The sequence below is a fragment of the Austwickia sp. genome (assembly GCA_016699675.1).
Lineage (GTDB): Bacteria > Actinomycetota > Actinomycetes > Actinomycetales > Dermatophilaceae > Austwickia.
This window is the reverse complement of sequence record CP064985.1, coordinates 4084841-4142388: the sequence shown is the minus strand read 5'-3', so window position 1 is coordinate 4142388 and position 57548 is coordinate 4084841. Positions and strand designations below refer to the sequence as shown.

50 protein-coding genes and 3 pseudogenes (2 of these 53 running past the window's edge) are annotated in these 57548 nt (G+C 72.0%); 29 read left to right on the top strand and 24 right to left on the bottom strand.

All coding sequences use genetic code 11. The features are described from left to right. From IPK37_18900 to glpK, 3 genes are all read left to right on the top strand, one after another. Positions 1-1148, top strand: partial view of a glycerol-3-phosphate dehydrogenase/oxidase gene (locus IPK37_18900; GenBank protein ID QQS00811.1) — the 3' portion only. The gene continues 616 nt to the left of window position 1, outside the view; 1148 of the gene's 1764 nt are visible here — the last part of the coding sequence; its start codon lies off the left edge, out of view; the stop codon is at positions 1146-1148. Between the two features lie 353 nt (positions 1149-1501). Next, complete coding sequence (locus IPK37_18895) at positions 1502-2263, top strand: aquaporin family protein (GenBank protein ID QQS00810.1); 762 nt, start codon at positions 1502-1504, stop codon at positions 2261-2263. Positions 2264-2352: 89 nt separating this feature from the next. Next, a complete protein-coding gene (glpK, locus tag IPK37_18890) occupies positions 2353-3882 on the top strand; it encodes a glycerol kinase GlpK (GenBank protein ID QQS00809.1) in 1530 nt (509 codons plus the stop codon). A gap of 14 nt (positions 3883-3896) precedes the next feature. Here the strand turns inward: glpK and IPK37_18885 are convergent, their stop codons facing one another. The 4 genes and pseudogenes from IPK37_18885 to IPK37_18870 form a co-directional block, all read right to left on the bottom strand. Next, positions 3897-4325, bottom strand: coding sequence for an FHA domain-containing protein (locus IPK37_18885; protein QQS00808.1), 429 nt, complete (start codon positions 4323-4325; stop codon positions 3897-3899). 84 nt (positions 4326-4409) lie between these two features. Beyond that, positions 4410-4814 carry an NUDIX domain-containing protein gene (locus tag IPK37_18880; protein QQS03015.1) on the bottom strand — a complete coding sequence of 135 codons (405 nt, stop codon included), beginning with the start codon at positions 4812-4814 and terminating at the stop codon, positions 4410-4412. 717 nt (positions 4815-5531) lie between these two features. Next, positions 5532-7958, bottom strand: a pseudogene (locus IPK37_18875) (DNA topoisomerase IV subunit A). Between the two features lie 290 nt (positions 7959-8248). Beyond that, positions 8249-8791, bottom strand: a complete 543-nt coding sequence (locus IPK37_18870; GenBank protein QQS00807.1) for a PadR family transcriptional regulator — start codon at positions 8789-8791, stop codon at positions 8249-8251. A gap of 123 nt (positions 8792-8914) precedes the next feature. On the opposite strand from IPK37_18870, the gene IPK37_18865 reads away from it, so the two are divergent. Then, positions 8915-9757: an alpha/beta fold hydrolase gene (locus tag IPK37_18865; GenBank protein ID QQS00806.1), complete on the top strand. Its 843-nt coding sequence runs from the start codon at positions 8915-8917 to the stop codon at positions 9755-9757. A 142-nt stretch (positions 9758-9899) separates the two neighbouring features. Here IPK37_18865 and IPK37_18860 read toward each other — a convergent pair whose 3' ends face one another. Together IPK37_18860 and IPK37_18855 are read right to left on the bottom strand one after the other, a co-directional pair. After that, positions 9900-10664 carry a 3-hydroxyacyl-CoA dehydrogenase gene (locus tag IPK37_18860; GenBank protein ID QQS00805.1) on the bottom strand — a complete coding sequence of 255 codons (765 nt, stop codon included), beginning with the start codon at positions 10662-10664 and terminating at the stop codon, positions 9900-9902. A gap of 244 nt (positions 10665-10908) precedes the next feature. Then, positions 10909-13035, bottom strand: a complete 2127-nt coding sequence (locus IPK37_18855; protein QQS00804.1) for a PTS mannitol transporter subunit IICBA — start codon at positions 13033-13035, stop codon at positions 10909-10911. 192 nt (positions 13036-13227) lie between these two features. Between IPK37_18855 and IPK37_18850 the strand changes: the two genes are divergently transcribed. Further along, the gene (locus IPK37_18850; GenBank protein ID QQS00803.1) at positions 13228-14274 is read left to right on the top strand and encodes an alcohol dehydrogenase catalytic domain-containing protein; all 1047 of its coding nucleotides are present in this window, start codon (positions 13228-13230) and stop codon (positions 14272-14274) included. Between the two features lie 222 nt (positions 14275-14496). Here the strand turns inward: IPK37_18850 and ptsP are convergent, their stop codons facing one another. From ptsP to IPK37_18820, 6 genes are all read right to left on the bottom strand, one after another. After that, entirely contained in the window at positions 14497-16197 is a 1701-nt protein-coding gene (ptsP, locus tag IPK37_18845) for a phosphoenolpyruvate--protein phosphotransferase (GenBank protein ID QQS00802.1), read from the bottom strand. Between the two features lie 82 nt (positions 16198-16279). Further along, positions 16280-16549, bottom strand: a complete 270-nt coding sequence (locus IPK37_18840) for an HPr family phosphocarrier protein (GenBank protein ID QQS00801.1) — start codon at positions 16547-16549, stop codon at positions 16280-16282. 255 nt (positions 16550-16804) lie between these two features. Further along, a complete protein-coding gene (locus IPK37_18835; GenBank protein QQS03014.1) occupies positions 16805-18697 on the bottom strand; it encodes a PTS fructose-like transporter subunit IIB in 1893 nt (630 codons plus the stop codon). 47 nt (positions 18698-18744) lie between these two features. Continuing rightward, on the bottom strand, positions 18745-19194 hold the full coding sequence (locus IPK37_18830; protein ID QQS00800.1) for a PTS sugar transporter subunit IIA: 450 nt from the start codon (positions 19192-19194) through the stop codon (positions 18745-18747). 91 nt (positions 19195-19285) lie between these two features. Continuing rightward, the gene (gene pfkB / locus IPK37_18825) at positions 19286-20236 is read right to left on the bottom strand and encodes a 1-phosphofructokinase (GenBank protein QQS00799.1); all 951 of its coding nucleotides are present in this window, start codon (positions 20234-20236) and stop codon (positions 19286-19288) included. Next, positions 20233-20994 carry a DeoR/GlpR transcriptional regulator gene (locus tag IPK37_18820; GenBank protein ID QQS00798.1) on the bottom strand — a complete coding sequence of 254 codons (762 nt, stop codon included), beginning with the start codon at positions 20992-20994 and terminating at the stop codon, positions 20233-20235. Before IPK37_18820 ends, pfkB begins: the two co-directional genes overlap by 4 nt. 269 nt (positions 20995-21263) lie before the next feature. Here IPK37_18820 and IPK37_18815 point away from each other — a divergent pair, with 269 nt between their 5' ends. The 3 genes from IPK37_18815 (at position 21264) to IPK37_18805 (ending at position 25899) form a co-directional block, all read left to right on the top strand. Continuing rightward, entirely contained in the window at positions 21264-24038 is a 2775-nt protein-coding gene (locus IPK37_18815; protein QQS00797.1) for a GNAT family N-acetyltransferase, read from the top strand. Between the two features lie 17 nt (positions 24039-24055). Further along, complete coding sequence (locus IPK37_18810) at positions 24056-24649, top strand: phosphodiesterase (GenBank protein ID QQS00796.1); 594 nt, start codon at positions 24056-24058, stop codon at positions 24647-24649. A gap of 167 nt (positions 24650-24816) precedes the next feature. Next, positions 24817-25899, top strand: coding sequence for an alkaline phosphatase family protein (locus IPK37_18805; protein QQS03013.1), 1083 nt, complete (start codon positions 24817-24819; stop codon positions 25897-25899). A 119-nt stretch (positions 25900-26018) separates the two neighbouring features. Here IPK37_18805 and IPK37_18800 read toward each other — a convergent pair whose 3' ends face one another. Continuing rightward, the gene (locus IPK37_18800; GenBank protein QQS00795.1) at positions 26019-28193 is read right to left on the bottom strand and encodes a DUF3071 domain-containing protein; all 2175 of its coding nucleotides are present in this window, start codon (positions 28191-28193) and stop codon (positions 26019-26021) included. 238 nt (positions 28194-28431) lie between these two features. Between IPK37_18800 and IPK37_18795 the strand changes: the two genes are divergently transcribed. From IPK37_18795 to IPK37_18765, 7 genes are all read left to right on the top strand, one after another. Next, positions 28432-29595: a ferrochelatase gene (locus IPK37_18795; GenBank protein ID QQS00794.1), complete on the top strand. Its 1164-nt coding sequence runs from the start codon at positions 28432-28434 to the stop codon at positions 29593-29595. Beyond that, on the top strand, positions 29592-30518 hold the full coding sequence (locus tag IPK37_18790) for an inositol monophosphatase (GenBank protein ID QQS00793.1): 927 nt from the start codon (positions 29592-29594) through the stop codon (positions 30516-30518). Before IPK37_18795 ends, IPK37_18790 begins: the two co-directional genes overlap by 4 nt. A gap of 234 nt (positions 30519-30752) precedes the next feature. Continuing rightward, positions 30753-31055 (top strand): DUF4193 domain-containing protein, encoded by a 303-nt coding sequence (locus tag IPK37_18785; GenBank protein ID QQS00792.1) that lies wholly within the window; start codon positions 30753-30755, stop codon positions 31053-31055. A gap of 11 nt (positions 31056-31066) precedes the next feature. Next, positions 31067-31555: a dUTP diphosphatase gene (gene dut / locus IPK37_18780; GenBank protein ID QQS03012.1), complete on the top strand. Its 489-nt coding sequence runs from the start codon at positions 31067-31069 to the stop codon at positions 31553-31555. Positions 31556-31681: 126 nt separating this feature from the next. Continuing rightward, entirely contained in the window at positions 31682-32500 is an 819-nt protein-coding gene (locus IPK37_18775) for a DUF3710 domain-containing protein (protein QQS00791.1), read from the top strand. Between the two features lie 13 nt (positions 32501-32513). Further along, a complete protein-coding gene (locus IPK37_18770; GenBank protein QQS00790.1) occupies positions 32514-32888 on the top strand; it encodes an OB-fold nucleic acid binding domain-containing protein in 375 nt (124 codons plus the stop codon). Next, on the top strand, positions 32878-33579 hold the full coding sequence (locus IPK37_18765) for a DUF3159 domain-containing protein (protein ID QQS00789.1): 702 nt from the start codon (positions 32878-32880) through the stop codon (positions 33577-33579). Before IPK37_18770 ends, IPK37_18765 begins: the two co-directional genes overlap by 11 nt. An 18-nt stretch (positions 33580-33597) precedes the next feature. Here the strand turns inward: IPK37_18765 and IPK37_18760 are convergent, their stop codons facing one another. Both IPK37_18760 and IPK37_18755 read right to left on the bottom strand, forming a co-directional pair. After that, the gene (locus tag IPK37_18760; GenBank protein ID QQS00788.1) at positions 33598-34278 is read right to left on the bottom strand and encodes a TrkA family potassium uptake protein; all 681 of its coding nucleotides are present in this window, start codon (positions 34276-34278) and stop codon (positions 33598-33600) included. Between the two features lie 33 nt (positions 34279-34311). Further along, positions 34312-34974 (bottom strand): TrkA family potassium uptake protein, encoded by a 663-nt coding sequence (locus IPK37_18755; protein ID QQS00787.1) that lies wholly within the window; start codon positions 34972-34974, stop codon positions 34312-34314. Positions 34975-35085: 111 nt separating this feature from the next. Between IPK37_18755 and IPK37_18750 the strand changes: the two genes are divergently transcribed. Both IPK37_18750 and IPK37_18745 read left to right on the top strand, forming a co-directional pair. After that, positions 35086-37101 carry an APC family permease gene (locus IPK37_18750; protein ID QQS00786.1) on the top strand — a complete coding sequence of 672 codons (2016 nt, stop codon included), beginning with the start codon at positions 35086-35088 and terminating at the stop codon, positions 37099-37101. 17 nt (positions 37102-37118) lie between these two features. Then, a complete protein-coding gene (locus IPK37_18745; protein ID QQS03011.1) occupies positions 37119-38333 on the top strand; it encodes a class I SAM-dependent RNA methyltransferase in 1215 nt (404 codons plus the stop codon). A gap of 53 nt (positions 38334-38386) precedes the next feature. Here IPK37_18745 and IPK37_18740 read toward each other — a convergent pair whose 3' ends face one another. Together IPK37_18740 and IPK37_18735 are read right to left on the bottom strand one after the other, a co-directional pair. Then, complete coding sequence (locus IPK37_18740; protein ID QQS00785.1) at positions 38387-38812, bottom strand: PIN domain nuclease; 426 nt, start codon at positions 38810-38812, stop codon at positions 38387-38389. Beyond that, positions 38809-39099, bottom strand: coding sequence for a type II toxin-antitoxin system VapB family antitoxin (locus tag IPK37_18735; protein QQS03010.1), 291 nt, complete (start codon positions 39097-39099; stop codon positions 38809-38811). The genes IPK37_18740 and IPK37_18735 overlap by 4 nt, the downstream gene beginning before the upstream one ends. Positions 39100-39306: 207 nt before the next feature. Between IPK37_18735 and IPK37_18730 the strand changes: the two genes are divergently transcribed. From IPK37_18730 to IPK37_18710, 5 genes are all read left to right on the top strand, one after another. Continuing rightward, positions 39307-42090, top strand: a complete 2784-nt coding sequence (locus IPK37_18730) for an aconitate hydratase (protein ID QQS00784.1) — start codon at positions 39307-39309, stop codon at positions 42088-42090. Positions 42091-42412: 322 nt separating this feature from the next. After that, positions 42413-43186 carry an alpha/beta hydrolase gene (locus IPK37_18725; GenBank protein QQS00783.1) on the top strand — a complete coding sequence of 258 codons (774 nt, stop codon included), beginning with the start codon at positions 42413-42415 and terminating at the stop codon, positions 43184-43186. 26 nt (positions 43187-43212) lie between these two features. Further along, positions 43213-44607, top strand: a complete 1395-nt coding sequence (locus IPK37_18720) for a cytochrome P450 (GenBank protein ID QQS03009.1) — start codon at positions 43213-43215, stop codon at positions 44605-44607. A gap of 184 nt (positions 44608-44791) precedes the next feature. Continuing rightward, positions 44792-45403, top strand: a complete 612-nt coding sequence (locus IPK37_18715) for a dienelactone hydrolase family protein (protein QQS00782.1) — start codon at positions 44792-44794, stop codon at positions 45401-45403. A gap of 219 nt (positions 45404-45622) precedes the next feature. Next, the gene (locus tag IPK37_18710) at positions 45623-45991 is read left to right on the top strand and encodes a hypothetical protein (protein QQS03008.1); all 369 of its coding nucleotides are present in this window, start codon (positions 45623-45625) and stop codon (positions 45989-45991) included. Positions 45992-46086: 95 nt separating this feature from the next. Here IPK37_18710 and IPK37_18705 read toward each other — a convergent pair. Both IPK37_18705 and IPK37_18700 read right to left on the bottom strand, forming a co-directional pair. Continuing rightward, positions 46087-46551 (bottom strand): annotated as a pseudogene (locus IPK37_18705) (pyridoxamine 5'-phosphate oxidase family protein). Between the two features lie 64 nt (positions 46552-46615). Further along, positions 46616-47047, bottom strand: a complete 432-nt coding sequence (locus IPK37_18700) for an HIT family protein (GenBank protein ID QQS00781.1) — start codon at positions 47045-47047, stop codon at positions 46616-46618. Positions 47048-47187: 140 nt separating this feature from the next. On the opposite strand from IPK37_18700, the gene IPK37_18695 reads away from it, so the two are divergent. From IPK37_18695 to IPK37_18680, 4 genes and pseudogenes are all read left to right on the top strand, one after another. Then, positions 47188-49080, top strand: a complete 1893-nt coding sequence (locus IPK37_18695; GenBank protein ID QQS00780.1) for a 1-deoxy-D-xylulose-5-phosphate synthase — start codon at positions 47188-47190, stop codon at positions 49078-49080. A gap of 89 nt (positions 49081-49169) precedes the next feature. Beyond that, positions 49170-50057, top strand: a complete 888-nt coding sequence (locus IPK37_18690; GenBank protein ID QQS00779.1) for an alpha/beta fold hydrolase — start codon at positions 49170-49172, stop codon at positions 50055-50057. Positions 50058-50195: 138 nt separating this feature from the next. Continuing rightward, positions 50196-50606: a hypothetical protein gene (locus tag IPK37_18685; protein QQS00778.1), complete on the top strand. Its 411-nt coding sequence runs from the start codon at positions 50196-50198 to the stop codon at positions 50604-50606. A gap of 18 nt (positions 50607-50624) precedes the next feature. Beyond that, positions 50625-51785: pseudogene (locus IPK37_18680) on the top strand (RNA polymerase subunit sigma-24). Positions 51786-51861: 76 nt separating this feature from the next. Here the strand turns inward: IPK37_18680 and IPK37_18675 are convergent. From IPK37_18675 to IPK37_18665, 3 genes are all read right to left on the bottom strand, one after another. Then, positions 51862-52167, bottom strand: a complete 306-nt coding sequence (locus IPK37_18675; GenBank protein QQS00777.1) for a helix-turn-helix transcriptional regulator — start codon at positions 52165-52167, stop codon at positions 51862-51864. 6 nt (positions 52168-52173) lie between these two features. Beyond that, positions 52174-52554 (bottom strand): type II toxin-antitoxin system RelE/ParE family toxin, encoded by a 381-nt coding sequence (locus IPK37_18670; protein QQS00776.1) that lies wholly within the window; start codon positions 52552-52554, stop codon positions 52174-52176. A gap of 62 nt (positions 52555-52616) precedes the next feature. Next, positions 52617-53036 (bottom strand): hypothetical protein, encoded by a 420-nt coding sequence (locus IPK37_18665; GenBank protein ID QQS00775.1) that lies wholly within the window; start codon positions 53034-53036, stop codon positions 52617-52619. A gap of 92 nt (positions 53037-53128) precedes the next feature. Between IPK37_18665 and IPK37_18660 the strand changes: the two genes are divergently transcribed. The 3 genes from IPK37_18660 to IPK37_18650 all read left to right on the top strand — a co-directional run bounded on the left by IPK37_18660 (position 53129) and on the right by IPK37_18650 (position 55584). After that, positions 53129-54118 carry a hypothetical protein gene (locus IPK37_18660; GenBank protein QQS00774.1) on the top strand — a complete coding sequence of 330 codons (990 nt, stop codon included), beginning with the start codon at positions 53129-53131 and terminating at the stop codon, positions 54116-54118. A gap of 74 nt (positions 54119-54192) precedes the next feature. Further along, entirely contained in the window at positions 54193-54813 is a 621-nt protein-coding gene (locus tag IPK37_18655) for a response regulator transcription factor (GenBank protein ID QQS00773.1), read from the top strand. Between the two features lie 114 nt (positions 54814-54927). Then, positions 54928-55584 carry a dihydrofolate reductase family protein gene (locus IPK37_18650; GenBank protein ID QQS00772.1) on the top strand — a complete coding sequence of 219 codons (657 nt, stop codon included), beginning with the start codon at positions 54928-54930 and terminating at the stop codon, positions 55582-55584. A gap of 24 nt (positions 55585-55608) precedes the next feature. Here IPK37_18650 and IPK37_18645 read toward each other — a convergent pair whose 3' ends face one another. Together IPK37_18645 and IPK37_18640 are read right to left on the bottom strand one after the other, a co-directional pair. After that, a complete protein-coding gene (locus IPK37_18645) occupies positions 55609-57138 on the bottom strand; it encodes a UDP-N-acetylglucosamine 1-carboxyvinyltransferase (GenBank protein QQS00771.1) in 1530 nt (509 codons plus the stop codon). 308 nt (positions 57139-57446) lie between these two features. Beyond that, positions 57447-57548 carry the end of an enoyl-CoA hydratase/isomerase family protein gene (locus tag IPK37_18640; protein QQS00770.1) on the bottom strand. 2028 nt of this gene lie beyond the right edge of the window, so 102 of the gene's 2130 nt are visible here — the last part of the coding sequence; its start codon lies off the right edge, out of view — the gene reads right to left on this strand; the stop codon is at positions 57447-57449.

Below are 57548 nucleotides of genomic sequence, written 5' to 3'. Positions count from 1 at the left end.
ACAAGGATGCCGACGGCCGCGTCGTCGGCGCCCGCATCCGCGACCTGGAGGGTCGCCAGGACCTCCACGTCAAGGCCAAGTACGTCATCAACGCCACCGGCGTCTGGACCGAGCAGACCCAGGACCTCGTGCGCGACGACGCCGGCCTGCGCGTGCTCGCCAGCAAGGGCATCCACATCGTCGTGCCGAAGGACCGCATCCAGGGCTCGACCGGGATCTTCCTGCGCACCGAGAAGTCCGTGCTGTTCATCATCCCCTGGGACCGCTACTGGGTGATCGGCACGACCGACACCGCCTGGCACGAGGACCTGGCGCACCCCGTGGCCACGGCCGCGGACATCGACTACGTCCTCGACCACGCCAACTCGGTGCTCGCCGACCCGCTGACCCGCGACGACATCATCGGCACGTACGCCGGGCTGCGCCCGCTGCTGCAGCCGAAGACGAAGGGCGACGCGAGCTCCGCGAAGGTCAGCCGGGAGCACACCGTGACCGAGGTGGCGCCGGGCATGTGCGCCATCGCCGGCGGCAAGCTCACCACCTACCGGGTGATGGCGCAGGACGCCGTGGACTACGCCGTGACCCACCTCTTCGGGGAGGGCGGCGCCGAGGCGTACCCCTGCGTCACCACGCAGATCCCCCTCGTCGGGGCTGCCGGATTCCGGGGCGTGCAGGCGCGCCGGCACCTCATCGCCGCCGAGCGCGGCTGGGACGATGCGCGCGTGCAGCACCTGCTGGACCGGTACGGCGACGAGATCGACATCATCCTGGCGATGATCGACGCCGACCCCACCCTCGCGGCGCCGCTGCGCACCGCGCCGGCGTACCTGCGGGCCGAGGCGGCGTTCGCCGTGACCCGGGAGGGTGCCCTGCACCTGGAGGACATCCTGCGCAAGCGGATCCGGCTCGACTACGAGACCCGCGACCGCGGCGCGTCGGCCCTGCCGGAGCTCGCCGAGATCGTCGCCCCGTTGCTGGGCTGGGACGCCGAGCGGACCGCGTGGGAGATCGACTGCTACCGCGCCCGCGTCGCCGGCGAGGACGCCGCGGAACGCGAGCGCTCCGATGAGGCGGCCAGCGCCGCCCGGTCGGCGGTCCCCGACCTCGTGCCGATGGTCGCTCCCGACCTGGCCGCCATGGTCGCCTGACCGATCTGCTGGGACGGTCGGCCCGACCGACCTGCTTGACCTGGTCAGGCTGACCGACCTGCTTGAGCGATCGGCCTGACCGAGGCCGCCTGACCTAGGGCGCCGGGCCTGGCGCGTGTCTCCCCTCGACACGCCCGAGGCCGAGCCACCGAAGCGCCCCCTCCCACCGGTCCCGCGTGCCGTGCGCCGTTCGGCGCGCGGGACCGGTATGCCGTGCTGCCCTTCCCGGCCACGGCGTACCCCCAGGGCGCGCCGCCCGCGGCGCCCCTCCCACCTCGCCCACACCGCGAGGCCCACGGTTCTCGCGGACCTCGCCGCCTGGGCGCCTTTCCGCACAGAATCGAGCCTTTGTCATGCCTTGTGTGCTTGCGGCTGCCGCGCCCCCGACCGTCTCCCTGGGGGATGTGTTCCTCTCCGAGCTGTTCGGGACCGCCGTCCTCGTCCTGCTCGGCGTCGGCGTCGTCGCCAACGTGTTGCTCACCCAGACCAAGGGGCACGGCGGCGGCACCCTGATGATCAACTTCGGGTGGGGCCTGGCGGTCTTCGCCGGCGTCTACGTCGCCTACCGCTCGGGCGCGCACCTGAATCCCGCGGTCACGATCGGCCTGTGGGTCAGCGGCGCGGCCGACTACGCCCCCGGCGTCGAGGTCACCGCCGGGAGCACGGCGGTCTACCTCCTCGCCCAGTTCGTGGGCGCCTTCGCGGGGGCGGTCGTGGCGTACCTGGCCTACCGGGACCACTTCGACGCCGAACCCGACCCCGAGAGCAAGCTCGGCTGCTTCGCCACCTCGCCGGCCATCAAGAACCACCCGTGGAACCTCGTCACCGAGGTCATCGCGACGTTCATCCTCGTGTACGTCGTGCTGCGGTTCGGCAACACGCCCTCGCAGCTCGGCCCGCTCGCGGTGGCGCTGCTGGTCGTCGGCATCGGCGCCAGCCTGGGCGGCCCCACCGGCTACGCCATCAACCCGGCTCGCGACCTCGGCCCCCGGTTCGCCCACGCCGTCCTGCCGATCGCGGGCAAGGGCACCTCGCGGTGGGCCTATTCGTGGGTGCCGGTGGTCGGACCGCTGCTCGGCGGGATCCTGGCCGGGCTGGTGGCCCGCGGATTCTGAGCCGCCCGGTCGGCGGTGTGCCGACATGACCCAAAACCTGTGCGGCCGCGATCCGCGGCCCCGTCCCGATGACGAGAAAGACTGAAGACATGACGGAGAAGAAGTACGTCCTCGCGATCGACCAGGGCACCACCAGCTCCCGCGCGATCCTGTTCGACCACGGCGGCCAGATCGTCAGCACGGGCCAGCTCGAGCACGAGCAGATCTTCCCCCGGGCGGGATGGGTCGAGCACGACCCGAACGAGATCTGGCGGAACGTGCGCGAGGCGGTCGGCCAGGCCCTGTCCCGCGCTGAGATCAACCGCCACCAGATCGCCGCCGTCGGCATCACCAACCAGCGCGAGACCGCCGTGGTCTGGAACCGCAAGACGGGCGAGCCGATCTACAACGCCATCGTGTGGCAGGACACCCGCACCCAGCAGCTGTGCGACAGGCTGGCCGGTCGGGAGGGCCCGGACAAGTACAAGGACATCTGCGGCCTGCCGCTCGCGACGTACTTCTCCGGCCCCAAGATCCGCTGGATCCTCGACAACGTCGAGGGCGCCTGGGAGCTGGCGGAGAAGGGCGACCTGCTGTTCGGCAACACCGACAGCTGGGTCATCTGGAACATGACCGGCGGCGTCGACGGGGGAGTGCACGTCACCGACGTCACGAACGCCTCGCGCACCATGCTCATGAACGTGCGCACGCTCACGTGGGACGAGGGCATCTGCAAGGACATGGACATCCCGATGTCGATGCTCCCGGAGATCCGGTCGTCCTCGGAGATCTACGGGTACGGCCGCAAGCAGGGCCTGCTCGTCGACACCCCCATCGCCGGGGACCTCGGCGACCAGCAGGCTGCCACGTTCGGGCAGGCCTGCTTCGCCAAGGGCATGGCCAAGAACACCTACGGCACCGGTTGCTTCATGCTCATCAACACCGGCGAGGAGGCCGTCACCAGCAAGAACGGCCTGCTGACCACGGTCGCGTACAAGATCGGCGACAACAAGCCGATCTACGCCCTGGAGGGCTCCATCGCGGTGGCCGGCTCGCTGGTCCAGTGGCTCCGCGACAACCTCGGCATGATCGCCACGGCCCCGGAGATCGAGAAGCTCGCGGCGACAGTCGAGGACAACGGCGGGGCCTACTTCGTGCCGGCGTTCTCGGGGCTGTTCGCGCCCTACTGGCGCAGCGACGCCCGTGGCGCCCTCGTCGGTCTGACGCGGTTCGTGAACAAGGGCCACATCGCGCGGGCCGCGTTGGAGGCGACGGCGTTCCAGACCCGCGAGGTCATGGAGGCGATGATCGCCGATGCGGCGGAGCAGGGCGTCGAGTTGACCGAGCTGAAGGTCGACGGCGGCATGACCGCCAACGAAACCCTCATGCAGTTCCAGGCCGACATCCTGGGCGTGCCGGTGGTGCGGCCCCAGGTCGCGGAGACCACGGCCCTGGGTGCGGCGTACGCCGCCGGCATCGCCGTCGGCTTCTGGGAGGGTGAGCAGGACGTGATCGACAACTGGGCCGAGGGCGCGCGCTGGGAGCCGGCGATGCCCGACGAGCAGCGCGAGAGGCTGGTCCGCAACTGGAAGAAGGCCGTCACCAAGACCTTCGACTGGGTGGACGACGACGTCGACTGACGCCCCCGACGGCGTCAGGCCGTCGGATCCTGGCCCGCGAAATAGAGGAAGCGACAGCTCCCGAAGCGGATCTCGTCGCCCTGATGTAGCGAGACCCTGGTGGCCAGCATGTTGTTGACGTAGGTGCCGTTGAGGGAGCCGGCGTCGCACACGTCGTAACCGTCGGCGGTGCGCACGAACGAGGCGTGGTGGCGCGACACCGTCCCCGAGGACAGCCAGATCGGGCAGTCCTCGCCCCGGCCGACGGCCACCTCGTCTCGCCAGATCAGCACCCGCGACCCCACGGTGGGACCGCCGATGCCGACGAGCATGGCGGTCCCACCGCGCAACTCGGTCACCGCGGCGATATCGTCCGGGGTCAGGTGATAGGCCTCGGCCAGTTTCCCGGCCAGCCAGGACTGCGTGGGGTATTCCTCGTTGGGTTGGGGCGCCGAGTAGACCATGGGGGCTCGCTCCCGCGCGGGCTCGGGGATCCGGATTCCGTCAGTGTGCGCTCCCGGCAGGCCCGTAGCCAAGGGCCTGCCGGGTCAGTCGACGCCCGGGACGAGGGCCTTGCCGAGGCGGTCCAGGAACTCGACCTGCCCGGAGACCAACGCGACGCGGGCCTGCGGCACGGTCTGCCACTGCGCCCGGTCGATCTCCGGAAAGCTCTGGCGCCGACCGGATCTCGGCGGCCACTCCATCTCGAACGTGCCCGGTTCCAGCAGCGCCAGCGTGACCGGGGCCTCGACCGCCCACGCGGTGATGACCTTCCCGCTCTTCGTGCGGACCGCGCCGAGCGGCAGCCATTCGCTCTCGGGGGCGGGCGCCCCGGTCTCTTCGAGGAACTCCCGCCGGGCCGCCGCCTGGGCGTCCTCGACGGCGGCGTCGTATTCGCCCTTGACGATGGACCAGGCGCCCGCGTCCTTGCGCGCCCACAGCGGGCCGCCCATGTGCGCGATGAAGACCAGCAGCGTGCCGTCCTCCCCGTGTCGGTAGGGCAACAGCCCCGCGCTCGTCTTCGCCACGACGCGCCACGTTACGCCCCGGGCGTGCGGCGCAACGATCAATACCCCGACGTTCGACACCTTCTGGGCGGAAACCGCGGGTAGTGATCGCCGCGCGTGACGGCCCGTCCCTGGATTCCGCGCCTACTCGCGGCCGACCTGCACCGCGTCACCGAAGTCGTCCGGATCGTAGTCGCTGCGGTCGACCTCCGGGTGCGGCCGCGGGCCCCGGGTCACCGGCTCGGCTTCCAGGTCGAACAGTGCGTCGCCCGCCGCCAGCCCGGGTTCGGGCTGCCGCCGTGGTGCGCGGCCGGTAGCGCGGCTGGTGGAGCCGGAGCTGCTCGGGAAACGGCCGGGGGAGCGGTTCGGAGCCTCGCGGGCGCCGGCGACCCCCAAGGTGGCCTCGTCCGGCTCGGTGCTCACCTCCGCGGCCTCGGTCACCGTCGAGGAGGTGGCGGCGGCCGAGCCCGCCGAGATCGCCCCGCCGTCCGAGCCGTCGGCCCTCGTCGCGGCGGACCGAACAGCACTGCCAGGGGTGTCCGGTCCGCCGGAACCGCCGAGACCGGCAGGCCCGGCAGCACCCGCCGGGCCAGCGCCGGGTTCGCGCGGGCCGCCGGGTCCGGGCGGGGCGTCGTTCCAGGGACCGTCCCCGTAGGCGCCCGCCACCGAGGCGATCGGCGCCGTCGCGGGCGTGCCCGAGCCGTCGCGCCGGCCGGGCTCCGCCGGCAACGCCACCGGCACGCCGTTGGCCCCGGCCGCCCGAGCCGGCGTGCCACCAGCCCAGCCGAGCAGCAGCCGGGCCTCGCCGCGCAGGAACCGCTGGCAGCGGACGCCGCCGGTGGCGCGCCCCTTCGCCGGGTACTCCGCAAACGGCGTCACCTTGATCGAGCCCGCCTCCGTGCCGGGCAGCGCGTCGCCCGACCCGGCGATGGTGACGACGACCGGGTCGTCCCGATCCGGGTTCACCGCACCGAACCAGATGGCCTCGTCGCGCGCCCCCAGCTTGATCCCGGCCATTCCGCCGGCCGCCCGACCCTGCGGGCGCACCGCGTCCGCGGGGAAGTGCAGCAGCTGGGCCTCTCGGGTCACGAACACCAGGTGCTCCTGGCCGGTCGTCAGCTCCACGGCCCCGACGACCCGGTCGCCATCCCGCAGGGTCACGCACTCGAAGTCGGGCCGACCCGGATAGTCGCACGCCACCCGCTTGACGACACCCTGCGCCGTGCCCAGCGCCAACCCCGGCGACGAGGGTGCTAGCGAGAGCAAGCACAGCGGTGTCTCGCCCTTGGGCAGGTCGAGGAAGGCCGCCAGCGGGGCGCCCCCGGACAGGTTCGGCGCGTCGTTCGTCGGCGGCAGGGTGGGCAGCTCCAGGCAGGACAGCCGCAGGACCCGGCCTGCGGACGTGACCACGCCGACCTCTCCTCGGGCGGTCGCCTTCACCCGGGAAACCACGGCGTCGTGCTTGGCCCGGCCCCCCGAATCCGACAGGGGCGCATCGGAACTCGTCCGCGCCAACAGCGCCGTGGAGCTGAGCAGCACCCAGCATGGGTCGTCGGCGACCTCCAGCGGCGTCGCGCTGGCCTTGACCTGCACGCCGGCTCCCTCGAGCAGGACGGTGCGTCGCGGCGTACCGTGCGCCTTCGCCACCTCCGCGAGCTCGTCCGAGACGACCCGCAGCAGCAGCGCGGGATCGTCGAGGATCGCCCGCAGTCGGGCGATGTCCTCGATCAACTCGCCCTGCGCCTTCTCCAGCTCGATCCGGGAGAACTTCGTCAGCCGCCGCAGCTGCAGGTCGAGGATGTGGTTGGCCTGCGTCTCGGACAGCCCGAAGGCCGCGATCAGCCCGGTCCGTGCGGCGGCGGTGTCGTCGGCGCCGCGCACGATCCGGATGACTTCGTCGATGTTGAGGATCGCGAGCAGGAGACCCTCGAGCAGGTGCAGGGCGCGTTCCTGCTTGGCGAGGCGGTACGCCGTGCGCCGGCGTACGACGTCCGTGCGGAAGTCCACGTAGACGCGCAGCAGCTCGACAAGGCCGAGCGTGCGGGGCTGCCCGCCCACCAGGGCGACGTTGTTGATGCCGAAGCTGTCCTCCATCGGCGTCAGCCGGTAGAGCTGCTCCAGCACCGCGTCGGGGTTGAAGCCGTTCTTGACCTCGATGACCAGGCGCAGGCCGTGCTTGCGGTCGGTGAGGTCCTTCAGGTCGGAGATGCCCTGCAGCTTCTTGCCCTGCACCAGGTCCTTGATGCGGTCGATGACCTTCTCCGTGCCGACCAGATACGGCAGCTCGGTGACGACGATCCCCTTCTTGCGCGGCGTCAACGCCTCGACGCGCGCGGTGGCGCGGGTGCGGAAGGTGCCGCGGCCGGTCTCGTACGCCTCGCGGATCCCGTCCAGCCCCACGATCAGCCCGCCACCCGGCAGATCGGGCCCCGGGACGAACCGCATCAGCTCCTCGAGCGTGGCCTCCGGGTGGTCGATGAGGTGCCGGCAGGCGCCGATGACCTCGACGAGGTTGTGCGGCGGCATGTTCGTCGCCATCCCGACCGCGATCCCGGAGGCGCCGTTGACCAGCAGGTTCGGGAAGGCCGCCGGGAGCACCTCGGGCTGGGTGAGGGTCTCGTCGTAGTTGGGGACCGCGTCGACGACCTCCTCGTCGAGGCTGGTCGTCATGAGGAGGGCGGCGGGCGCGAGCCGGGCCTCGGTGTACCGGCTCGCCGCCGGCCCGTCGTCCAGGGAGCCGAAGTTGCCGTGCCCGTCGATGAGCGGCAGCCGCAGCGAGAAGGGCTGGGCCATCCGCACCAGGGCGTCGTAGATGGCCGTGTCCCCGTGGGGGTGGTACTTACCCATGACCTCACCGACGATGCGGGAGGACTTCACATGCGGCCGGTCGGGCCGCAGCCCCAGCTCGGCCATCGCGTAGAGGATCCGGCGCTGGACCGGCTTGAGGCCGTCGCGCGCGTCGGGCAGGGCGCGGCTGTAGATGACCGAGTACGCGTATTCCAGGAACGCCCCCGACATCTCCTCCTCGACGTCGATGTCGACGATGTTCTCGACGATGTCGCCGTCGGCGGGGGGCGTGCGTTTGGCCATGCGGGGCGGTTCTCCTGGGCGGAACGTGCGGGCGGTCGGGCCTGCGGGGGAGCCGGGCGGCGACTCGCAGCGTACCTCGGCGCCACCCGCGGGCCGCGGAGCGCAGGCTCCGGGGCGGTCCGGCCATGGGGACGTGGAAGCGGCCCCGGCGTCGTCGCGTCTTCCCCGCGGGACGACGCCGCGGCCGGTAATGCCATGGTCACCCGCGCGGGGGTCCGATCCCGCCCGCCACGCCGTACGGCGGAGGTGGCGCTGGTCACGCGATCCCGCCGGTCACGCGATCTCGCCGGTCACCCTCGCAGGCGGTCGAGCACCCAGTCGCACCATGCGATGTCTGCCTGAGCGCCGAGGACGCCACCGGTGACGGCGGCGAGATTGCCGAAGCGGGGGGTGTCCGGGGTCGGATCGCCGTCGGCGACGATCCCGGATCGCTCGGCGGCGTATACGGTCAGCGCCTCCGCGTGGCGACGGCGCCACGACTCGACCAGCCCGATCGCCTCGTCCCGGGGAAGGAACCACAGCGAGTAGAACTGCAACGTCTTGACGTCGCGCACCGGTCCCCCCGCAGCGGGGGTGGCCAGCCAGCGCCGCAGCTCATCGGCGCCGGCGTCGGTGAGCCGGTATCGACGCGTGGGGCGCGGGCCCGCCCCGGCGATCTCCTCGCCCACGATCAGTCCCGCATCCTGCAGCCGAGCCAGTTCCGGATAGATCTGGCTGTGCCGCGCCGCGTAGAAGAAGCCCGCCGGCCGCTCCATGCTGCGGGCCAGCTCGTACCCGGTCGCCGCCTGGCGCGCCACGAGCGCCAACAGCGCTAGGCCCAACGTCGACGTCACGAAGGGGGAGCCTACGGGCTCCTTCGCCGCCCCGTGGGGACGCCTGCGGCTGCCCGGGGTCGCCGCACCACGCAGGTCTATGTCTAACTCGACATAGACCTGTAACCCCGTCAGGATGTCTCCATGCGCTTCTCTCGCCTTCTGACCGGTGCCGCGGCGCTGGCCGGCGCACTGTCGCTCGCCGCCTGCGGCGGCGGCACCACGCCTGCGCCCACCGCCGCGGCAAGCTCGTCCTCCGCGAGCGCGTCACCCACCCCGGAGCCGCCCAAGGACACCCGGCCCATCGACGAACGCTGCCTGCGTCAGACGGGGTTCGCGCCGACCTCGTGGCGCACTCCCGCCGGAAGCACCGTCTCCGGCGCCACGCTCGGCTCGGGCGAGCGGACGCTGGTGCTCCTGCACTCCACCGGTGCGAGCGGGCTGTGCGAGGGCTGGCCCATCGGCAAGGTCGCCGCCGCTCGGGGGATGACGGTGGTCGCGGTGGACGCCTGCGCCTGGGGCGGCTCGAGCTGCCTGCCCGCCGACGCGGCCGACCCCCGGGTGGCGGTCCGGACCGTCGTTGACCAGCTCCGGGCGCGCGGCGCGAAGCCGATCACGGTGATGGGGTCCTCGATGGGCGGCACGGTCGCCCTGGCGTCGGCGACCCTGGACGGCGTCGACGCCGTCGTGGACGTCTCCGGTCCGGGCGGTTGGGCCGGCGTTCCCGATGCCGCGACCAGCGCCCAGGCGGCCGCCGAACGGAAGGTGCCCACCTTGCTGGTGGTGGCGGACAAGGACGAGGGATCGATCGTCGCCGGCGTCACGTCGGCCGAGAAGGCGGCGCCGTCCGCGACCGCGATCCACGCTGCCGGCGACGACCACGGCTTCGCGCTCCTGGTGACCAGCGAGACCGTGGCCAGCCCCGCGGCCAGCCCGACCGGGGCCCAGGTGCTCGACTGGATCGCCGCGGTGAAGCCCCGCGCCTGAGTCGACGGGCCTGATGCCTCAGGCCTGACGCGACTGGGCCTGACGCGACTGGCTCAGGCCCGACGGGCCTGAGCCGACGGGCCTGAGCCGAGAGGTCCCAGGCGAGCACCGACTCACCAGGCCGGCCGGACGCGGGGTGGGGTCAGCGCGGAGGCATCCGCAGGGCGCCGTCCATCCGGATGACCTCGCCGTTGAGCATCGGGTTGTCGATGACATGGGCGACGAGCGAGGCGAACTCGCTCGGCTTCCCGAGGCGGCTGGGGTGCGGGACCATCGCGCCGAGGCTCGCCTTGGTCTCCTCCGGCAGGCCCGCCATCATCGGGGTCTCCATGGTGCCGGGGGCGACGGTCATGACGCGGATCGCCTTGTCTGCGAGGTCGCGGGCGGCGGACAGGGTGAGGCCGACGATGGCGCCCTTGCTGGAGGCGTAGGCGGCCTGACCGACCTGCCCGTCGTACGCCGCGATGCTCGCCGTCATGACAATGACGCCGCGGTCACCGTCGACGGGCTCGTTCTCGGCCATGGCAGCGGCGGCCAGGCGCAGGACGTTGAAGGTGCCGATGAGGTTGATGTCGATGACGGTCTTGTAGCTGTCCAGCGGGAGGGGGCCCTTGCGGCCGAGGACCCGTCCCGGGGTGGCCACGCCCGCGCAGGTGACGGCGATGCGCAGCGTGCCGAGCCCCTTGGCCGCGTCCACGGCCGACTGCACCTGGTCCTCGTCGCGGACGTCGGTGGGGCAGAAGACGACCCGGTCCCCGAGCTCGGCGGCGACGGCCTCGCCGGGGGAACTCGGCAGGTCGAGGATGACCACCGCGGCGCCGGCGGCGTGCAGGCGGCGGACGGTGGCCTCGCCGAGGCCGGAGGCGCCTCCCGTGACGATGGCGGCGGTGTCGGGCGTGATCTGCATGAGGCTCTCCTGCGGCGCGGGGTCGAGGCGGACGGCTGCGGGGGCCAGGCTAGCGGCAGGGGCGCCGCGTGGTGAGGGCTTGGCAGCCCGGATTCGCCCGAAAGGGGTGAACGCTCCATCACCGGATGGGCTCGCTCGCCAGCAGATCCCGGGACGCCGAAGGAGGGGCCGACACGGCGCAGGTCGGCCCCTCCTCGGTGGTGCAGGCTGCCCCCGGTTAACGCGTCGGGGGAGCCGTTGGTGCCTAGGCCTCCACGGACGAGAGGATCTCCTGGATCTCCTCGGGTGTCGTGGCGGCCTCCAGGCGGGCGACCTGGCCCTCGTCGAGGAACACGGTCGCGAGCTTGGACAGCAGGGTGAGGTGGTCGTCGCCCGCGCCTGCGATGCCTACGACGAACGTGACCGGGTTGCCGTTCCAGTCAATCGGGTCGGCGTAGCGGACGAACGACATCGCGGTGCGCCGGATCGACCCCTTGGCCTCGTTGGTGCCGTGCGGGATGGCCAGCAGGTTGCCCATGTAGGTCGAGACGGACTGCTCGCGCTCGTGCATGGAGGCGACGTACGTCGCGTCGACCGCGCCCTGGGCGATGAGCAGGTCACCCGCCTCGGTGATGGCACCGTCCCGTTGCGAGGCGTTGCCGTCGAGCCGAATGCCCTGCGTGCTCAGCACCGAATGCTGGGCATCGGTGCCGGAGCCGGCCTCGGCCGCCGGGGCGGCCTGGGTGGCCTGCACGGCCGCCGTACCGTCCACGGCGTGCGGCGTACGGTCCTGCACCGCCGCGCCGGCGACCGCCGCCGTTCCCGCCGCCGCAGCCCCGGCGGACGGGACGGCGCCGGCAGTCGCCGGGGTCCCGCGGTTGGTCTGACCCAGGAGGCCGACGATCTCGTCGTACCGCGGGCTGCCCATGAAGTTGTCCACGGAGACGTGGATCGCCGAGCCGGTGCGCTGGCGAGCGCGCTCGGTGAGGTCCTGGTGGGTGACGACGAGGTCGTAGGTGTCCGTGAGGGCCGCGATCGACTTGTTGATGACCGTCACGTCGTCGTAGCCGGCCTGCTGGATCTTGCGCCGCAGGACGGAGGCGCCCATCGCCGAGGAGCCCATCCCCGCGTCGCAGGCGAACACGATCTGGTGGATCGGGCCGGCGTGGTCCTGCACGGCCGCCGTGCCGGCGGTCAGGGTCGAGGAGGCGATGGACTTCTTGCCCTTCATGGCCTCCATGTCGGCCGTCGCCGCGGCGAGGTCGCCGTCCTCGGCGCGGTCGGTCTTCAGCAGGAAGGACGCGATCGCGAAGCTCACGCCGGCCGCGACGGCGACGGCGAGGATCACGCCGAGGTAGGAGTCCGTCGCGGTCTGCAGCAGCACCGCGATGATCGAGCCGGGCGCCGCGGGGGCGCGCAGGCCGGTGTGGAACAGGACGTTGACGAAGACGCCCGCCATGCCGCCGGCGATGGTGGCCAGGAGCAGCTTGGGCTTCATCAGGACGTACGGGAAGTAGATCTCGTGGATGCCACCGAAGAAGTGGACCAGCGCGGCGCCCGGCGCCGAGGCGCGGGCCGCGCCCTTGCCGAAGAACATGTAGGCCAGCAGGACGCCCAGGCCGGGGCCGGGGTTGGCCTCCAGGAGGAAGAGCACGGACTTGCCCTGCTCCTGGGCCTGCTGGATGCCGAGCGGGGTCAGCACGCCGTGGTTGATCGCGTTATTGAGGAAGAACACCTTCGCCGGCTCGATGAACAGCGACGTCAGCGGCAGTAGCGAGTGGTCGACGAGGAACTGCACGGCGCTGCCGAGCGCGCCGACGATCGCGAGGACGACGGGCGCCAGGATGAACATTCCGACGACCGCCATGATCGCGGCGATGATGCCGGCGGAGAAGTTGTCGACCAGCATTTCGAAGCCCGGCTTGACCTTGCCGTGCACGGCCTTGTCGAACTTCTTCATGACCCACGCGGTGGCCGGGCCCATGATCATGGCGCCGAGGAACATCGGCGCCGCGTGGCCGTTGGCCCCGGTGAAGATCGAGGCGCCCGCCTTGTCGACGGCGCTGGCCACGAGGGTGCCGCTGGTCGGGAGGACGACGCCCATCACGGAGAAGGCGCCGACGACCCCGCCGCGGACGTCGTGGACGAGCTTGCCGCCCGCGTAGGCGATGAGGATCGGCAGCAGGAAGTAGATGCTGGGGCCCACGATCGAGGAGATCTGGGCGTTCGGGAAGGGCCCTTCCGGGATGAACAGGGCGGTGATGAAGCCCCAGGCGATGATCGCGCCGATGTTGGGCATGATCATGCTGCTCAGGAAGGTGCCGAACTTCTGGACGTGAACGCGCGCCGAGCTGCGCTGGGCCCCGGCGGGGGCGAGGGTCGAGCTGGCCAAGGCCGCTCCTTTCACTGGTGATCTACCTCACTGGAGATCTGTGATCACCTTTATAGTCCCCCGTTTCTGTGGGAGTCAACCCTTCTCCGTTGACAAAGACCACACGATCGGGCAGACTCTAGGGCAAGCGACCCACAAAAACAGACATGGCCGGGGCATCTGGGCCATGACCAGCGAGGCAAAGGAGCACCCATGAAGGCGCTGCGGTTTTACGCCCCCGAAGATGTCCGACTCGAGGACATCCCCGAGCCGGTGTGTGGCCCGGACGAGGTCAAGATCCGCGTCAAGAACTGCTCGACCTGCGGCACGGACGTGAAGATCCTGCACAACGGACACGTCAACATCACCCGCGTCACGACCATGGGGCACGAGGTGGCTGGCGAGGTCGTCGAGGTCGGGGCGAACGTGACGGGCGGATTCGCCCCCGGCGACCGCGTGCAGGTCATCGCCGCCGTTCCCTGCGGTGACTGCCACGAGTGCCGCAAGGGCTGGATGGAGGTCTGCCAGAACCAGACCTCGGTCGGCTACCAGTACGACGGCGGATTCGCCGAGTACATGATCGTGCCGCAGGCCGTCCTCAAGGTCGACGGCCTCAACGCGATCCCGGACAACGTCGGCTACGACGAGGCCAGCGCCCTGGAGCCCTTCGCCTGCGCGATCAACGCCCAGGAGCAGCTCGGCATCGAGGAGGGCGACTTCACGGTCGTCTTCGGCGCCGGTCCGATCGGGTGCATGCACATCCGCATCGCCCGCGGTGTCCACAAGGTCGGCAAGGTCGTCCTCGTCGACATCAACGCCGAGCGCCTGAAGATGTCCGCCGACGCGGTGCAGCCCGACTACGTCATCAACTCCGCCGAGGAGGACGTGGTCGCCAAGATCATGGAGCTCACCGGCGGCCGCGGCGCCGACGTCATCATCACCGCCACCCCGGCGAACGTCACCCAGGAGCAGGCCATCGCCATGGCCGCTCGCCAGGGCCGGATCAGCTTCTTCGGCGGCCTGCCCAAGACCGACCCGATCATCAAGTGCGACAGCAACCTGGTGCACTACCGCCAGCTGCACATCCACGGCGCCAACGGCTCCGCGCCTCGGCACCACAAGGCGGCCCTGCAGTACGTCTCCTCCGGCCAGATCCCCGTCAAGGACCTCATCACCAAGCACGTCCCGCTGGACAACGCGCTCGACGCCTTCGGCATCGTCGCGCGCGGCGAGGCGATCAAGGTCACCGTCGAGCCCTGAGCCCGTCATCCCCGGCCCTTGAGCGCGGGCCTGCCACGCGCTCACGGGGACGCCCCCGGCACCTGCCCCTATGGGTGCCGGGGGCGTTCGCATGCCCGCGCCGGTCGCGTCCCACCCCGCAGGGAGATTCGGGATGCCAAGGGCCCCGGGGGACGGTCGTCCCTCGGGGCCCTTGCCGGTGGCGAGCGGGGGGCAGCCCGCCCCACCCGTCGTACGCGTGGTTTACAACAGGTCGAGCAACTGCGGCTCCACGAGCCGCAGCACGGCCCCGCGGGCGTCGCCGGCGGTGCGCGAGGCGACGGCGTATGCCGCCATCTGCTGGCAGGTCGCGAGCGAGTGCAGCCGCAGCGCCGCGCGCACGGCGCGGACCCGGCCGGGTGCCATCGACAGGCTCGTCACGCCCAGGCCGACCAGGACGAGGGCGAGCAGCGGATCCCCGCCGGCCTCGCCGCACACCCCGATCGGCTTGCCGGTGGCGCGGCCGCCCTCGCAACTGGCGCGGACCAGCTGCAGCAGCGCCGGCTGCCAGGGGTCGAGCAGGGCCGCGAGCTCGCCCTGCATCCGGTCGGCGGCCATCGCGTACTGCTGCAGGTCGTTCGTGCCCAGCGACGCGAAGTCCACGACGGAGAGCAGGTGCTCGGCCCGCAGCGCCGCCGCGGGCACCTCGATCATCACCCCGACCTTGGGCAGGCCGACGGCGCGGACCTTGGCGGCGAAGTACTCCGCCTCCTCGACCGTCGCGACCATAGGCGCCATCACGCGGACGTCGGCCTTGGTGGCCTCGTACGCCGCCGCGAGCGCCGCGAGCTGGGTGTCGAGCAGATCCTCGCGGATCATGCCGAGCCGCAGGCCGCGCCGGCCCAGCGCCGGGTTCTCCTCGTGCCCCAGGTCCGCGAAGGACAGCGGCTTGTCCGCGCCGGCGTCCAGGGTCCGTACGACGACGCGCCGGTCGCCGAACGCCGTGAACACCTCGGTGTACGTCGCCGTCTGCTCCTGCAGGGTCGGGGCGCTGTCCCGGTCCAGGAAGAGGAACTCGGTCCGGAACAGCCCCGAGCCCTCCAGATCCTGACCCGCCGCCGAGCGGGCGTCGTCGGCGGTGCCGATGTTCGCGAGCAGGGCGACCTTGTGGCCGTCCTTCGTCGCGCCCTCGCCGGACGATCCCGCCAGCGCGGCCGCGCGCCGCCGGGCCCGCTCCGCGAGCTGGGTCTGCTCGGCCTCGGTGGGCTCGACGATGACCTCGCCGACGCCGCCGTCGACGGCGAGGACGATGCCGTCGCCGAGGTCGGTGACGCCCTTGGCCTGGACGACGGCCGGGATGCCCAGCTGTGCGGCCAGGATCGCCGTGTGCGACGTGGGCCCGCCGGCCGAGGTGACGATCGCCAGCACCGTCTGCGGGGTCAACGTGGCCGTCTCCGCGGGCGCCAGATCGAGCGCGACCAGGATCGAGGGACGCACCAGGTCCGGCACGCCGGGCTCGTTGACCCCGAGCAGTCGGCAGATGGTCCGGTCGCGGACGTCGCGCAGGTCGGTGACGCGCTCGGCCATGTACCCGCCGAGGCTCTCGAACATCGCGCAGTATTCCTCGACCGCCTCGTGCACCGCGCGGGTCACCCCGAGGCCGGCGCCGAGCTTGGTCTCGATGCCGGTGACGAGGCCCGGGTCGCGGGCCATCATGGCGGTCGCCTGCAGCACCGGCTTGGCGTGGTCGGGCGCCTTGGGGAGGCGGGACTCCAGGCCGGCGGCGACCTCCTCGAGGGCCTTCTTCACCCGGTCGAGGGCGAGCCCGGCGTCCTGCGTCGGCGGCTCATCGGCGGCGTAGCCGGGGGCGGGTCGCACCTGCACGACCGGCCCGGTGGCCGTCCCCGCCGAGACCCCGATGCCGTTGATGACGCGGTGGGTTCCCGTCGCGGTCGGCGTCGTCATCTCGGGTCGCCGCCCGTGGCCGCACCGGCCGGCGCCGCGCTGGGCGCCAGCGTGTGCACCACCGCACTGTGGCTGGGCATACTCACTCCGCGTCCAGGTCGCGGGACAGCAGCTCGACGAGGGAGTCCAGCTTGGCGTCCGCGTCGTCGCCCTCGGCCGACAGGGTGACCTCTTCGCCGTTCTTGGCGCCGAGCGCCATCACGGCGAGGATGCTGCGCGCGTCGACGGGCGAGCCGCCCGCCTTGGCGATGGTCACGGGCAGTCCGGTGGCGGTGGCGGCCTGGACGAACAGCGCGGCGGGGCGCGCGTGCAGGCCGACGGCGGAGGCGATGGTGACGGTACGGGTGGACATGGCGGAACTCCTTCGTTCGATGTCGTGCGTTCGGATGTGCTCGTACGTCGGGTGCTGTGGTGCGTCCGGCGCTCGTACGTCGGGTGCTGTCGCACGTCCGGCGCGATGACGGCGGGTGCTGCCGCACGGCCCACGCTCGTACGTCGGGTGCCGTGCGGTGGATTGGTGCCGTTCGTGACCTGCCCTTTGGGTGCCATGGCACCCTCGGTGCAGGTCACGAACGGTGATCGGGGTGCCTGCCGGCGGTCGGGGTGGTCAGCCGGCGGCGGAGGCGCCCAGGGCGCCGACCGAGGCGGCGGTCTGCGCGCCGCCCGAGTCAAGGGCGGCCTTGCGGGCGCCGGACCCCTTGAGGGCGATGACGACCAGGCCGCAGATCACCATGCCGACGACCACCGCGATGAGGAACATCAGCCAGTTGTTGATGAGGGCGATGACCCAGATGCCGCCGTGCGGGGCCCGCAGGGCGCTGCCGAAGGCCATGATCAGGCCGCCCGTGACGGCCGAGCCGGCCATGGACGCCACGATGACGCGCAGCGGGTCGGCCGCCGCGAACGGGATGGCTCCCTCGGAGATGAACGAGGCCCCGAGCAGCCAGGCGGCGCGCCCGTTCTCCCGCTCCGGCTCCGTGAACAGCTTCGGCCGCAGCGCGGTGGCCAGCGCCATGCCCAGCGGGGCGACCATCCCGGCGCCCATCACGGCCGCCATGATCTTCATTTGCGGGGCGTCCGTGACGGCCGAGGTGGCGACGGCGGTCAGTCCGGTCGTCGCGAAGGTGTAGGCGACCTTGTTGACCGGGCCGCCGAGGTCGAAGCCCATCATCAGGCCGAGGATGACGCCGAGCAGGATGGCGCTGGACCCGGACATGCCGTTGAGGGCATTGGTGAGGGCGTCCATGAGGGCCTTGATGGGGCGGCCCAGCAGCAGGATCATGAGGCCGCCCGTGACCAGCGTGGACAACAGCGGGATCACGATGACCGGCATGACGCCCCGCACCCCGCGGTGCACCTTCCACCCGGCGATCCAGCGGGCGGTGAAGCCCGCGATGAAGCCGGTGGCGATGCCGCCGAGGAAGCCGGCGCCCATGGTCGAGGCGATGGCGCCGCCGACGATGCCGGGCACGAGGCCGGGGCGGTCGGCGATGCCGAAGGCGATGAAGCCGGACAGGATCGGGACCAGGAAGCCGAAGGCGGCCGCGCCGATGAGGAAGAGCAGGGCGGCCCAGTGCATCCCGTTGCCGGGGCTGAAGTCCGTCATCAGGTTGGTGACGCCCTCCTTCCCGCCGGTCAGCGCGTACTTGGCCGTCACATCGATGGCGCCGTGGTCCCCGCCGAACAGCTGCGCCAGCATGAAGCCCAGGGCGATGAGGATGCCGCCGGCCGCGACGAACGGGATCATGTACGAGACACCGGTCATCAGCCACTGGCGGATCTTCGTGCCCACGTGGGCGTCGTCCGCGGCCGCCTTGGTGGCCAGTCCGGCCCCGGCGGCGGGTGCCGCGGCGGTGCTCGCGGCGGTCCCGCCCGAGGCGCGCCGCTCGGCGGCCATCGCGGCGGCCTGGGCGATGAGCGCCGGCCCGTCGCTGATGGCCTTCTTGACGCCGACGTCGATGGTGGGCTTGCCCGCGAAGCGGCCCGCGTCACGCACCTCGAGGTCGTGGGCGAAGATCACCGCGTCGGCCCGGTCGATGTCGGCCTGGCTGATGGGCTCCGAGCCGGCCGACCCCTGGGTCTCCACGGTCATCGTGTGCCCGGCCGCCTTGGCGGCCTGCTCCAGCGACTCCGCCGCCATGTAGGTGTGGGCGATCCCGGTGGGGCAGCTCGTCACCCCGACGAAGTGCAGGGGACCGGCGGCACTCGACGTACCGCCTGCTGCGGCGCCGGCTCCGGCGACCCTGGCCTCAGCCGCCGCGACGGCTTGGGCCACGAGCCCCGGGGCGTCGCTGATGGCCTTCTTGACGCCGACATCCACGGTGGGCTTGCCCGCGAAGCGGCCCGCGTCACGCACCTCGAGGTCGTGCGCGAAGATCACGGCATCGGCCGAGTCGATCACCGACTGGTCGAGCGGGCTGGAGCCCGCGGAGCCCTGGGTCTCGACGACCATCTCGTGGCCGGCCGCCTTGGCGGCCTGCTCCAGGGCCTCGGCCGCCATGTAGGTGTGCGCGATGCCTGTCGGGCAGCTGGTGACCCCGACGAGCTTCACGCGTTCACCACCTGCTCGTCGATGATGGCCACGATCTCGTCGGCGGAGGCGGCGGTGCGCAGCGAGGCCTTGAAGTCCTCGCGCATGAGCTTGCGCGCCAGCTTGGCCAGGATCGCCAGGTGGTCCTCGCCGCCGCCTTCGGGCGCCGCGATGAGGAAGACCAGCGTGGCGGGGCCGTCCTCGGCGCCCCAGTCGATGCCGTTCGTCGAACGGCCGAACGCCAGCGAGGGCTGCGCGACCGCCGCGCTGCGGCAGTGCGGGATGCCGATGCCACCGGGCAGGCCGGTCGCCATGATCTCCTCACGCTTGGTGACGTCCACCAGGAACTGGTCCAGGTCGGTGACGCGGCCCGTGTCGAGCAGCGTCTGGGCGAGGGCGCGGGTGGCCTGGGCGCGGTCGCCGGTCGGCAGCTCGAGCAGGACCTGCTGGGCGGTGATGAGGGACATGGGGTGAATCTCCTTCGAGGGTCGAGACGGGGTGGGTATCCACCGGCGGCGTGGGGTCCTCCGCCGCGGCGGAGGGGCGCCGGCCGGGTCGTCAGTCGGTCAGGGGGGTTGCCAGGTCGGGCGTCGTGGTGACGGTGGGGGAGACGGCGGCCACCTGTGCGGGCGAGGGCACCTCGCTGCCGGGCAGCGCCACGGCGGCGGCGCCGAACGCCACGGCCGTCGCGAGCGCCTCGGCGGGGGTGTCGCCCCGCTCGCTGGCCAGGAGATAGCCGGCCAGGGTGCAGTCGCCGGCACCGACGGTCGACAGCGGCCGGGTCACGGCCGCGCTTGCCAGCGCAAGCGTGTCACTGGTGACCAGGACGGCGCCATCCCGGCCGAGCGAGACCAGCACCTCCGCAATGCCGCCGGCGATTAGGTCGCGGGCGGCATCCACGACGGCGCCCAGGGTGTTCAGGTCGCGCCCGACCAACTCGCCGAGTTCGACGCGGTTGGGCTTGATCAGGTCGGGCCCCGCGGGGATCGCCTGCGTGAGGGGGGCGCCCGAGCTGTCGATGGCCACGCGGCCGCCGCGGTCGTGGACGCGGCGCACCAGGTCGCCGTACACGCCGTCGGCCATGCCCGGCGGGAGGCTCCCGCACCCGACGACCCAGGCTACGGACGGGTCGTAACTGTCGGCCACGGCGGCCAGGATGGCCTCGATCTCGGCCTCGTCCAGGACCGGACCCAGCTCGTTGACCTTGGTGGTGGTCCCGTCCGGCTCGACGATCGCCACGTTGGCGCGGATGGCGCCGCGGATCGGGACGGTCCGCACGGGCGTTCCCGCCTCGGCGAGCAGCTCCAGCATCATGCGGCCGTGGCCGCCGCCGACCGGCAGGATCGCCGTGGTCGCGGCGCCGTTGAGGGCCAGCGCGCGGGAGACGTTGATGCCCTTGCCGCCCGGGTCCATCCGGGTGTCGGTGGCGCGTTGGACGGCGCCGCGGGTCAGGGTCGCCACCGTGATGGTGCGGTCGACGCTGGGGTTCGGGGTGAGTGTGACGATCATGCGAGGACCACCTCCGGGCCGGCGGCCCTGATCTCGTCGAGGACGTCGGCGTCGGTGCCGGCGTCGGTAATGAGCACGTCCACCTCGGCCAAGCTCCCGAACTTGGCGAAGTGGGCCGCGCCGATCTTGCTGGAGTCGGCCAGCACCACGACCTGCGCCGCGGCGGCGATCATCGCCCGCTTGATCGCGGCCTCGGCCTGGTCCGGGGTCGTGAGCCCCGCGTCGAGGGAGACGCCGTTGGTGCCGATGAAGGCGACGTCGATGTGCACGTCGCGCAGCGGCTCCAGCCCCCAGGTGCCGATGGTCGCCTGGGTGCGGCTGCGCACGCGACCGCCGAGGACGTAGAGCGAGATGTCCGGTCGGCGCGCGATGACCGCGGCGATGGGCAACGAGTTGGTGAGCACGTTGAGTTCGCGCTCCTGGGGCAACCCCTCGGCGACGCCGATGGTCGTGGTGCCGGCGTCGATGAGCAGGCTGCCGGACTCGGGGACGAACGTCAGGGCCGCCTCGGCGATCCGGCGCTTGTCCGCAGCCCGATGCCCGGTCCGGACATCCAGCGTCGGCTCGAAACCCAACCGCTCGACCGCGACCGCGCCCCCGTGCACGCGGCGGACGAGCCCCCGGCGCTCCAGGACCGTGAGGTCCCGGCGGACGGTCTCCGGTGTGACGTCCATCTCCTCGGCCAGGGCGGCGACCTCGATGCGGGTGTTCGTGCGCGCCCGCTCGACGATCAGGTGATGCCGCTCGTGTTGGTGCATCGTTGCTCCTGCCGGTGGAAACTGCCTCCGCGCGACCCACACTATCGGACACAAACAGGCACATGCAAGAGCCTGTTTGAGTCTGTTTTGCGTGGTCATTCGTCCCCGTAGGGATGCGCGGGCCGGTACCCTGGATCCTGTCGAGCACCCGGCGTACGACCTGCGGTGTTTTCCGGTTCCACCGGCTCGTACGCCGTGTGCCGGAAGTCACCGCGACCCCCTCGTCAGGTCGTTGACCATGCCCGCCGGGCGCAGTGAGGATGAACGACATGACGGACTCCGACCAGGCCGTGACGTTGGCTGATCCCGACGTCGAGACCGTGCCGGGAGCAGCGCCGCGCAACGGCGATGGCGAACCCGACGTCGACGCCGTCGTCGTCCCCGGCAACTATCCGGCCCGGTGGGAGGCCGACGTCGTGCTGCGCGACGGGTCGCTGGCGCACGTGCGGCCGATCATTCCCGCCGACGCCCGCGAGCTGCAGCGCTTTCACCAGGCACAGTCCGAAGAGTCCATCTACCTGCGCTTCTTCGCGCCGATCAAGGAACTCTCCGACCGCGACCTCTACCGGTTCACCCACGTCGACTACGACTCCCGGGCGGCGCTCGTCGTCACCGTGCGCGGCGCGGTCATCGGCATCGGCCGCTACGACCGGCTGCAGGACGGGCACACGGCGGAGGTGGCCTTCAACATCTCCGACGCCTACCAGGGCAAGGGCGTCGGCTCGGTGCTCCTGGAGCACCTCGCCGCGGTCGCCCAGGAGCACGGCGTCACGCGATTCGTGGCGGATGTCCTGCCACAGAACCGCAAGATGATGAAGGTCTTCACCGACGCCGGCTACGAGGTCAGCCACCACTTCGACGACGGCGTCATCGCCGTCGAGTTCACCATCGAGCAGACCGCGCGCTCCGCGGCCGTCAGCCTGGCCCGCGAGCACCGCGCCGAGGCCGAGAGCATGGAGGACGTGCTGCGGCCCGAGGTCGTGGCGATCGTGGGGGTCAGCCGCCGCCCCGACGCCATGGGAAGCCTGGTGCTCGACAACGTCCTCGACAGCGGCTTCACCGGTCGGGTGCACATCGTCAACACCGAGGTCCAGGAGGTCCGCGGGCTCCGGGCGTATCCCCGCGTCAGCGACATCGCGGGCCCCGTCGACCTGGCCGTCATCGCCGTGCGCGGCGACGCGGTGCTCGACGTCGTGCGCGACTGCGCCTCCTGCGGCGTCAAGGCCGTGTGCGTGATCTCGTCCGGGTTCGCGGAGTCGGGCCCGGCGGGGGAGCAGCGGCAGGCCGAACTCCTGCAGATCGCCCGGTCGGCGGGGATGCGCGTGATCGGCCCGCTGTCCTTCGGGTTCGTCAACAACGCGCCGGATGTCCTGCTCAACGCCACGATCGGCCGGGTACCGCCCTCCGTCGGCAATCTCGGCCTGTTCTCCCAGTCCGGTGCCGTCGGCATGGAGATGACCGCATCGGCCGCGCGCCGACGCCTCGGCCTGTCGACGTTCATCGCCGCCGGCAACCGGGTGGACATCTCCTGCAACGACATGCTCCAGTACTGGATCGACGACGACAGCACCGAGGTCGTCGGGGTCTACCTGGAGTCGATGGGCAATCCGCGCAAGTTCAGCCGGATCGCTCGGCAGCTGTCGCTGATCAAACCCATCATCGGGGTCCAATCCGTCACGCCCCGATCCGTGGCTCCCGGGCACCGCGTCCGGGCCGCCCAGGTCACCCCTGCCGCCTTCGACGCCCTCCTGGACCAGGCCGGGGTCATCCGCGTCGATTCGGTGCACCGGCTCATGGACGTCGCCGAACTGGCCGCGCACCAGCCGCTGCCCGCGGGCAACCGGGTGGGCATCGTGGGCAACTCCGAGGGCCTCAACAAGCTGGTCGTGGAGGCGGCGATCAAGCACGGGCTGCGGGTGGAACACGAGCCCGTGTTCGTGCCGCTGCTCAGCGAGGTGCGGGCCGTGCAGCGCGCGGTCGAGGAGGTCTTCGCGGCGGACGACGTCGACAGCGTCGTGGTGGCGCTCACCCCGCCGATGCGGGCCTCCGACGAGATGATCGCCACCACCCTGGCGCATGCGGCGTGGCGTCGGGAAAAGCCGTGCGTCGCCTCGTTCGTCGGGATGCGCGACGTCTCCCTAGCCCTCCGGCGCGCCGGCGAGCCGGGTCGAAGCGCCGGGGACCACGGCCGCCGGATCATCCCGCTCTACAAGACCCCGCTGAACGGCGTGGCCGCGCTGGCCGCCATGACCCGCTACGCCCAGTGGAAGGCCGCCGACCACGGCGAGATGGTGCGGCCCGCGGGACTGGACCGAGCGGCGGCCCGGGCCCTCGTCGAGGGTGTCCTCGAATCCGCCCCCGAGGGACGGCAGCTCACGCAGGAGGAGGCGATCTCGCTCCTGGGGGCCTACGGCATCGAGCCCTGGCCGGCCATCCCCGCCCCCGACGCCGACGCGGCCGTGGCCGCGGCCGAGTCGCTCGGCTACCCCGTGGTCGTCCGCGCGTTCGCGGACGGGGTGCGCGACCTGCCCGGAATGGTCGGCGTCCGCACCGACATCCATTCGGCCGCGGGCGTCCGGGACGCCCACGAGAGCCTGTCCGCCCGGCTGTCCTCGTGGAAGGATCCGCAGCTGGCCGTCCAGCGGATGGCCACCCCGGGCGTCGCGACGGTGTTGCGCTCGCATGAGGACCCGCTGTTCGGCCCCGTCGTGAGTTTCGGGGTCACCGGGCCGCCCTCGGACGTGTTGGGCGACACGACCCACCGGATCCCCCCGCTGTCCGACGTGGACGCGCGCGACCTGATCCTGTCGCTGCGGGCGGCTCCGCTGCTGCAGGGCTACCGAGGCCAGCCCCCGGCCGACCTGGAGGCGCTGCAGGACCTCGTCCTGCGGGTCGCCGCGCTGGCCGACGACACGCCCGAGCTGGACACCCTCGAACTGATCCCGATCAACGCCTGGCCCGGCGGGGCCGACGTGCTCGGGGCCCGGGTCGTGGTGGCCCCGGCGCCGCAACGCCAGGACGCCGGGCGCAGGGCCCTGACCTGATACGTCAAAATGGGCACATGAACCACCCAGGACGCCCCGCCGGCGAGATGGCCCTGCCCGCCGATCTGCATCGCGGCATCGAAGACGCCGGCTACTACCCGGCGTTCGTCTGTGACGTCGTGGCGACGGCGATCGCCGGGGACCGGGTGAGCGGGCACCTCGTGCACCAGGAGACCACGTTCGACCACGACACGGTCCGCCGGCACGTCACGGTCCTCGTGCTCACCCCCTCGCGGCTCGTCGTGGCCCATGCGGACGACCACGCCGACGAGGACGGGCCCGTCGCCACCGTCACCGCCACGACCGAGTCGGTGCCGCTGAGCGGGGTGCGCGGGGTCATGCTCACGCACGTCGTGGCCGACCCGGGGCAGTACCGCCGCGGTGCGCTCGGCCACGAGGTGACCGTGACGATCGGGTGGGGCTCGGTGAGCCGCGTCGACCTGCTGCCCGCCACCTGCGGCGACCCCAATTGCGACGCCGACCACGGCTACGAGGGGACCCTCACCGCCGACGACATCAGCCTGCGCATCAGCTCCGTGGCCGACGGCGAGGCCAAGCTGCGCGAGGCGATGGTGTTCGCCCACGCCCTCCAGGCCGCGACGGCGCGCTGAGCGCTGCCGTGACCGGTACCGAGGCCGCTGACCAGCGTCGGGAGCAACGGCACGACCGTACGCCGGGCTCGGGCGGGCCGGGGCGCCCGGCGTACGGTCCTGGTGGCCTGGCCGGCGTCCTGCCCGCCGTCGCCGCCTCGCTCGGCGTACCGGCGCCCCTCTCGAGGATGTCCGCCCCGGCGCCAACCGACGTCGGCGCCCTGGAACTGCCGCCGGCGCGGGGTGCCTTGGTGGTGCTGGTTGATGGACTGGGCTACGAACTGCTCGTCCGCCGCGGCGGACACGCGCCGTACCTGCGGTCGCTGCTGGGCGAGGCCCGCCGCCTCGACGCGGGCTTCCCGTCGACCACCGCGACGAGCATGGGCACCTTTGGCACCGGGCTCCCGCCAGGCGCGCACGGGCTGGTCGGCTACGACGTCCTGGTGCCGGAGGAGGACCGGGTCTTCAACGAGCTCAGCTGGCGTGACGGTCCCGTGCCGGAGGATTGGCAGCCCAGCGCCACCGTCTTCGAGCGGCTCGTCGCCGCGGGGGTGCCGGCGACGATGATCGGGCCGGGCTACTTCGACGCCTCCGGACTGACGCGCTCGGCCCTGCGCGGCGCGCGGTTCCGGGCGGCCGACAAGCCCGACGAGCGCGTCCCGGCGGCCCTCGCGGCCCTGCGGGAGAACCCCCGCCAGCTGGTGTACCTCTACTGGGGCGAGGTCGACCGCACCGGACACGAGCGGGGGTGCGCCTCGCTGGAATGGGGCCTCGCGCTGGAGGAGGCGGACGCGGCGCTGCGCCAGCTCGCCGGCTCCCTCCCGGCCGGCGTCGCGCTGCACATCACCGCCGATCACGGGATGGTCGACGTCCCGTTCGCGTCCCGGATCGACCTGTCCGCGGAACCCGAGTTGGACCACGGCGTGCGGCACCTGGGCGGCGAACCGCGGGCGCCGATGCTGTACGTCGAGCCCGGCGCGGTCCTCGACGTCGCTGCGGCCTGGCGCGCTCGGTTGGGGCCGGACGCCTACGTGCGGACCCGGGAGCAGGTCCTCGACGAGGGCTGGTTCGGCCCGGTGACCGACCGGGTCTCCGCCCGCATCGGCGACATCGTGATCGCCTGCCTCGGCCAGGTGGCCGTCGTCGATCCCCGCCGGCACGGGCGGACGCTGCTGTCGCTGCTCGGTGTGCACGGCTCGGTGACGCCCGAGGAGATGACCGTGCCGCTGCTCAGCGTGGCGCCGCGGGAGGGTACCCGCAGGCGCCGCTAGGCCCACGGCAGGCTCGGCGAGGACGAGCGGGCGAAGCCCCGCGGCTGTGGGATTCGACGGCTGCGCGGCTGGCGGTCGGCGAGACGGAGAGTCGGCCCGCTGTGGGGTCGAACCGCGCGCTACTCGCGCCGACTGCCGAACATGATGTCGTCCCAGCTCGGCACGCTGGCCCGGCCCTTCGGCCGGCCCTTGCGGTTGCCCGGCGGGGGCCCCGGCTTGGGAATGGCGGGCTTGGCCGCGGTCTCCCGGGGCGCGGTGTCGGCCGCCGGCGCTGCGCTGGGCTCGTCCTCGGTCGTGCGGGACTCCTGCTCAGCAGCGTCGTCGTCCTCCGCAGCGGCCGGCTCCGGCTTCGCCTCCGCCGCGTTGTCGTCCAAGGGGAGCTGGGGTTCGTTGACGGTGTCCGATGCCACGGACGGCCGGGCGCCCCCCACCACGGGGCGAGACTGCTCGTCGGGGTCCTCGCCGGCGGCGTCTTCGCTGACGGCGTCGTCACTGGCAGTGGGGCCCTCCGCCGCTCCAGCAGCGATCCGCGCGTCCTCCTCCTGGTCCGCCTCGTCCAGCTCAGTGACGTCCTCGGACTCGGTGACGACCTGGGGCTGGGTGACGTCCACCGGCTCGTCGGCGGACAGGGCGGCGTCATCCGTCGCCTCAGAATCGTCAGACAGGTCGCCCGGCCGCGTCGTCGCCGCGGCGTCGTCGGGGCCGTCGGCGTCGTCGAGGGCGTCATGGGCTTTGACGGCGGCGTCGTCGGGGGCGACGGTGGCGGCCACCGCATCTTCGGCCACGACCGCAGCCACGACCGCCGTACCGGCGACCGCGCCCTCGCCGACCGCCTCATCCGCGCCACCATCGGCCGCGCCCTCGGCCCCGGGATCGTTCTCGAGCGCACCGGGGAAGGCCGCCGGCCGGCGGCGCTTGGTCCGGGCCGGCATCGCCGGCTCGGGCTCGGCCTTGCCCGCGGGACGGTTGCGCGGGGGAGCGACCTTGGTGGTACGCCGGGTGCGGTTCGGCTTGGGCCGTTGGGCCGCCACGGCCGCCGGGGGTTCCGGGCGCCCGTCGGGGCCGTCGGGCTGGGGGTCGCTGTGGGCGCCCGGGGGCGGCTCCATGGTCTCCGGGTCGTAGCCGAGGTCCGCGAGCGGCAGCGCGGCATCCCCGGTCACTCCGGCCGCGGGCGGCAGCGCGGCGGGTGACGCGGGCGCGCCCGGTGTCGCCTCGACGCGATGAGCGCGGCGGACGACCCCGCCTCGGCGGCGCCCGGCACTGGAACGCTGCCGGACCGAGTCCATCAGGTCGAATCGGTCTTCGTGCGCTTCAACCTCGAACGGGGCGGCGTGGCCCTGACGGTCGTCGTCGCCGCGGCTGGCGTCGTCCAGATCCGCGTCCGGATGCGCCCCTTCCGGCTCGGCCGGCATCGCGGGGGACCCGACGCGGCGTCGGGCGACCGCCGGAGCGGACTGGCCAGCGCGGCCGGCCTGGCTCACGCGGGCCGCCTGGCTCGACGAGGTGGCCTGGCCAGCGGGGCTGGGGGAGGTCGGCTGGTGGGCCCTCTCCGGACGCGCCGCGATGTCGCCACCGCCTGCCGGCTGGGGGGCGCGGGGCGGAGCCACCGCAGGCGCCGCCTCGTGCGCCCCACCGGAGCCTCGGTCCTCGCGGGAATGCTCCGCTCGGCCATCGTCCGCTCGGCCATGCTCGGGCCGGCCGTGCCGCCGCGGAATGGGGGACTCCGGCTCGTCCTCGGCGGCCAGCCACAGCGCCTCGTCGTCCAGGGCATGGACGGTGCCGCTCTGGCGCAGGTAGGACCACGTCGCCTCGCGGGCCCGGCCACCGGCGGAGAAGCGCGCGACCACGGTCCACTGACCGTCTTCGGTGCGCCAGGCGTCCCACGTCAACGACTGGGCCGCCACGCCGCGCGCGTGCAGCCGGTCCAGCACCCGCTCGGCGAGGGTGGCGCCCGCCTCGCCGTACCGTCCGCGCAGTCTCGTCTGCGCCGCCTGCGCGGCGATGTGACCGCGTTCGGCGAGGATGGGACCGTCGAAACGGTGCACCTTGTCGAGGGACCAGCCCGCCCGCTCCGCCGCTTCTTCCGAGCTCGCGCCGGCGCGGATCATCGCCTGGACCTCGCGGGGGCCGTGCGCGGTCGAGGCCTGGCCGCTCTCCGGTGCGGGCTTCGACTCGTGCCGCGCCGCACGGCGCAGGGCGTCGTCCAGCCGCAGCCGGAACTCGCTTCCGGTGCCGTCGCCGAGGAGGAGATGCTCGCCGTCCTCATGGACTCCGATGAGGTGCAGGTCCTGCATGGGTGGCCTCTCAGCAAGGGTGGGATCGCGCGCCCTCGACTTTGCCACGCCCGGTCGCGTCGTGGTAACGGGCGCGCCGGTCGGGCGTCCGCCCCTCGGGCGCCGCGTGATCGACGGTCATCTCGACAGGGCAGCGTCGAGAGAACTCGAGAGCACAGGCTACCTGCCACGCTGCCCGCGCGGGTTGGGGTCCCAGCCCGGTAGCGTGAGGAAGGCAGCGAATCGGACGAGGAGAGGCATGGGCAGCAGCGCTCCGCGAGATGCTCTCGCGCCGTACGACGCCGTGCTCGTGCACAGCTTCGGCGGCCCGGAGGCGCCGGATCAGGTGGTGCCGTTCCTGGAACGGGTGACGGGCGGCCGCGGCATCCCGGCGGAGCGCCTGCACGAGGTCGCGGGACACTACCTCGACCGCGGCGGACGCAGCCCGATCAACGACGAGACCCGATCGCTGGTGCGGGCGCTGTCGCAGGAGCTCACCCGGCGCGACCTGATGCGGCCGGTGCTCTGGGGCAGCCGGTTCGCCGAGCCCTTCACGGCCCGGGCCTTGGCGAAGGTCGAGGAGCTGGGGTACCGGCGCGTGGTCGTGGTGCCGACCAGCGCCTACCCGTCCTATTCGGGGTGCCGCGCCTATCGGGAGGACCTCGCCGCGGCCCGGACGGTAGCGGGTATCGACGCCGGCTCTGGCGCCGGGACGGGCTCCGAAGCCGAACTGGTCATCGACCGGATCCGGCCCTATGCCCTGCATCCCGGCTTCTCGGCCACCAATGCGCGCTTGGCCACCGAGGGCCTTCGGCGGCTGCTGGCGACCACTGGGCTGCCGGCCTCCGACGTACGCCTGCTGTTCGTCACCCACTCGATCCCGATCGACCTGAACGCGTCCTCGGGACCCCCGCCCGGCGGGCACTACCTGCGGTGGCATGAGCGGCTGGCCACGGCCATCGCCGACGAGGCGACGGCGACCCTCGGCGTCCGCATCGCGCACGGCCTGGCCTACTGCTCCCGCTCCGGTCCCCCCACGCAGCCCTGGCTGGAGCCCGACATCAGCGACGCCATCGAGGAACTCGCAGAGCAGGGCTACCGCGGCGTCGTCGTGGCGCCGATCGGGTTCACCGCTGATCACATGGAGGTCGTCTACGACCTCGACGAGGTGGCGGCGGCCACGGCGCGGCGCTGCGGCGTCGCGTTCGTGCGGACCCCGACGGTCCGCCAGGACGCCGAATTCGTGTCCGGCCTCGTCGACCTGCTCCTGGAACGGGCCGCGGAGGCGCGCGGCGAGGAACCGCGCCGCCCGAGCTGGCCCAAAGTCGGGGAGCTGCTGCCCGCGGTGTGCCAGCCGGGCTGTTGCCCCAATCCGCGCGGCCCGCGACCCGCGGTCGCCGGTCGGGACGACGACACCCGATGACGGCGGTCCCCGATCTCGACGCCGGTCGCCCTGACGTTCCGGACGACCTGCGGGCCCAGCTCCCCGGGTTGCGCGACCTCGCCGTCGACCTGGCCCTCGGCGCGGGCGAACTCGTGCGGACCGGCCGGCGGGCGGCGCTCGCCGACCAGGTGGGGACCAAATCCACGGCGACCGACGTCGTCACGGTGATGGACCGGGCCAGCGAGGCCTACTTGCGGCGGCGGCTCGCCGCGGAGCGGCCGGATGACGCGGTCCTCGGCGAGGAGGAGGGGATCGCGCGGGCCCGCGGCACGAGCGCGACCCCGAGTCCGGTGACGTGGGTGGTGGACCCGATCGACGGCACCGTCAACTACCTCTACGGTCGCCCGGAATACGCCGTCTCGGTCGCGGCGGTCGTGGGGGACCCCACGCGACCGGGGGCATGGCGCCCCGTGGCCGGCGCCGTCGCGAACCCCGAGACGGGTGAGATCCATCACGCGTACGCCGGGGGCGGTGCCCACCTGCGCGATCGGTCCGGCGAGCCGGACCGGGCCCTGGCCTGCACCGCCGTCGACACGGTGTCGATGACCCTGCTGGCCACAGGATTCGGCTACGCCGCGGACGTCCGACGCGAGCAGGCGCTCGCCCTGCTGGAGATCCTGCCGGCCGTGCGCGACATCCGGCGCGGCGGCAGCGCGGCGCTCGATCTGTGCACGGTCGCCTCGGGCGTCGTCGACGCGTACGCCGAGCGTGGCGTGCACGCCTGGGACGTGGCCGTCGGCTGGCTCGTGGCGGCCGAGGCGGGCGCCCAGGTGCGCACCTGGTCGAGCGGGTCGGACCGGCCGTGGGGCGTACTCGCCGCCCCGTCCTCGGTCGCGCCCCAGCTGACCGAGCTGGTGCAGGGCGCGTATCTGCGGGCCCGCGCAGCGACCTCTCCCGAATGAACAGTCGTTCGCCCCAACTGAGCTGGGGATGTGTGTCAAACGTCCGCATGGCGACACGGGACGGACGTCACCACCCCCCGAGTGTGAATCCCGGGCGGTAATAGGGCACAATCCCGCTGGACCGGGCACAGAATGGACCGCCGGCGCGTTGGACTCGGGGAGATCCGCCCAGGGGAGCGCCGGGACGTGTTGCGGCGCCATGGTTCCGCACCAGGCCGATAGGGAGAGCATTCGATGGCGACCGATTACGACGCACCGCGCAAGACCGACGACGACGACCTCGGCGAGGACTCGCTGGAGGAGCTCAAGGCGCGGCGCGGTGACAAGGCGTCGAGCAGCGTCGACGTCGACGAGACCGAGCAGGCCGAGGGGTTCGAGCTGCCGGGGGCCGACCTGTCGGGCGAGGAGCTGTCCGTCCGGGTGATCCCCAAGCAGGCGGACGAGTTCACCTGTTCCCGCTGCTTCCTGGTGCACCACCGCAGCCAGCTCGCCAAGGAGGTCGGCGGCCAGCCGGTCTGCTCCGAGTGCGCGAGCTGAGGAAGCGCGCGCTGCCCGGTGCGCGGCGGCGCCGTACCAGCGAACCTGACGAGGTCCGCGTCGAGGTGATCCGCCTCGCCGCGGACCTTCCGTTGCCCGCGTACGCGCGGGACGGTGACGCGGGCCTGGACCTGTACGCCGCAGCGGATGCCGTGCTCGCCCCGGGTGAGCGCACGCTGCTTCCCACCGGCCTGGCCGTCGCGATCCCGCGCGGCTACGTGGGGCTGGTGCATCCGCGCTCGGGCTTGGCCACCCGGCTTGGGCTGGGCATGGTCAACGCCCCGGGCACCATCGACTCGGGATATCGGGGCGAGATCATGGTCAACCTCGTCAACCACGACCCCCGCGACCCGATCGCCCTGCACCGGGGCGACCGCATCGCCCAGCTCGTCGTCCAAAAGGTGGCGCACGCGCGCCTGGTCGAGGTGGCGAAGCTGCCTGCCAGCGAGCGCGGCGCGAGCGGGCATGGCGCCAGCGGCGTTGCGGGACGGGCACACTAGGACGTGACCCGGGTGGCACAAGGCCCGGTCGATCGACGCGAAACGGCCCGCGCTGCGGGCCGGCGAGGGGTCCGCAGGGCGGGCCGACGGCGAGGCGGTCCGCGCGGCGGGCCTGGAGGAGACGAGATGGCACTGTTCCGCCGCAAGCGGCGCGCGGGCGAGGACACCGTGGGGCGACGGGTCGTCGTGACCGACGACCTGGGGCTGGAGGAGGAGTACGACGGCGAGGACTACGACGCTCCCGCCGCCGACCCGCTGCCCGGCGCCGACCCGGTCGGCGCCGTCGCCGAGGAGCCGACGGTGGACCGCGAGGAGACCGGGCCGTTCGACCGCTCGGAGGTCGACGGGGAACTGGGCGATCGGATCGACCTGGGCAGCGTGTGGCTCGGCCTCGTCGCCGGGGCGCAACTGCGGATCGAGATCGACCCGCAGACCTCCGACGTCCAGGCGGTGACGACGGAGCTGGACGGCAGCGCGATGCAGGTGCAGGCCTTCGCGGCCCCGCGCACGAGCGGGATCTGGCGGCTGATCCGCGGGGAGATCGCGGACTCGGTGACCGCCCGGGGCGGCGAGGCCGACGAGCAGGACGGCCCGCTCGGACGGGAGCTGGTGACGCGGCTGCCCTCGCGGGGCCCGGACGGCCGGCTCGTCTACCAGCAGATGCGCTTCATCGGGGTCGACGGCCCGCGGTGGTTCCTGCGTGGGGTGCTCACCGGTCCGGCCGCCGCGGAGGCGCCGCCGGCCGAGCCGTTCTACGACATGATCCGGCGCTCCGTGGTGGTGCGTGGCGACGACGCCCGACCGCCCCGCGAGATGCTGCCGCTGCGCCTGCCCAAGGACTTGGTCGATTCGAGCATGGAGGGGGAGCCGGAGGCGACGGAGCCGCCCACCGTCGATGACTTCAAGCCGTTCGAGCGCGGCCCCGAGATCACCGAGATTCGCTGAGGAGCGTGCTGCCATGGCCGGCTTCCTGGCCCGCCTGACCCACCGGGTCGCCAACGCGGCCCAAGAGGCCGACGCGGCGGCGCTGACCGAACACGCCGTCTCCGTGGGCGCCACCCGGATCCGCGACGTGGTGGACCGGGGTCTGGCCGACGTGAGCGGTGAGCTGCGCACCCTGACCTTGCCGCCGCGCGGGAAGGTGCCCGCGCTGATCGCCGAGTTGTACGACGGGACCGGCACCATCACGCTCGTCTGGCTGGGCCGGCGCGAGATCCGCGGCGTCCAGACCGGGACGCGGATGAAGGTGCGGGGTCGGGTCACCTACCGCAAGGGCACGCCGACGATCTTCAACCCCCAGTACGAACTCATGCCGCGCACGCATGGCGCCTGAGCCCGGCGCCACCGTCGAGGCGATGCTGCGGCAGCGCCTGGAGCAGGTCATCGGCGGTTGGCGCGGGGCGATCGAGGCCGCGCTGCCCACGGTCGCGCTCGTCGCGGTCTGGACCTGGCGCGAGAACCTGCGGGCCGCGCTCGTCGCAGCCGGCGTGACCATCGTGCTGGCGGCCCTGCTTCGGCTGGCCCAGCGACAGACGCTGCAGTACGCCCTGTCCTCGGTCCTCGTCACCGCGATCGCCGCCGTTTTCGCCCTGCGCTCGGGCAAGGCCGAGGACGCCTTCCTGCCCGGAATCCTGTGGAATGCGGCGCTGGGCGTGGGCTTCCTCGCCTCCGTCGTCGCGCGCTGGCCGGTCGTGGGGTTCGTGGTGGCCGCGGCCGACCCCCGGCTGGCGGAGGACCCCGAGAACGTGGAGCTCTCGCTGCTCACCCAGTGGCGGATGCACGCGGGCACGGTGCGCGTCGCCGCTCGGCTGACGCTGGTGCTGGCGGGGCTGTTCCTGGCCCGCGTGGCGATCATGCTGCCGATGTACCTGGCGGGTGAGGTCGCCCTGCTCGGCATCGCCAAGCTCGTTCTCGGCTGGCCGGCGTACGTCGCGGTGATCGCCGCGATCGCCGCCATCCTGGCCCGGGGGCACACGCCCCTCGATGACCCCGTCGACCCCGTCGGTCCCGCCGCGCAGGCCTGAGCCGGGTCGCTCGCCCCGCTACTCGACGACGGGCTGGGCCGCGTTGGGGTTGAGCAGATACTCCAGCTCCTGCTCCGCCTCGGGTGAGGTGACCAGCAGCAGCTCGTCGCCCACCTCGAGGAGGTCGTCGCGGCTGGGTGCGATGGCCCGCTGCTCCCGAACGATGCAGGTCAGCACCGTGTCGTGCGGCCAGGGTACGTCGCCCACGAGGCGGCCGGCCCAGGGCGAGTCGCCCGGCAGGGTCAGCTCCACGAGAGTCGCGCCGCTCTGCTGGAACTCGAAGATCCGCACCAGGTTGCCGATGCTGACGGCCTCCTCGACGAGCGCGGTCATGAGCCGCGGCGTCGATACCGCCACGTCCACGCCCCAGCCCTCGTCGAACAGCCACTCGTTCTTCGGGTTGTTCACGCGCGCCACGGTGCGGGGGACCCCGAACTCCGTCTTGGCCAGCAGCGACACCACGAGGTTGGCCTTGTCGTCCCCGGTCGCCGCGACGACGACGTCGCAGTTCTCCAGGCCGGCCTCGTGGAGCGCGGAGATCTCGCAGGCATCCGCCAGCAGCCACGACGCGTCCGAGACCCGGCTGGGCTGGACCTCCGCCGCGTTGTGGTCGACCAGCAGCACCTCGTGCCCGTTGTTGATGAGCTCCCGGGCGATGGAGCGGCCGACGCTGCCGGCCCCGGCGATGACGACGCGCATCCGCTTCGTTCCTCTCTGGCCTGTGCTGGCTGGTCAGTCGGTCGGGGGGACCCGGTCCATGAGGCGTTCCACCTCGTCGAGACGGCTGGCCTCGCAGAGCACGTTGAGGATGTCGCCGTCCTGCAGGACCGTGTCGGTCCGGGGGATCACGCCCTCACCGAGCCGGCCCAGGTAGGCGACGCGGACGCCGGTCACCTGCTCGATCCGGGCGGTGGTCTGGCCGATCCAGGCCGGGTCGCTGTGCACCTCGGCCACGACGACCTTGCCGCTCGGGTCCGTGTACTGCGGGACCGCGCCGTGCGGCATGAGCCGCCGGATCATCCGGTCGGCGGTCCAGCGCACCGTCGCGACGGTGGGGATGCCCAGGCGCTGGTAGATCTCGGCCCGGCCCGGGTCGTAGATGCGGGCGACGACGTTCTGTACGCCGTACGTCTCGCGGGCCACCCGTGCGGCGAGGATGTTCGAGTTGTCGCCGCTGCTCACCGCAGCGAAGGCGTAGGCATTCTCGATGCCGGCCTGCACGAGGGTGTCGCGGTCGAAGCCGATGCCGGTCACCCGGCGCCCCTCGAAGTCCGGGCCGAGCCGGCGGAAGGAGGCCGCCTCCCGGTCGATGATGGCGACATCCTGGCCCTGCTTCTCCAGCGCCAGCGCCAACGCGGAACCCACGCGTCCGCAGCCCATGATGACGAAGTGCACGGCCTTGACGGTACACCGCCAACCTCGCCGGTCCCAGGTAACAAGCACCGCCACCAGGCAGGGGCGTCGCCCCAGGTAGGTATCGGGCTCCGGCGGTCCTACAGTGAACCCGTGTCGAACGCCAGCCGCACCCTCAAGCGGGTACTCCTCGGCCGCGCGATGCGCAGCGACAAACTGGGCGAGACGCTTCTGCCGAAGCGGATCGCGTTGCCGGTGTTCGCCAGCGACGCGTTGTCCTCTGTGGCCTACGCGCCGGACGAGATCTTCCTCACGCTCGCGATCGCCGGAGGGGCCTTCGCGACCACCCATTCATGGCAGATCGGCCTCGCGGTCGTGTTCGTCATGGTCGTGGTCGTCATGTCCTACCGCCAGAACGTGCACGCCTACCCCTCCGGCGGCGGCGACTACGAGGTGGCCACCGTCAACCTCGGCCCGCGCTACGGGGTCATCGTGGCGAGCGCGCTGCTCGTCGACTACGTCCTCACGGTCGCCGTGTCGATCTCGTCGGGCGTGCAGAACGCCGCGGCGGCCCTGCCGCAGGTCAGAGGCCATGAGATGCCCGTGGCGGTCCTTCTCGTCGTGTTGCTCACCGCCATGAACCTGCGGGGTGTGCGTGAATCCGGGACGCTCTTCGCCATCCCGACGTACGCGTTCATGTTCGGCGTGATCGGGATGGCGGCCTACGGCTGGTTCCGGGCCGCCACCGGAACCCTCCCGATGGCGGAGTCGGCCCAGTTCGAACTCGTGCCCGAACACGGCATGGACGGCATCGCGGGGTTTGCGATGTTCTTCCTGCTGCTGCGGGCCTTCTCCTCCGGCTGTGCCGCCCTCACGGGCGTCGAGGCGATCAGCAACGGCGTCCCGGCGTTCAAGAAGCCCAAGAGCAAGAACGCCGCGACGACACTCCTGCTCATGGGCACCATCGCCGTGACCATGCTCATGTCGATCATTTTTCTGGCCAACAAGATCCAGCTGAAGTTCGCGGAGTTCCCGGCGGAGCAGCTGCTGCGCGACGGCCAGCCGGTGGGCGAGGACTACGTCCAGGAGACGGTCCTCGGCCAGCTCGCCCACACGGTGTTCGACACCTTCCCGCTGGGCCTCTACTTCATCGCCGGCGTCACCGGCATCATCCTCATCCTGGCCGCGAACACCGCCTTCAACGGCTTCCCGGTGCTCGCCTCGGTCCTCGCCAAGGACGGCTTCCTGCCGCGCCAGCTGCACACCCGCGGCGACCGCCTCGCGTTCAGCAACGGCATCCTCATCCTCGCCGGCGCGGCCTGCGTGCTCATCATCGTGTACGACGCGAAGGTCACCGAGCTGATCCAGCTCTACATCGTCGGGGTGTTCGTCTCCTTCACGCTGAGCCAGATCGGCATGCTGCGGCACTGGAACCGGCTCCTGCCCACGGCGCTGCCGGCCGAGCGGCCGCAGATGCTGCGCAGCCGCGTCATCAACTTCGTCGGGGCCACCATGTCCGGGCTGGTGCTGCTCATCGTCCTGGTGACCAAGTTCCAGCGCGGCGCGAAGTGGGCCATCCTCGCGATGGTCGTCATCTACTTCCTCATGCAGGCGATCAACAAGCACTACCGCTCGGTCAGCCGCGAGCTGACGCTGGGCGACGACCCCCGCGAGGAGCGGGCGCTGCCCAGCCGGGTGCACGCGATCGTGCTGGTCAGCAAGATCCACAAGCCGACCATGCGGGCCCTCGCCTACGCCCGTGCCTCCCGGCCGAGTCACCTGGAGGCCATCACCGTCGACGTGGAGCCGGAGGCGACGCACGACCTGGTGCGCGAGTGGGACCGCCGGGACATCCCCGTGCACCTGACCGTGCTGGACAGCCCCTACCGCGAGATCACCCGCCCGATCATCGACTACGTCAAGCGGGTCCGGCAGAAGTACCCGCAGGACGTCGTCACGGTCTACGTCCCCGAATACGTCGTCGGGCGCTGGTGGGAACAGGTGCTGCACAACCAGTCGGCGCTGCGCCTGAAGGCCGCCCTGCTGTTCACGCCGGGCGTCATGATGGTGAGCGTGCCCTGGCAGCTGCGCAGCTCCGCCGACCGCGAGGCGTGGTTCGAGGCGCTGGAGGCGGGGTCGGCCCCGGGTGCCGTCCGGAGGGGCGAGTGAGCGAGTCACGCCGGTCGATGGTCGGCACGGAGTACGTCGTCGACGTCGGTCCCGTGGCGCACGGCGGGCAGTGGGTCGCCCGGCATGAAGGGCTGGTGCTCTTCGTGCGGCACACGCTGCCCGGCGAGCGCGTGCGCGTCCGGGTGACGAGCGGCCGGGAGCGGGACCGGTTCCTCCTGGCGGAGGCCATCGAGGTGCTCGACGCCTCGCCGCATCGGGTGAGCGCGCCGTGCCGCTACGCCGGTCCGGCAGGCTGCGGGGGCTGCGACTTCCAGCACGCCGACGTCGCCTACCAGCGCGAGCTCAAGGCGTACGTCGTGCGCGAGCAGCTCGCTCGCCTCGCCGGCCTCGACCGCGAGGTCGTGGTTCAGCCGTTGCCGGGCTCGCCCGACGGGCTGCGCTGGCGGACCCGGACCGACCTGGCCGTCGATCGTCGGGGGCGGCTGGGCTTCCATCCTCATCGCAGCCGGGCGGTCCTCGCGATCGACGAGTGCCTGATCGCCACGGAGGAGATCGCGGCGAGGGGCGTCTTCGAGCGCACCTTCCCCCGAGCGAAGGCGGTCCACGTCGTCGCCTCCTCGACGGGGGAGCGCGCCGTGGTCCCCGCCCCCCAGGGGCTGCGCAAGACGCCCACGATCCACGAGCAGGTGCGCATCGGCGGCGAGGACGTCGTCTTCCGCCTCAACGCCCTGGGCTTCTGGCAGGTGCACCCCGCCGCGGCGGAGACCCTCACCGCGACGGTCCTGGCGGGCCTCGCGCCGCGCGCCGGGGAGCGGTGCCTGGACCTGTACGCCGGCGCCGGCCTGTTCGCTCGCGCGCTGGCGGACGCCGTGGGCCCGGGCGGCGAGGTGTTGGCCGTCGAGGCGGAGGCCCGGGCGGCCCTGGCCGCTGCCGATCACTTCGCCGACGACGGCCACGTGAGTGTCGTGCACGGGCGCGTGGACCACGCGCTGGTCGAGCTGGCGGAGCAGGGGGTGGGCTTCGACGTCGCCGTCCTCGACCCGCCCCGCACCGGGGCGGGTCGAGACGTGCTGGCCGGCATCGTGGGGCTCGGCCCGCGCGCGGTGGCCTACGTGGCCTGCGATCCTGCAGCGCTGGCCCGGGACCTGGCGTATGCGGCCGAGCTGGGCTATGAGCTGGCCGAGCTCACGGCGTACGACGCCTTTCCGATGACCCACCACGTGGAGTGCGTCGCGATCCTGCGCCCGGCGGCCGACGCAACGTCCAGCTAGCGCGCGGTCAGGACGAGCCTCGTCCTCCTGCTGGCCCACCTTCGGTCTGCGGCTCAGCCGCGCGGGCCGGGGCCGCCCACGACGCCAGCCACCGGTTGGCCTGTCACCTTGGCGATGGTGCGAAAGTCGCGATCGTCGGCGAGGACGACCAGTCCCGCGCGCTCGGCGGTCGCGGCGATGAGCAGGTCCACCGCCCCCGCCGAACGGTGGGTGCCGTGCTGGGTAAGGAGTTGTTGGACCTCCTCCGCTCGCTGGTACGCCGCGTCGGCCATCGGCACCCACGGAAACACCTCGTGGAGCAGGCGAACCTTGTCGAGTCGATCCGCCAGCGTGCGGGCGGAGTAGCAGAAGTCCAACTCGACCAGCGGGCACACCGCAATCAGCCCGGCGGCGAGGTGGTCGCCCCACGCGAGGCGCTGCTCCCGCTGAAGGATGCGGAACAACCCGGAGGTGTCGATCAGGTAGCGCGCGTGGGTCACGGGTGCTTGCGGTAGGCCGTCGCGTCCCCGACGAACTCATCGAAATCCCCACGATCGGCCATCGCGCCGAGCCCGTCGAGGGCCCGCAGCCGTCGCAGGCGGGCGCTGACTTCGCGCAGAGCGCCGTTCACGGTGTCCTTCTTGGTCCGGGTCCCCAGCACCTCGGCGGCCGCGGCGAGGGCATCGTCATCGATCTCGATCGACGTCTTCGTCGTGCTCACGGTGCCACCGCCCCCAGATATCCATAGGTGATATCCAAGTATCGGGGAGGCCGTGCCATCGGCCATCCCGCTGCCCCGGCACCCGCACCGCAGCTCATCGCGGCCGCGGTGGTGCACCTGCGCGCCCCTGCCGCGGGCGGAATCGGAAAGCCCGCCCCGCGCACGGATACCGGTCACCGAGCAACTGCGGCAGGATCGAACTCGACGCTGGTGTGCCGCGCCCTCGATGTGGTTAGATATCTTGACGTCGAGATAACTCGTGAAGGAGCCGATGTGAGCCAGGACAGCTTCAAGGCCAAGGGAACGCTGCAAGTCGGGTCGGCCAGCTATGAGATCTTCCGGCTGAACGCGGTGGAGGGCAGCGAGACTCTGCCGTACAGCCTCAAGGTCCTGCTGGAGAACCTGCTGCGCACGGAGGACGGCGCGAACATCACCGCGGATCACATCCGCGCGCTCGGCGGCTGGGACGAGAACGCCGAGCCGGACACCGAGATCCAGTTCACCCCGGCGCGCGTGGTCATGCAGGACTTCACGGGCGTGCCGTGCGTCGTCGACCTCGCCACCATGCGCGAGGCCGTCGCCGACCTTGGCGGCGACCCCAGCAAGATCAACCCGCTGGCGCCCGCGGAGCTCGTCATCGACCACTCGGTCCAGATCGACGTCGCCGGCACGCCGCAGGCGTTCAAGATCAACCAGGACTACGAGTACGAGCGCAACGGCGAGCGCTACCAGTTCCTGCGCTGGGGCCAGATGGCCTTCGACGACTTCAAGGTCGTCCCCCCGGGCACCGGCATCGTCCACCAGGTCAACATCGAGCACCTCGCCCGGGTCATCATGACCCGCGACGGGCAGGCCTACCCCGACACCTGCGTGGGCACCGACTCCCACACGACCATGGTTAACGGTCTCGGCGTGCTCGGCTGGGGCGTCGGCGGCATCGAGGCCGAGGCCGCCATGCTGGGCCAGCCGGTCTCCATGCTCATCCCGCGGGTGGTCGGGTTCAAGCTGACCGGTACGCCGGGTGCCGGCGTGACCGCGACCGATGTCGTGTTGACCATCGTCGAGATGCTGCGCAAGCACGGCGTGGTGGGCAAGTTCGTGGAGTACTACGGCGAGGGCCTCGCCCACGTGCCGCTCGCCAACCGCGCCACGATCGCGAACATGGCCCCGGAGTACGGCTCGACCTGCGGCATCTTCGCCATCGACGACCTCACGCTCGACTACCTGCGCCTGACCGGCCGCAGCGAGGAGCAGGTCGCCCTCGTCGAGGCGTACGCCAAGGAGCAGGGCATGTGGGCCGACCCGAGCAAGGAGGCCCGGTTCTCCGAGAAGCTCGAGCTCGACCTGTCGACCGTGGTGCCGTCGATCTCCGGCCCGAAGCGTCCCCAGGACCGCATCGAGCTGTCCGAGGCCAAGACCTCGTTCCGCGAGGTGCTCCCGTCGTACGCCAAGGACGGCGGGACGACGACGGTGACCGGCGACGACGCGGGCAGCTTCCCGGCCTCCGACCCGGCCGCTCCCGAGAGCGACACCGAGTCCGGCGGCGCGGCGCCCGAGGTGACCGGCGACGGCGCGGGGCGGCCCAGCCACCGGGTGTCCGTCACCACCGGGAAGGGCACCTTCGACCTGGACCACGGCCACGTGGCGATCGCCTCGATCACCTCGTGCACGAACACGTCCAACCCCTCGGTGATGCTCGCCGCCGGCATGCTGGCGCGCAACGCCGCAGCCAAGGGCCTGACCGCCAAGCCCTGGGTCAAGACCTCGATGGCGCCGGGCAGCCAGGTCGTCACGGGCTACTACGAGAAGGCCGGGCTCTGGTCCTCGCTGGACGCGCTGGGCTTCAACCTGGTCGGCTACGGCTGCGCGACCTGCATCGGCAACTCCGGCCCGCTGGACGACGCGATCAGCAAGGCCATCAACGACAACGACCTCGCGGTCACGGCGGTCCTGTCGGGCAACCGCAACTTCGAGGGCCGCATCAGCCCGGACGTCAAGATGAACTACCTGGCCTCGCCGCCGATGGTCATCGCTTACGCCCTGGCCGGGACGATGGACTTCGACTTCGAGACCGAGTCGCTGGGCAAGGACGCCGGCGGCAACGACGTCTTCCTCGCCGACATCTGGCCCTCGCCGGCGGACGTCGACGCGGAGATCGCCCGGTCCATCACCCGTGAGCTGTTCGTCGAGGACTACAAGGACGTCTTCGCCGGGGATGCGCGTTGGCAGGGCCTGAACACCCCGGAGGGCAAGACCTTCGATTGGGACGCCGACTCGACGTACGTGCGCAAGCCCACCTACTTCGAGGGCATGACCATGGAGCTGACGCCGGTGGAGGACATCCACGGCGCCCGCGTCCTGGCCAAGCTGGGTGACTCGGTGACCACCGACCACATCAGCCCGGCGGGTTCGATCAAGGCGGACAGCCCGGCCGGGAAGTACCTGGCCGAGCACGGGGTCGAGCGCAAGGACTTCAACAGCTACGGCAGCCGCCGCGGCAACCACGAGGTCATGGTGCGCGGCACGTTCGCCAACATCCGGCTGCGCAACCAGCTGCTGGACGGCGTCGAGGGCGGCTTCACCCGCAACTTCCTCGCCGGTGGCGAGCAGACCACGATTTACGACGCGTCCGAGGCCTACCAGGCCGCGGGGGTGCCGCTGGTGATCCTGGGCGGCAAGGAGTACGGCTCGGGCAGCTCGCGCGACTGGGCCGCCAAGGGCACCCGACTGCTGGGCGTCAAGGCGGTCATCGCGGAGAGCTACGAACGGATCCACCGGTCCAACCTCATCGGGATGGGCGTCCTGCCGCTGCAGTTCCCGGAGGGGCAGAGCGCCGAGAGCCTCGGGCTGGACGGCACGGAGACGTTCGACATCACGGGCGTGACGGAGCTCAACGAGGGCCGCACGCCCCGCACCCTGGCGGTCGTGGCCCGCAAGGAGGACGGCAGCACGGTGGAGTTCGACGCGCCGCTGCGGATCGACACCCCCGGGGAGCGGGACTACTACCGCAACGACGGGATCCTGCAGTATGTGCTGCGCGGTCTCGTCGCGAGCTGACGATCGAGCGAGCGCAGCGAGCTTGAGGAAGCGAGCCAAAGCACTCGCGAGCTGACGATCGAGCGAGCGCAGCGAGCTTGAGGAAGCGAGCCAAAGCACTCGCGAGCTGACGATCGAGCGAGCGCAGCGAGCTTGAGGAAGCGAGCCAAAGCACTCGCGAGCTGACGAAGACGCGAACGCCGAGGGCCGTTCCCGCCAGGTGCGGGGGCGGCCCTCGCGTTCTCGGTAGGTCCAGTGGTTTACCGACCGGGTGGTCAGTCGCTAGCCTGGCGGCAGCGCCGACGGGCGAGCAACGTCCGCCGGATTGTCGCGAGGGAGCGCCATGGAGCACCGTACGGTCGGCACCGGTCCACACCACGTCATCGCCCTGCACGGCTGGTTCGGTTCGGCGGCGGGGTGGGGGTCGTTCCCGCAGTACGTCGACACCGCGGCCTTCACGTACCACTTCATGGACTACCGCGGGTACGGCGAGCGCCGCGAGGAACCCGGCGACTACACCATGGCCGAGATCTCCGCGGACGCGCGTCGCCTGGCCGACGAGGCAGGTCTGGAGCACTACAGCCTCATCGGGCACTCGATGGGTGGCGCCGCGGCGCTGCGCACCCTCGCGGACGATGCGGGCCGGGTGCTCGCCGTGGTCGGCATCAGCCCGGTCTGCGCGATGCCCACGCCGTTCGACGAGGACGGCCGGGCGCTGTTCTGGGGCGCGCCGACCGATCCCGCCAAGCGCGCGGCGATCATCGACTTCACCACCGGCAACCGCAACACGGCCGTGTGGGTCGGTCAGGTCGCGGCCCATTCGCTGCAGAACTCCACCGTCGAGGCCTTCGCGGGGTACCTGGAGGCCTGGGCCCACGCCGACTTCGCCGACGAGCTGGCCGGCGTCGACGTACCGGTCCTCGTCGTTCCCGGGCGGCACGATCCGGCGCTCGGTGAGGCCACGGCCCGGCAGACCTGGTTGAAGCTGTTCCCGCACGCGATGCTGGAGGTCGTCGACAATGCCGGGCACTACCCGATGGACGAGGCCCCGGTGAACCTCGTGACCGTCGTCGAGGGCTTCCTGGGCGGGCTCGCGGCCGGTTCGAGCCAGAAGTGAGCCCATCCCCGGCGCCCGGCATCCACATCGGCGCCCACGTCGACGCAGCCGTCGATGCGGCCGAGACCCAGGCCCTGCACGACCCCTCCACCTATGTCACCGGGGTGCCGTACGAGCTGCTGGCCCGGCTCCGGGCCGCCGCGCCGACCTGCTGGGTCGAGGAGCCGGCGCAGCCGGGGTGGCCGGCGGGCACGGGCTACCACGTCGTGCTCCGGCACGCGGACGTGGAGGCCGTGCTGAAGGACGCCGCGACGTTCTCCTCGGCGCTGGGGGGCACGCAGCTGCGCGACCCGGCCACGCCGGAGGACCTCGGCTACGTGCGCCGCATGATGCTCAACATGGACCCGCCCGAGCATTCCCGGCTGCGCCGGATGCTGTCGCGGTCCTTCACGCCGCGGGCGGTGGCGCGGCTGGAGGAGTCGATCGCGGCCCACGCGCGGGGCATCGTCGATCGGATGCTGGCGGCGGGCACGGAGGTCGGCGCTGACGGGGTCGACGGGGACGGGACACGCCGCCGCGAGGGGCGGTGCGACTTCGCCAAGGAGGTCTCGGCCGACCTGCCGCTGCTGGCACTCGCCGACATCCTCGGGGTGCCCCCGCAGGATCGCTGGCTCATGTTCGACTGGGCCAACCGGGTGATCGGGTGGCAGGACCCGGACTATGCGGTGAGCGCGGCGTTCGACCCGGCCGGCGCCTCGGACATCGCGCGCGAGGCGTTCGCGCTGCGCCCCGAGCCCGACGAAAACGGCCGGATGCCCGACCCGCGGACCCGCGCGGGCATGCCGGACCTGTACGCCTACGCCCACCTTCTCGGCGAGGCCAAGCGCGCGGCCCCCGGGGAGGACGTGATGTCGATCCTCATGGCCCAGCGCGACGACGACGGCGGCCACGTCACGATCGAGGAGTTCGAGAACCTGTTCTGGCTCTTCGCCGTGGCCGGCAACGAGACGCTGCGCAACGGCCTGCCGGGCGGCATGATCGGGCTGCTGGCGAACCCGGAGGCGCAGCGGCGGCTGCGCGCCGACCCCGACCTCCTGCCCAAGGCGGTCGACGAGATGCTCCGCTGGTGGACGCCGGTGATGGTGTTCCGCCGTACGGCGACGCGCGACTGCGCCATCGGCGGTACGCCGGTGCGGGCGGGGGACAAGGTGGTCGTGTCGTTCTCCTCGGCGAACCGCGACGAGACCGTCTTCCCCGATCCCGACGTCTTCGACATCGATCGCGACGCCCGGGCCCACCTCGCCTTCGGCCACGGCCCGCACTTCTGCCTGGGCGCCCACCTCGCCCGGGTGCAGATGCGCGCGTTGTTCGCCGAAGTGCTGGGCCGTACGTCGTGGATCGAGGCCGACGGCGATCCGACGTACCTGCGCAGCAATTTCCAGCGCGGCGTCAAGCGCCTCCCGATCCGCTGGACCGCCTGAGCCGCCGCGGCCCGTCGCCGGGCCCGACGGGACGGCGAACTTGAACATTTGACCAGGTCCGGGCGCTGTCGTTAGCGGCTGTTGTGGTCGAGAGTTCACGGCGCTTCGCCACCGTTGCGCGCAACCCGGTGGCAATCTTGTGCTCCAGGGGCGCCCGCCCGGGCGCCGCGGCTGGAGGATCTTCGTGGCTGAGGTGGTCATCTTCCACTCGGCGCTGGGGTTGCGAGCGGGGATTGTCGACGCGGCACGCAGGCTGCGCGAGCAGGGGCATGTGGTGCACACCCCGGACCTCTACGAGGGGACGGTGTTCGCGGGGGGCCGCGACGGCTACGACGCCGGGGTCGCGTTGATGGAGTCCGTCGGCTGGACCACGATCGTGGACCGGGCCTGGGCCGCCGTGGACCAACTCGCCCGCGAGGTGGTCTACCTCGGGTTCTCGATGGGCGCGGGGATCGCCCAGGAGCTGGCGATTCAGCGCCCCGGCGCGCGCGGGGCGATCCTCATCGGCGGCGGCGGCGCGTACGACGAGGAGCCCTGGCCGCTCGGCGTTCCCGTGGACTGCCACCACATGGTCGACGACCCGTGGGTGGACGAGTTCGCGCCGGTGCGGCTGGCGCGCCTGGCCGCGCGGGCCGGGTCGTGCAGCAGCGTCTACCTCTACCCCGGCGACCAGCACCTGTTCACCGATCCGGAGTTGCCCGAGGAATACGATCACGACCTCACCGAGCTGGTCTGGCGCCGGATCATGCGGTTCCTGATCCGGCTGGAGGCCGGCTACATCCCGCGCCGCGGGTAGCGTCGGCGCTGCGGTCCCGGCTTCCCGCCCTCGACCGCAGGGCCGCCGTCGGGGCCGCAGTCGGGTCCCCTCGCCGGTCCCTTCGACCGTACGCCGTCAGCGCTGTCGGCCTCGAGAGACACAATCCGGAGCATGAGCGGTCGGGAGGGCGAGGCTGTGCGGGGGGCACCGCGCAGCGGGCCGCCCCGCGCCGCGCGTGCGCTGCGGGACGGGGGCGCCATGGCTCACGGGGTTCCGGCGGGCTGGCCGCCGGGCGTCCCGCCGCCCGATGCGCCCGGTTGGGAGCAGGTGGCCGTGGCGTGGCTGCTCGATCAGTGCCCGGCGGATTACCGCCTGTACGAGCCGCTGCGCCGGCATCCCTCCGCGCTCGCCTGGATCGCCTCCCGGCACGTCGCCGCGCAGGTCGAGGCGGCGCGGGAGGGGTACCGGCGGGCTCGCGTGGAGCTCGGCGAAGACCTGGGCCCCGAGGGGGTCGCGGAGATCCTCGGGGTGCTGGAGCGCGAGGGACTGCGTCTGCGGGCCGCCGCCCGCGCGGCGGAGCTGCTGGTGGAGGCCCTGCAGGGCGGCCGCTTCATCCCGCGGCTGTAAGGGGTGTGCAAGCCGCCGGGGGAGTGCGGCGGCCCGCGGTCGGCCCTACCGGGCGCGGCTACGACGTGCCGTCTAGCACGCCGTACGCGACGGAACCAGCTCGGTTCGAGGCGATACATCCGGATGTCCTCGGCCCAGGTGCGCGGATCCGAGCCGTAGTGCGCCGTCCAATGGGCGAAGGTCTCCGCCCACCCCGGGTCCGCCTCGGTGAGCTCGGTGGCCTGGCCGTGGCAGAAGACCCCCAGCCGCTCGCCGTCGAGGTGGGCGACGCTGACGGCCGGCCGCGCGCGCAGATGCCGGGCCTTCGCGGAGCCACCCGCCGTACTGAAGGTCCACCGACCGTGCAGGAAGTGCCCGTCCACCGCGCTAACCCTCGGCTCGCCGCGCGCGGTGACGGTGGCGAGACTGAGCAGCTTCATGCCGTCCAGGGCCGGGACGAGTTGGGCGGCAGTGGGCCGCCGCTCCGCGGTGACGATCGAGCGCAGATGCTCGGTACTGCGCCCGTACGAGGCGTCCATGAGGTCTTGCAGCGCGGCGATCTCCGCCGGGGTCTCCCGCATGCTCGGCAGGATAGGGGCCCAGCCCGCCGAGGGGTACGGGCCGGCGCCGGTCAGCCTTCGGCCGTCAGCCCTCGGCCGGCACGTGGTCGGCGTGGCCCCGCGCGCGCAGGCGGGCCCGCAGCCGGGCGGCGGCGTCGTCCATCATGGCGGGGTCCGGGTCGTTGTCGGCGGTGCGGAAGCTGAACTGCTTCGGCGAGGTCACGGGCCACACGTGCCAGTGCAGGTGGGGCACCTCGAAGCCCTGCGCGAGCAGGCCGACCCGCGGGGCCTCCCATTCCTCCTGCTGCGCCTGCCCGATCGCGAGCGCCACCTGGGCGACGTGCGCCAGCAGGTCGGGGTCGGCGTCGGTCCATTGCTCGATCTCCTCGCGCGTCACCACGAGCGTGTGCCCGGGCGTCAGCGGCGCGGCGGTGAGGAACGCGACACAGCGGTCGTCCTCCCAGACGAACCGACCCGGGATCTCCTTGGCGATGATGCGACTGAAGATGCTGGCCATGGCGACAGCCTAGGGGCGCGGGCGCACGGCGTACGAGCCCGTGCCGCGTGCCGATTCAGCTGCCGCCCAGGGTCCGCCCAGCGCGGCGGATGCGGACGGCGTACCCTCGTGACGTCGACTGCCGCCAAGGAGTTCTCCCCGTGCCCCTGTTGGATCAGATCCGCAATCCCGCCGATGTGCGTCGGCTCGATCCCGAGCAGCTGGACGCGCTCGCTGAGGAGATCCGGGAGTTCCTCATTCGGGCCGTGTCCGCCACGGGCGGTCACCTGGGACCCAACCTCGGCGTCGTCGAGCTGACGATCGCGTTGCACCGCACGTTCGAGAGCCCCAAAGACACCATGGTTTTCGACACGGGCCACATCGCCTACGTGCACAAGCTCCTCACGGGCCGCCAGGACTTCTCCCGGCTGCGGGCCAAGGGGGGCCTGTCGGGGTACCCGAGTCGGGCCGAGTCCGAACACGACGTGGTCGAGAACAGCCATGCGTCCGGCGCGGTGTCCTGGGCCTCGGGGATCGCCCACGCCCGGCGGCTGCGCGGCGAGACCGGGCGCCACACGGTGGTGGTCGTGGGGGACGGCGCCCTCACGGGCGGCATGGCCTGGGAGGCCCTGAACAACCTGGCCGCGTGTCAGGACCTGCCGCTCGTCATCGTCGTCAACGACAACACCCGCAGCTACGCGCCCACCATCGGCGGCCTGGCGCAGCACCTGGCGTGGCTGCGCACGACGCGGCAATACGAACAGGTGTTGAACTGGGGCAAGGACAGGCTGGCTCGGACCCCGATCCTGGGCCGCCCGGCGCTCTACACCCTGCACGGGGTGAAGAAGGGCCTCAAGGACATGTTCGCCCCGCAGGGGCTGTTCGAGGACCTCGGCCTGAAGTACGTCGGGCCGGTGGACGGGCACGACGAGGCGGCGGTCGAGGTGGCGCTGCGCCAAGCCAAGGGCTATGGCTCGCCGGTCATCGTGCACGTGATGACGACCAAGGGGCACGGCTACGAGCACGCGCGCAACAACGCCGACGACCGCTTCCACGCCGTGGGCGTCATCAACCCCGAGACCGGGCTGCCGCTGGAGGTCAGCGGGCGGTCCTGGACCGACGACTTCGCCGAGGCCGTGGAGAAGGCGGCGGATCAGCGCGAAGACGTCGTGGCCCTGACGGCGGCGATGCTGATCCCGGTGGGCCTGAAGGGGTTCGCGGAGCGGTACCCCGGCCGCGTCTTCGACGTCGGCATCGCCGAGCAGCACGCCGTGACGATGGCGGCGGGGCTGGCGTACGGCGGCCTGCACCCGATCGTGGCCATCTACTCGACCTTCCTGAACCGCGCCTTCGACCAGATGCTGATGGATTGCGCACTGCACCGAGCGGGCGTGACCTTTGTGCTCGACCGCGCGGGCATCACCGGCAACGACGGTGCCTCGCACAACGGCATGTGGGACATGACCCTGGCCAACATCGTGCCGGGTCTGCGGCTCGCGGCCCCGCGGGACGGGATCCGCGTCGCCGCCGCCCTGGAGGAGGCCCTGGCCGTCGACGACGGGCCGACGGTGCTGCGCTTCCCCAAGGGCAATCCGCCGCCGCCGATCGATCAGGTCCGCACGCTCGGCGTGGTGGATGTGCTGGTCGAGCCCGGTGAGGGCGGCGTGAACGACCTCGTCGTCGGCATCGGTTCCATGGTCCCCACCGCGCTGGCGGTCGCCCAGAAGCTCACCGCCGGCGGGCGTTCGGTGCGCGTCGTCGATCCCCGCTGGTGCCTGCCGGTCCCCGAAGAGCTCGCCGGGTTGGCCCGCGGGGCCGACCGCGTCGTGGTCATCGAGGACAACGTCGTGGGCGGCGGGATCGGTGCCGCCGTCGAGTTGGCCCTCGGCGAGGCGGGCCTGGAGACCCCGGTCGTCCAGATCGGCGTGCCCAAGCGGTTCCTGGACCATGCCAGCCGCGGCGAGGTCCTCGCGGAGATCGGCCTGACCCCCGAGACGATCCTGCGGCGGCTCAAGAGCCCACGTCGCGGGCCCCGCCTGGCAGACTCCGCGTAGGAGGCGCCGCGGGTTCGCGTGGGGATCGGGCCGGGGCCTCAACCCGACGGCGGCCACCGTCGCCCGGGGTGTCGTCCGCAGGAGGGGCCATGTCAGACCTGACCGTTCACGATCTGTCCGAGGGCACCCCCGGGCCGTCCGCGCCGACCGTGCTGCTCGTGCACGGCATCACCGGCAACGGGCTGTGCTGGGGCGAAGTGGCCCTCGAGATCGGCCGTCGACACGGTGCGGGCGCGGTCCGCGTCCTCGCCCCCGACCTGCGGGGCCGCGCCGGCTCCCGGGAGGTCGGCCCGCCGTACGGGATGGGCAGCCACGCCGCCGACATGGCCGAGATCGCCCGCGCCCAGGGCGGACCGACGCTGCTCGTCGGGCACTCCATGGGCGCCTTTGTCGCGGCGGTCGCGATGGCGACGGATCCGACGCCGTACGTCGGGGCCCTGCTCGTCGACGGCGGCCTGGCGTTGCCCATGCCGGAGGGCATCGACGTCGACGCCGCCCTGCAGGCCGTGATCGGCCCCGCCATGACCCGGCTGACGATGCGCTTCGACGACCCCGAGGCCTACCTGGCGTTCTGGGATCAGCACCCGGCGGTCGGCCCGCTGCTGACGGGACCCGCCTCGGAAACGACGCGCGGCTACATCCTCTACGACCTCATGCGGGCCCCCGACGGCGACGGCTACGTCTCCACGTGCGTCCTGGAGGCCATCCGCGAGGACGGCGGGGCGGTCCTCATCGACCCCACCGTGGCACCCGCGGTCAAGAACGCGCTCGCGGCAGGGGCGCGGATGGAGTTGATCTGGGCGGCCCGGGGCATGCTCAACGAACCGCAGGGACTGTACGACGACGCCCGGCTGGCCGCGCACGCCCTGCCTGAGTCGTTGCCCGTCACGCAGGCGGACGCCAACCACTACTCGGTGATCCTCGACGCCGCCGGCGTGGGGACGATCTGCGACGCGATCGACCGCATGCTGCCCTGACTCGACGTCTGGCCAGCGACGTCCGGCCACCGACGTGGTCCATCGGGGTCGGTGGGCTGTCGATGTCGAGAACGGCCGGGCGGCTCCGTCCCTGGGGTGAGTGGCCACCGAGGCCGCCGGACATCCAAGGAGTAGACGATGGCGAAGTACCTGTTGCTCAAGCACTATCGCGGCGGCCCGACACCCATCCGCAACATCGACATGTCGACGTGGACGCCGGAGGCGGTCGACGCGCACCTGACTTTCATGTCCGACTTCGCGGAACGGCTCACGGCCAGCGGCGAGTTCGTCGACGGGCAGGCGCTGGCCCCCGAGGGCGCCTGGGTCCGCTATGACGGCGAGGGACGCCCGCCGGTGGTCGATGGCCCGTTCGCCGAGACCAAGGACCTGATCGCGGGGTGGATGGTCATCGACGTGGACAGCTGGGATCGGGCCGTCGAACTCGCCGGTGAGCTGTCTGCGGCGCCCGGCGCCGGCGGGGAGCCCATCCACGAATGGCTCGAGGTGCGACCGTTCCTCGGCGAGGCACCGGCGAACGCGGTGGACTGACCGAAGGGTCGGCCGTCAATGGATGAGGTTCGCCTGCGCGGGCACATTCCGGCCGTCCTGGGCGTCCTCCTGCGGCGCGGAGTCGACTTCGCGACCGCGGAGGACGCCGTTCAGGAGGCCCTGCTGGCGGCGCTGGTGGCCTGGCCGGCGGACCCACCCCGCGACGAGCGCGCGTGGCTCGTCGCGGTGGCGTGGCGCAAGTTCCTCGACGCCGCCCGGTCGGCGCAGGCCAGACAACGGCGCGAACGGGTGGTCGAGTCGGAGCCCGCGGCGGGACCGACCCCGGCGAGCGATGACACGCTGCTGCTCTACGTCCGGTGTGCCCACCCCGCACTAGCCCCGTCCTCCGCCGTGGCCCTCACGCTGCGGGCCGTGGGCGGACTCACCACCGCGCAGATCGCGGCAGCCTACTTCGTGCCCGAGGCCACCATGGCGCAGCGGATCAGCCGGGCCAAGCGTCGGCTGGCAGGGGTTCGGCTCGACGAGCCCGGCGACCTCGCCACGGTGCTGCGGGTCCTCTACCTGGTCTTCAACGAGGGATACGGCGGCGACGTCGACCTCGCGGCCGAGGCGATCCGGCTGACGCGGCAGCTCTCCGGGGTCACCGTGGGCACCGCCGCCGCACCGGAGGTCGCGGGTCTGCTGGCCCTCATGCTGCTGCACCACGCGCGACGCGCCTCCCGGACGACGGCAACGGGCGCGCTGGTGCCGTTGGCCCGCCAGGATCGGTCCCGCTGGGACGGGGCGCTCATTGCCGAGGGGGTCGCGATCCTGCAGGGGGCGTAGGCGGCGGACCGGCTCGGGCAGTACCAGGCGCAGGCGGCCATCGCCGCCCTACACGCCGATGCGGTCATCGTCGCCGAGACGGACTGGGCGCAGATGGTCGGGTGGTATGACGAACTGCTCACGCTCACCGGCAGCCCAGTCGTGGCGCTGAACCGGGTGGTGGCCGTGACGGAGGCCGACGGTCCGCAGGCGGGGCGCGCCGCGCTGGCGGCGGTGGACCCCGCCACGCCACGCCATGCCGCAGTCACGGCGTACGTCCTGGAGAAGCTCGGCGACCTCCCCGCGGCGGGGGAGTGGTACGCCGTGGCGGCGCGCCAGGCGATCTCGGTCGCCGAGCGCGACCATCTCCATCACGAGTCAGCCCGCGTCCGGACCCTGAGCCGCGAGAAATGACAGCCCTGGGGTGGTATTCAGATGGCGCGCGCCCGCGCCACTGACGGGAGGAATCGATGGGGTTTATCACGAGCCTCTAGGCGATGGCCATGCGCCGGCCACCCACTTGGATTTCGACGTGCAACGTGCCACCGAGGGCCTCGGCATACCGCCGCAGGGTGTCGACCTGGGTGCGCTCGATGTCACCGCGCTCGATCTTAGAAACCTGCCGCTGTCCCTTTCCGATGCGTTCGGCGACGTCGTTCTGCGTGAGTGCGGCCAACTCGCGCAACTCGCGTAGCTGGTAGGCCCGCACCTGCGCCATCATCTCTTCCTGGAGCTGCCGAACATGAGCCTCACGGGGGGGACGGCGCATCTCCATCTCTTCTAGGGACATGCCCATCAGACGTCACCTCTTGCGTGTTTGTCGCTGCTGTGGACTGTGTTTGTGCAGGTGCGCATCGAACAGGTCGTCTGCGGCAGGGATCGCCACGTCGTACCAGCCCTTCCACTTGCCTGCCTTGTCCCCGGCGTACAGCATGACTGCCTGGCGCGCGGGGTCGAACGCGAAGAGCACGCGGATCTCGCTGCGCCCGGACGATCCTGGCCGAAGTTCCTTCACGTTCTTGTGGCGTGACCCCTTGACGGTGTCCACCAGGGGTCGTCCTAGGTGCGGTCCGTGGCACCTCAGCAATCGAGCCGCCGCGATGAGCTGGTCATAGCTATCAGGGTCAAGCGAGTGCATCCATGCGGCGATGTTTTCAACATCCACCACCCACTCTCGTGTCATCCGAGTATAGATCCTTTAAGTGCTAGACCACAAGGGTTCCATCAGCGCGCTGACGGTCGGGGCTAGCGGCTGCTGCGCATGGCCTGGGTCTTGGTCGTGGACTCGTCGGCGAGGAGCTCGTCGTACCGCGCAGATCCCACGGGGACCAGCGCCACCCGCCCGGCGGCGTCGGCGTGGATGCCCCACCCGTACGTCTTGGGCAGCGGCGAGGTCCGCAGGCACGGTTGGCCCTTGGCGAAGAACACCGCCCGGGCGGCCGCCCGCTCGCCCGGGGGGATCGCGGCCCGGTCGGCGTGGACCGTGAAGATGACATCGTCGCTGGTGAACTCGTAGTCGTGCCCGGCCAGCATGGCGAACTGGCGCTCGGCGACGGTGCCCTTCCCGGCGGGAGGCGGCACGGCCGAGGTGGCCTTCGTGTCCGCCGCGAGCGTGATGAGCGTGTCGGCGTAGTTCGTGGTGTGGTGTCCCTCGGGAGTGCGCATGCCCGCAGCCTCGCACGTGCCACCGACAACCGACCGGGCACCGACCGGCCGATGCCACCGACCTGCGTCCCCGCCGTTGCTACGGTTCCGCCATGGCGAACATGCCGCCCCCGGCCGACCGTGCCGCCGATCTGGCCGTCCTCCGCGCGGCCGCCGCGGCTGCCGTCGACCGGATCGTTGAGGAATACCGGCGACGGCTCCAGCTGGCCGGCAACCCGATCGGCAACCAGGACCAGGCGCTCCTGGAGGCGAACGTCCGCGGCATGTTGGCTGGCCTGCTCACCGGCGATCCGACCACGGATGACCTCCCGGCCATCCGGGGCCGGGCGCACGCGGTGGCCCGCGTGAGTCCAGTGCACGCGATGAGCGCGATCCGCGTGCTCAGCGACGTCGTCGGAGCCGAGGTCGTCGCCGTCGCTGAGGTCGAGCGGGTGGCGCCGGCGGTCGTCGCCCGTGCGTTGGCCGACCTGTTCGCGACGCTGATGCGCCGGGTGGAGCTGAGCGGCGGAGCGTACGACGTGGCGTTGCTCGGCGACCTGCACACCACGCACCTGACCGAACGGCGCCGCATCGCCCGGGATCTGCACGACAAGGTCGCCCACACCCTCGCGATCGCGCCGCAGCAGCACGAGCTGCACGAGATCGCCCTGGATCGCGGCGACGCACGGTCGGCGCACCGGCACGACGAGAGGTTGCGCGACCTCCTGACTGAGGCGACGGACGTCGTCCGCGAGATCGGCGAGGACATCGGTCGGCTGCACACCGAACGAGGATTGACGGCGGCGGTGGGTGACTACGCCGAACTCACCGGGACCGGGCTGGTGCGGTGCGCCGTCGTCGGTCGCGAGCGACTCGATGGGCTCGCGCCGTGGGTCGCCGAGGAGTTCTATCTCGCGATCCGCGAGTCGATCCGTAATGCGGTCGAGCACGCGGACGCCTCCGTGGTCACGGTGGACCTGGCGGGCGAGCTCGGGCAGTGCACCGCTCGGATCAGCGACGACGGGATCGGCTTCAGCGCGCCGGCGGGGCGGAGCGACTCGGCCGGGCGCGGCCTGCCGGCGGTGCGGGACCGGGTCGCGTAGCTCGGCGGAGTGAGCACAATCGACAGCGGTCCGGGGCGAGGCACGGTCGTGACCCTCAGCGTGCCGATGCTGCCATGACAGCCCTGCGCGTCCTCCTGGCGGACGACCACACGATGTTCCGAGAGGGGCTGCGGGCGCTGCTGGAAGCCTCCGGCGTCGAGGTCGTGGGCGAGGCGGCCGACGGCCCCGGCGCGCTGGACCTCGCCCGGCGGACCCGCCCCGACGTGGCGCTCCTCGACGTGCAGATGCCCGGCCCGGGGATCCGCGCGCTGGTCGACACGCTGCGGACGGCCGTTCCCGACACGCGGATCGCGGTGCTCACCATGTACACCGCCAACGACCTCGCCGACGAGCTGGAGGCCCACGGCGTCTTGGGTTGGTTCGGGAAGAGCCTGGGCCATCGGGCGTTGGTCGCCGGCCTCCTCGCCGTCGCCGAGGGCCAGCCGGTCCGGCTCAGCCCGCGGTCGGTCGACGCCACCAAGGCGCGCGCCGCGGGTCTGACGCCCCGCGAGATGGAGGTGCTGCGCCTCGTGGCCCGCGGTCTAGGCAACCGACAGGTCGCCGACCAGCTCTATCTCAGCGAAGCCACAGTCAAGCGACACCTCACCACGCTGTACCGCAAGCTGGGCGCCTCCAACAGGGTCGATGCCCTGAGTCGTGCGCTCGCCCAGGGTCTGGTCGACCGGCTCGGCTGACTACGACCTTCGGCTCATCCGACGTACCCCTTCGGTGCCGGAACCCGCGCGAGGGTGGCCGCATCCGGCACGGACGGGAAGGGTGGAGTCGCGCCGATCCCCAGGAGGTCCACCATGAAGCTCACCGTGCACACCTTCACCACAATCGACGGCGTCATGCAGTCGCCCGCGACCCCCGACGAAGACACCAGCGGCGGATTCGACCGCGGCGGCTGGCTCAGCCCCCACGTCGACGACGTCATGGGCGAGATCGTCGAGGGCTGGTTCGGCCGGGCGGAGGCCGTCCTGCTGGGTCGGCACACCTACCAGGACATGCACGACTACTGGTCGCGCGTCGAGGACCCGGGCACGCACACCTGGCGGGTGCTCAACACGGGCCCCAAGTACGTCGTGTCGACCACCCTCACCGACGCCGCGGCGGACTGGACGGACACGACCGTCCTGCGCGGCGACCCGGTCGAGGCGGTCCGGGCCCTCAAGGCGCGCGACGGCGGCGAGCTGCAGGTCCACGGCAGCTGGCGGCTCGTCCAGACCCTGCACGAGGCCGGGCTCGTCGACGAATACCGGCTGCTGGTCTTCCCCACCAGCGTGGGCGGCAACGCCAAGCGGCTGTTCCCGGACGGATCCGTGCCCGTCGGGTTCGCGGTGAGCGACGTCCGGGTCACCGGCACCGGCGCCGTCGCCATGACGCTCGTCCCCGGCGACTTCCGGCAGGCCGGTGTCGATGTCGTCGACGGTGCGGACACCGTGGTGGACCTGCAACCCGCCTGACGCCGACCCGCGACGCCCTGGGTGCTAGATGTCGCGGAAGGTCGTGACGCTCGCGCCCAGGGCGTTGAGGCGGTGCGCCAGGTCCTCGTACCCGCGGTTGATGACGTACACGTTTCGCAGCACCGACGTCCCGGGCGCCGCCAGCATGGCCAAGAGGATCACCACGCCGGGGCGCAGGGCCGGCGGGCAGACCACCTCGGCCGCGCGCCACCGGGTCGGCCCGTCGATGAGCACGCGGTGCGGGTCGAGCAGCTGCACCTTGACGCCCACCTTGGTGAGCTCGGTGAGGTAGATCGCCCGGTTCTCATAGACCCAGTCGTGAATCATGGTGCGGCCCTGGGCCACCGCCCCGATGAGCGCGAAGAACGGCAGGTTATCGATGTTCAGGCCGGGGAACGGCATGGGGTGGATCTTGTCGATCGGGGCGACCAGCGGCCCCGGAATCGTCGTGAGATCCACCAGCCTGGTCTTGCCGTTGGCCGACGGGTACTCCGGCGTCAGCTCGCACTTCATCCCCATCTCGCCCAGCAGGGTCAGCTCGATCTCGAGGAACTCGATCGGCACCCGCCGGATGGTGATGGCGGACTCGGTGACCACCGCGGCGGCGAGCAGGCTCATCGCCTCGATCGGGTCCTCGCTCGGCGAGTAGTCCACGTCCACGTCGATGACCGAGCGGCCCCGCACGCGCAGCGTGGTGGTGCCGATGCCGTCGATCTGCACGCCCAGGCGCTCCAGGAAGAAGCACAGGTCCTGGACCATGTAGTTGGGGCTGGCGTTGCGGATGACCGTCTCGCCCTCGCATCGAGCGGCGGCCATCAGCGCGTTCTCGGTGACGGTGTCACCGCGTTCGGTCAGCACGATCGCTCGGGTCGGCCGCACCGACCGGTCCACGGCCGCGTGATAGAAGCCGTTGGTCGCGGTCACGGCCAGCCCGAAGTTGTGCAGGGCGTGCATATGCGGCTCGATGGTGCGCGAGCCCAGGTCGCAGCCCCCGGAGAAGGGCAGCGAGAAGGTGTCGAAGTCGTGCAGCAGGGGCGCGAAGAACATGATGATCGTGCGGGTACGCCGCGCGGCGTCCAGATCCATCGCGGTCAGGTCGAGCCGCTGCGGCGGCACGATCTCCAGGTCGTTGCTGCCGGGCAGCCAGCGGGTGCGCACGCCGATGCTCTGCAGCACCTCCAGGATCCGGTTGACCTCCTCGATGCGCGCGAGGCTGCGCAGCGTCGTGCGACCCCGGTTGAGCAGCGCGGCGCACAGGAGCGCCACCGCCGCGTTCTTGCTGGTCTTGACGTCGATCTCGCCGGACAGCTTGGTGCCGCCCTTGATCCGCAGGTGCTGCGGGCCGGACCTGCCGAGCGAGACGAACTCGCTGTCGAGGGACTCCCCAATCCGGGCGAGCATCTCCAGGCTGAGGTTCTGCCGGCCCTGTTCGATGCGGGCTACCGCGCTCTGGCTGGTGCCGAGGTGTTCGGCGAGTTCCGCTTGAGTCAGGCCCTTGTGCCGGCGAGCGTCGCGGATGAGGCCTCCGATGCGTGCCAAGTAGTCCTCACTCATAGGTCTAGCCTAACTCATATATGAGATACTCGCCGGTCAAGGCGGTCTTGTCGACGAGGGGCGACGCGCCAGGACGGCACCAATCTCGCGACTGTCACCGTGCAGGTCGGTCGACCAAGTCTCCCATACGCGTCGTGGTGCCCCCGTCAGGGGCGCTCCTCGGCGCGTCGCCGGCCGGCTCGGATCCGATACGGACAGTGCATCATTCGCCGGACCCCGCCGCGGTGAGGCACGCCGACGGCCGCCGTACGGTGCGAAAACGTCGTACGGCGGCCGTCCGGGGTGGCGCCGTCAGCGGCGCCGCGACCTCACTGCGGCAGGCTCGCCAAACCGGGGGCGAGGAAGCGCTTTCCAGTCACCTTCTCCGCGATGCCGGACCGGTCGAGCAGCGGGGTGAGCCCGCCGTTCCA

Bases quoted from the DNA above. Each gene is read 5' to 3' on its own strand.
- IPK37_18770 (QQS00790.1), top strand. From the start codon at position 32,514: ATGGCCGGCTTCCTGGCCCGCCTGACCCACCGGGTCGCCAACGCGGCC.
- IPK37_18820 (QQS00798.1), bottom strand. From the start codon at position 20,994: ATGCACCAACACGAGCGGCATCACCTGATCGTCGAGCGGGCGCGCACG.
- IPK37_18650 (QQS00772.1), top strand. From the start codon at position 54,928: ATGAAGCTCACCGTGCACACCTTCACCACAATCGACGGCGTCATGCAG.
- IPK37_18860 (QQS00805.1), bottom strand. From the start codon at position 10,664: ATGCAGATCACGCCCGACACCGCCGCCATCGTCACGGGAGGCGCCTCC.
- IPK37_18885 (QQS00808.1), bottom strand. From the start codon at position 4,325: ATGGTCTACTCGGCGCCCCAACCCAACGAGGAATACCCCACGCAGTCC.
- IPK37_18835 (QQS03014.1), bottom strand. From the start codon at position 18,697: ATGGCGGCCGAGGCCCTGGAGCAGGCCGCCAAGGCGGCCGGCCACGAG.
- IPK37_18865 (QQS00806.1), top strand. From the start codon at position 8,915: ATGCGCTTCTCTCGCCTTCTGACCGGTGCCGCGGCGCTGGCCGGCGCA.
- IPK37_18690 (QQS00779.1), top strand. From the start codon at position 49,170: ATGTCAGACCTGACCGTTCACGATCTGTCCGAGGGCACCCCCGGGCCG.
- IPK37_18815 (QQS00797.1), top strand. From the start codon at position 21,264: ATGACGGACTCCGACCAGGCCGTGACGTTGGCTGATCCCGACGTCGAG.
- IPK37_18805 (QQS03013.1), top strand. From the start codon at position 24,817: ATGTCCGCCCCGGCGCCAACCGACGTCGGCGCCCTGGAACTGCCGCCG.
- IPK37_18795 (QQS00794.1), top strand. From the start codon at position 28,432: ATGGGCAGCAGCGCTCCGCGAGATGCTCTCGCGCCGTACGACGCCGTG.
- IPK37_18735 (QQS03010.1), bottom strand. From the start codon at position 39,099: ATGGCCGATGGCACGGCCTCCCCGATACTTGGATATCACCTATGGATA.
- IPK37_18675 (QQS00777.1), bottom strand. From the start codon at position 52,167: ATGGGCATGTCCCTAGAAGAGATGGAGATGCGCCGTCCCCCCCGTGAG.
- IPK37_18810 (QQS00796.1), top strand. From the start codon at position 24,056: ATGAACCACCCAGGACGCCCCGCCGGCGAGATGGCCCTGCCCGCCGAT.
- IPK37_18685 (QQS00778.1), top strand. From the start codon at position 50,196: ATGGCGAAGTACCTGTTGCTCAAGCACTATCGCGGCGGCCCGACACCC.
- IPK37_18830 (QQS00800.1), bottom strand. From the start codon at position 19,194: ATGTCCCTCATCACCGCCCAGCAGGTCCTGCTCGAGCTGCCGACCGGC.
- IPK37_18850 (QQS00803.1), top strand. From the start codon at position 13,228: ATGAAGGCGCTGCGGTTTTACGCCCCCGAAGATGTCCGACTCGAGGAC.
- IPK37_18665 (QQS00775.1), bottom strand. From the start codon at position 53,036: ATGCGCACTCCCGAGGGACACCACACCACGAACTACGCCGACACGCTC.
- IPK37_18765 (QQS00789.1), top strand. From the start codon at position 32,878: ATGGCGCCTGAGCCCGGCGCCACCGTCGAGGCGATGCTGCGGCAGCGC.
- ptsP (QQS00802.1), bottom strand. From the start codon at position 16,197: ATGACGACGCCGACCGCGACGGGAACCCACCGCGTCATCAACGGCATC.
- IPK37_18840 (QQS00801.1), bottom strand. From the start codon at position 16,549: ATGTCCACCCGTACCGTCACCATCGCCTCCGCCGTCGGCCTGCACGCG.
- glpK (QQS00809.1), top strand. From the start codon at position 2,353: ATGACGGAGAAGAAGTACGTCCTCGCGATCGACCAGGGCACCACCAGC.
- IPK37_18880 (QQS03015.1), bottom strand. From the start codon at position 4,814: ATGGGCGGCCCGCTGTGGGCGCGCAAGGACGCGGGCGCCTGGTCCATC.
- pfkB (QQS00799.1), bottom strand. From the start codon at position 20,236: ATGATCGTCACACTCACCCCGAACCCCAGCGTCGACCGCACCATCACG.
- IPK37_18645 (QQS00771.1), bottom strand. From the start codon at position 57,138: ATGAGTGAGGACTACTTGGCACGCATCGGAGGCCTCATCCGCGACGCT.
- IPK37_18700 (QQS00781.1), bottom strand. From the start codon at position 47,047: ATGGCCAGCATCTTCAGTCGCATCATCGCCAAGGAGATCCCGGGTCGG.
- IPK37_18710 (QQS03008.1), top strand. From the start codon at position 45,623: ATGGCTCACGGGGTTCCGGCGGGCTGGCCGCCGGGCGTCCCGCCGCCC.
- IPK37_18655 (QQS00773.1), top strand. From the start codon at position 54,193: ATGACAGCCCTGCGCGTCCTCCTGGCGGACGACCACACGATGTTCCGA.
- IPK37_18800 (QQS00795.1), bottom strand. From the start codon at position 28,193: ATGCAGGACCTGCACCTCATCGGAGTCCATGAGGACGGCGAGCATCTC.
- IPK37_18660 (QQS00774.1), top strand. From the start codon at position 53,129: ATGGCGAACATGCCGCCCCCGGCCGACCGTGCCGCCGATCTGGCCGTC.
- IPK37_18670 (QQS00776.1), bottom strand. From the start codon at position 52,554: ATGACACGAGAGTGGGTGGTGGATGTTGAAAACATCGCCGCATGGATG.
- IPK37_18745 (QQS03011.1), top strand. From the start codon at position 37,119: ATGGTCGGCACGGAGTACGTCGTCGACGTCGGTCCCGTGGCGCACGGC.
- IPK37_18790 (QQS00793.1), top strand. From the start codon at position 29,592: ATGACGGCGGTCCCCGATCTCGACGCCGGTCGCCCTGACGTTCCGGAC.
- IPK37_18895 (QQS00810.1), top strand. From the start codon at position 1,502: ATGCCTTGTGTGCTTGCGGCTGCCGCGCCCCCGACCGTCTCCCTGGGG.
- IPK37_18775 (QQS00791.1), top strand. From the start codon at position 31,682: ATGGCACTGTTCCGCCGCAAGCGGCGCGCGGGCGAGGACACCGTGGGG.
- IPK37_18725 (QQS00783.1), top strand. From the start codon at position 42,413: ATGGAGCACCGTACGGTCGGCACCGGTCCACACCACGTCATCGCCCTG.
- IPK37_18785 (QQS00792.1), top strand. From the start codon at position 30,753: ATGGCGACCGATTACGACGCACCGCGCAAGACCGACGACGACGACCTC.
- IPK37_18760 (QQS00788.1), bottom strand. From the start codon at position 34,278: ATGCGCGTCGTCATCGCCGGGGCCGGCAGCGTCGGCCGCTCCATCGCC.